This is a genomic window from Rhizobium sp. RHZ02 (assembly GCF_014851575.1).
Taxonomy (GTDB): domain Bacteria; phylum Pseudomonadota; class Alphaproteobacteria; order Rhizobiales; family Rhizobiaceae; genus Rhizobium; species Rhizobium altiplani.
Map to the genome: position 1 here is coordinate 283782 of NZ_JACUZX010000005.1, position 53945 is coordinate 337726.

A 53945-nucleotide genomic window follows, 5' to 3' on the forward strand; every position below is an offset into this window, starting at 1 on the left:
TGATGGCGCGCTATCCCGGCGCCAGCTTCTTTGCGACCGGCGACTACCATCACCATGTCGCCGCCAACATCTGGAACAGCCGCGGCGCCGGCACCCGCGCCGAGGGCATGACGGGCCTTTCCGACTACACGCTACGCTTCAACGACAAGGAAGCGCTCAAAAAAGCTGTCACCAAGCTCGACGAACTGGAGATCAAGAGTGAAACGCGCAATGGCGGTGTCTTCCTGCATGATCCCTGGGGCATCGGCCTGACCCTGTCTACCTGACCTTAGGAACCTGAAGGGGTTCCGCGCGTTTCCGTCGCGAAGCAACTGGGCTTCCGGGGATCGTCTATCGATGGGAATTGCCAACGGCATCCGCAAGCAGGCCAGCAAAATGACAGTGGGCACGACTCCCGTCAGCGCCTGGGCAGAAAAACTGACCCAGGACACGGAGGAGATGCCACAAGCGCCGATGCGTCGCCTGGAGAAGGACGGGCTTGATGTCAGCATGGCTTGGGCCATCATCGGTATCTTTGGAGTGCTTGCACTATCGGCCATCTACATGATGTCGTTGATCCTCATTCCGGTGACGCTCGCCGTCGTCGTCGGCATGATCCTTGGGCTGCTGGCGGAAAAGCTCAGCAAGCTCGGCGTGCCGCGCATCACCAATGCGGTCATCCTGTCTACTGCGGTTGCGCTTGTGATCGCGCTTCTCGCCAATTCGCTTGCCGGACCGGTGACAAGGCTCGTCAACGAGGGCCCGGCCTTCGTCGAGAAGAGCTTCAACCGCCTCATGCCCTATCTCGAGCGCATCAAGTGGCTGCACATTACGCCGGAGACTTTCCAGACCGGGCCAATGTCGAGTGAGAAGCTTCTGGAGAACACTGGCAACGTCGTGCATCTCGTCAGCACCAACCTCACCCCTGCCCTCGTGCAGGCGTTGATCTTCTTCGCCGCGTTGCTGCTTTTCCTTGCCGGACGGGTGACGTTGCGCAAATCCATCATTATGGTGTTCCGGTCGCGCTCGCAGCGGCTTGCCGCCATCCGCGTGATCAACGGCGTGGAACAGGTTCTCGGATTTTATTTTGCGACGGCGTCGCTGATCTACGTCTGCCTTGGCCTCGTGATGATGGTGATCGCCTATGTAGGGGGCCTGTCGGCGCCGGTGCTCTGGGGCTTCTTCGCGTTCCTGTCGAGCTTCATCCCCTATCTCGGCATTACGATGATGACGCTGGCGGTCGCCATCGCGGGGATCATCACGCATGACGGCATCGTGGTGGGCCTTATGCCAGCGGCGGCATTCTTCATCGTCCACCTCGTCATGGAAAACCTGATCTTCCCGGCGGTCATGGGAAAGCGCCTGGAAATCAATCCCTTCGTGGTGTTTCTGGCGATCTTGTTCTGGACTTGGATGTGGGGCGCAGTTGGTGCTATGCTGGCACTACCACTATCGCTGATTGTCATGACCATCGTCGATGAACTTTTCATCGAAGAGAGACTGCAACCGCAATTGCCGAAATAATTGAGGTAAGAAGCGTCAGATGGCAGAAATCGATCTTGCAGATTCCAGCCAGAACCGGCTGAAGAGCGGCACCTCCCCTTGGAGCCACGCAGGAACAAAGCCCAATTACCAGCCACTTCAGGACAATCTCAAAGTCGACGCCATGGTGATCGGCGGCGGGATTACCGGCGCGCTGATGGGCCAGCACCTCGCGGAACGAGGTCTTTCCGTGGTCATCGTCGACCGCGAGACGCCGGGTCTCGGCAGCACGGCAGTGAGCACCGCCATGCTGCAGTGGGAGATAGACCGAACGCTGAGCGAACTCGAGCGTTTCCATGGCTTCGAACGCGCCGCCGGCATCTACAGGCGGAGCGCAGCCTCGGTCGCCGGTCTCTCCAAGCTGATCGTCGCCCACCGGATCGCCTGCAACCTGCTTCCCCGGCAATCGCTGTTCCTCGCCAATAACCAGGAGGGCGCGGGCGATCTTCGCAGGGAGGTCGAGCTGCGTCGTCGTGCCGGACTGCCAAGCCGGTATCTGGAACATTGCGATCTCTTTACCGAGTTCGAAATCGACTGCGATGGGGGCATCCTGTCGCGCGGCTCGGCGGAGGCCGATCCGCTGCTCCTGACCTGGGGCCTGCTGGACATTGCCGTGAAGCAAGGCGCGCGCCTGATCAGCGCCTCGGTCACCAAGCTACATAGCGAAGGCGGGCGGGTCAGCGCCGAAACAGACGGTGCGTTCGTCATCGAGGCGAAAACGGCGGTGCTCGCCACCGGCTACGCCATGCCGGGCATCGATATGCCGAAACAGCACCGGATGACATCGAGCTGGGCGCTGGCGACGATACCGCAGGATCCGGCAGCGCTCTGGCGCGATCAGGTGCTGATCTGGGAAGACAGCCACCCCTATCTCTACATGCGCACGACGCCTGATGGGCGGATCATCGCTGGCGGCGAGGATGACGACACCGTCGACCCCGCGGCCCGCGACGCCAAGCTGGCCGAAAAGATCATGACGATCCGGGAGAAGATGAAGCGGCTCTGGTCCAGCGCCGACACCCGCGTCGCGACGGCATGGTGCGGCACGTTCGGGGCGACGTCGGACGGGCTACCGCTGATCGGTCCGGTTCCCTCGATGCCACAAGTCTATGCCGCCTATGGCTATGGCGGCAACGGCATCACCTTCTCCTATCTTGCGACACAGGTTATCGGCGCACTGATCGGCGGAGGGTACCGCGACTGGTTTGATGATTTCGCGCTGGATCGCGACGCGCCCGACGTGCCCCGACCCTCGAACGTGAGTGAGGAAACGCTACAGAGCGCCCTTGGCTAGCTCACTGCGTCGTCCGGTCGTCGCCGGTGTCCTCGACATCCTGCAGCCGGACGAATTCGACACCCTTGGCCATGAGATCGACGATCGCCTTGGCGACGCCCTCGCCGGCGGCGTGGGTCGGCTGGTTGATGTGGGAGATCACGACGTCGCCGTCTTTGGCCGATGCAATGCGCTTTTCCGTGACAACGGCGCCGAGCAGCGAGCCGCCGTCTCCATTCACCGAGTAACCGGCGATGCGGTACCCCATGTCGCGAATCTGGGCGATGGCGGAGAGGTCGTATTTGGCGGTCGAGCCGCGGAACCAGTGCGGCGGGGCAATACCGGCTGCGAGCATCGCATCGGCACCGCCCTGCACTTCCTGCCGCACGGCCTCGGGCGAGCCCGCGGACGCGATGCCATAGATCGAGACCGGCTTGTCGACGGCTGGAACGTGATTCTGACCGTGGTTCTCGAGTTCGAACAGATCGGGATTCTCAAGGAAGACCTGCAGCGCCTGCGGATTGTGCTTCAGCCAGCGCGCAGTGACGAAAATGGTCGCGGGAATGCGCTCCTGGACCAGCACCGAGAGGATGCGGTCGTCGGCCTGACCCATGCAAGCGTCAAAGGTCAGCGCCACCCGCGCGTGACCCTTGATGCCCGACCGGGCAATGCGCAGATGCGGCTCAACCAGCTTCGGCCCTGCTGCCATCTTGGGGGCCTGCACGACCTTCGAGGGCGCGGTGACGACCGGCGCTTCCTCCGGCGGAGGAGCGGCAGCGGACACAATCGAGGCGGATGCGATCAGCAACGCCGAAACGAGAAGAATACGATTCATGCCAAAGAGAAGCCGTTCGTGGTTCAAGCGCTGCATAATGCACATCGCGGTCAGGCGCCATGTGGTTTGATGCCGCCTGCGGTCGCTGCTGCGATTCGCCGCCGGCTTCAGCGGCAATTCTGATGCCTGAGGACTAAGGCTTCAGAAAGGCAACTCACGGCGCGCGCCGCGATCAATCATAGAGGTAATATTTTTCCCACTTCTCGCGCGGGACCTTTTCGCCAATCTTGTATTGCAGATCGCGGACATTGATGTGCTGCGGGCCGGTGATGCAGGTGTAGGAGAGATGATACCAGTCGCCCTTGCTGCGGAAGACCGCGCCTGGCGCCTCCAGCCTGTCGTCGCTCGGAACGGGATCCTTGAACGTGTAGGCGATGACCTTGTCGGGCTTGTAGCCGGTCTCGTCCTTGTTTATTCGGCTCATCGCCTCCGTGTCACAGCTCTGTTCGAGGCGGGTCGCGGGATCGAGCTTTTCGAGTTGCTTCTTGATGGCGGGATCGACTGCGAAGGCTGGAAAAGCAAGGCTAAATGCGGACAGAAGCAACACGAGACGTTTTGGCATTACGGTGGGATTCCTTTGCATTCTCATTCCGGAATCGCCTGTGGAGAACCGTGGTTTTGACGGTCGTACGAGGGGCGAATTCCGGGTGGCATAGCGGACTTTCTTAAACAATGTGGTGACATCAAGGCAACGTGAGCATTCCTTCGCTTTTGCCACAGGTCCGTCTTGGGCGCTTGATCCCAGGCATCCGCCTCTCTATCTCTTGCCCACCTGACATCACGTTTCCGGAGCTTTCCTTGACCGTCTTCAAGAACCTGCCGAACCCACCCGTCGCCACCAAGAAGCCGATCTCCGATACGCGCCACGGCATCACCCGCACCGACGACTATGCCTGGCTGCGCGCCGACAACTGGCAGGCGATGTTCAAGGATCCCGCGATCCTCGATCCCGCGATCCGCCAACATCTGGAAGCCGAAAACGTCTACATGAACGCGGCCATGGAAGACACAAAGGTGCTGCAGAAGACGCTGTTTTCGGAGATGCGCGGCCGCATCAAGGAAGACGACAGCTCCGTGCCGATGAAGGACGGCGACTACGCCTACGGTACCTTCTTCGTGACCGGCGGCGAACAGCCTCGCTATTTCCGGATTCCGCGTAACGGCGCCGTCAAGGACGAGGCTATCCGCACCGTTCTGCTCGACGGCGACAAGGAGGCCGCGGGCAAGGCCTATTTCAGGCTCGCCGGCCTCGATCACTCGACCGACCACAGCCGCGGCATCTGGGGTTACGACGACAAGGGTTCTGAGTTCTATACGCTGCGCGTGCGTGACCTTGCGACTGGCGAGGACCTGGCCGACGTGATCGGGAACACCGGCGGCGGCGGCGTCTGGGCGCCCGATGGCAAGAGCTTCTTCTATTCTGCGCTCGATGAGAACCACCGCCCGTCGAAGGTGTTTCACCACATTCTTGGCACGCCTCAATCTGAAGACCGGCTGGTTTATGAGGAAAAGGATGCGGGCTTTTTCATGGGCGTCGGCGGTTCGCTGCTCGACGACTTCATCTACATCGACATCCACGATCACGAGACCTCGGAATACCGCCTGCTGTCCACCAAGGACCTGACGGCCGAGCCGAAGCTGGTCGCCGAGCGCGAGGAAGGCATCGAATATTCGATGACGGAAGGCGGCGACGTCTTCTACATCCTGACCAATGACGGCGACGCCAAGGATTTCAAGATCATGGAAGCGCCGGTTGAAAACCCGGGCAAGGCGAACTGGCGCGAGGTCGTGCCGCACAAGCCGGGAACCTTGATCATCAGCCACATGGCCTATGCCCGCCACCTGCTCTGGCTGGAGCGCAAGGATGGCCTGCCGCAGATAATCATCCGTGACCGTCGCACCGGCGAGGAACACGCGATCGCCTTTGCCGAAGAGGCCTATTCGCTCGGGCTGCAGGGGGCCGCGGAATACGACACCGACGTCATCCGCTTCTCCTATTCCTCGATGACGACGCCGTCGCAGCTATACGACTACAACATGGTGACGCGCGAGCGCACGCTGTTGAAGACCCAGGAGGTGCCCTCGGGCCACAATCCGGACGATTACGTCACCCGCCGCGTGTTCGCGCCCGCCTGGGATGGCGAACAGGTGCCCGTCACCCTGCTCTATCGCAAGGACACGCCGCTCGACGGTTCGGCACCCTGCCTGCTCTACGGCTACGGCGCCTACGGCATCACCATTCCGGCCGGCTTCAACACCAACTGCCTGTCGCTCGCCGATCGCGGCTTCGTCTATGCCATCGCCCATATCCGCGGCGGCAAGGACAAGGGCTTTGCCTGGTACGAAGACGGCAAGATGGAAAAGAAGACCAACACCTTCAAGGACTTCATTGCCGCCGCTGACTATCTGAATCAGGAGAAGTTCACCTCCTATGCCAACATCATCGCCGAGGGCGGCTCGGCCGGTGGCATGCTGATGGGCGCCGTTGCCAACATGGCGCCGGAAAAGTTCGCCGGCCTGATCGCCGCCGTTCCCTTCGTCGACGTGCTGAACACCATGCTCGACGACACGCTACCGCTGACCCCGCCGGAATGGCCGGAATGGGGCAACCCGATCGAGAGCAAGGAAGACTACGAGCAGATCGCCGCCTATTCGCCCTACGACAATGTCGGCGCCAAGGCCTATCCGCCGATCCTGGCGCTCGGCGGCCTCACCGATCCGCGCGTCACCTATTGGGAGCCGGCAAAGTGGGCGGCGCGGCTGCGCGAAAAGACCACCGGCTCGGCACCGATCCTGTTGAAGACCAACATGGATGCCGGCCATGGCGGCGCTTCGGGACGCTTCCAGCGCCTCGAGGAGATCGCCTTCGAATATGCTTTCGCGATCAAGGTCGCGGGCAAGATATAATCGGCTGGAGGAGCCCGTGACGGTCTATGTGGCGCTCCTGAGGGCGATCAATGTCGGCGGCACGGGCAAGCTGCCCATGGCGGAGCTGATGGCGGTCTGCGAAGAGCTCGGCTTCAGCGACGTGAAGACCTACATCCAGAGCGGCAACGTGCTGTTTCGCGCCGATGCAGCAGAGGTCGAGGTCGAGCAGAAGCTGGACGACGCGCTGGGAAAGCTGCTCGGCAAGAAGCCCGGCGTGATGCTGCGCAGCCGCAAGGAGTTGGAAGCGATTGCCGCCAACGCGCCCTTCCCAGATGCCAAGCCCAACTATCTCCTGGTAAGCTTCCTACCGGAAGCGGCGCCTGATGATGCGCTGGACAAGATGGTGGCCCCCGATGGCGAAGAGGCCGTTCTCGCCGGGCGCGAAATCTATGTCCACTTCCCTGTTGGCTCCGGCAAATCGAAGCTCAAGCTGCCGGCCTTGAAACTAGGAACGGCGCGCAATCTCAATACCGTGCGCAAGCTCGCCGAGATGGCGGCTGCCATGGAAGACGACCGCTAGGCCGGATCACTGGCGAACGATCTGCGGCTGAAACAGCAGCTTCACGAAGCTGCGCAGCACGAGAACCTGGTCGGCGAGCCCCTGCGGTTCCTTCAAGGCCTTCGACAGGACGATGCCGCCCTCGAGCACCGTCGAAACCATGTCGGCCAGTTGGTCGATCTCGATCGGTTCGCGCGGCGTGTAGACTACCATGATCTCCTCGAACATGCCGCGGAACCGCCGTCGCCAGGCGAGCACCGCCTGCTTGTTGGTTTCCTGGATGTCGCGGTCGAACAGGCGTTCATAGTAGCAGACCGTGGCCACGAGGCAGCCCGGATGGCCGTTCGGCAGGTCGGACAGCAGTTCGGCAAGCAGCTTCAGACCGAGCATGAAGGATTGCAGCGGATCTTCGGTCAGCTCGCGGGCGCGGGTGAATATCTCGTCGTAGATTCGTTCGTCGTTTTCGATGTACCGCTCGAGCAGCGCCTTGGCGAGCGCGTTCTTGTCCCGGAAGTGGTAGAAGAAGCCGCTCTTGGTGATGCCGGTCTCGGCGATCAGCTCTTCGATCGAGGTGCCGCCGAAGCCCTTCTGCAGGACGGCAGTTTCGGCCACATCCAGGATGCGGGTTCTGGTCTCCTGGCCCTTGCGCATCAAATTCCCTGTACCGCCGGTACGGTTTTTGCCCGCCAGCTCTGGTCTATATGGAGGCCTTTTGTCATCCGCCCCGCGGAAGCGGCTGAAATCAAAGGCAAACATCATGCGATGCCCAACTATACCGCAAGTCGTCTAGTTTCGCAGCCCGGAAGCGGAGAACTTGTTCGTGAGAATTGCTTGCACATAGAGGGATTGTCATGGCCAAGTACAGACACAGCCTGCCGCAACTCAAGGGCGGCGCATTCGTCACCGACGGCGGCATGGAAACGACCTTCATCTTTCATGACGGGCTGCAGCTGCCGCACTTCGCATCCTTCGTGATGATGGCTTCAGAAGAAGGCCGCGACCGGCTGCGCGCCTACTATCGCCGTTACCTCGACATCGCCCGCAAGCATGGCGCCGGCTTCATTCTCGACAGCCCGACATGGAGGGCGAGCCCCGATTGGGCGGAAAAGCTGGGTTACACGTCGGAGGCGCTGCATGACGCAAACGTTCAAAGCATTGCCCTGCTTGCGGGATTGCGCGAGCGGCACGAGGAGCCGGGGCGGCCGATCGTGCTCAGCGGCGCGATGGGGCCACGCGGCGATGGGTACAAGGCCGGCCGGATGAACGCGGCCGAAGCCGAGGATTATCACAGCGTCCAGATCGGCAGCTTTGCCGAGAGCGATGCGGACATGATCTCCGCCGTCACGCTGAACAACATCGACGAGGCAATCGGTATCGCCCGGGCGGCCTCGGCCCGCGATATGCCCTGCGTTATCTCCTTCACGGTCGAGACCGACGGCAAGCTGGTGACCGGGCGCAGCATGCAGGAGGTAATCGAGACGACGGATGCGGCGACGGGCGGTTCGGTGGCCTATTACATGATCAATTGCGCGCATCCGACGCATTTTGCCGAGGCGCTGGATCATCGCGCGGGATGGACAAAACGCATTCATGGGCTGCGGGCAAATGCCTCGCGCATGAGCCATGCCGAACTGGACGACAGCGAAACGCTGGATGCCGGCGATCCGGTCGATCTCGGGCAGCGGTACAGGGAGCTGATGCAGAGAATGCCGCAAATCAGGATCGTCGGCGGCTGCTGCGGCACCGATCACCGGCATGTTGCCGCGATCTGCGAGGCTTGCCTGCCGGCGCTTCCGAGTGCCGCGTGACGGTCAGTTCTCTGCCGCGTCGCGGTCAGTGTTCTGCGGTGTGCGCAGCCTTGCCGGCGTTATGACCGCTGATGTCGGCGCCGGCGCTGCGCGAAAAGCGCAGGTTCCAGAAGGTCGCCGTGATCGAGATCGCGGTGACGAAAAGGAAGGCGGCGGAGAAATCGTGGAGCTCCGGCGTCTCGCTGCCGTTGACCGTCATCGACGTGTGGAGCGCCAGCGCGCCGACGCAGATGCCGAGCGACAGCATCAGCTGCTGGAACGTCGTGTAGAAGCTGGTGGCCGAGCTCATGCGATCGCGGTCGATCTCATCGTAGGCCACCGTGTTGTAGGCCGTGAACTGGAACGACATGAAGAAGCCGCACATGACGAGGATCGCAAAGATCAGCCCCAGCGGCCAGTCGGGCCGGAAGGCGGCGCAGAGGGCATAGCCGCAGGTGGCAATGATGCCGTTCGCGACCAGGCTGCTGCGGAAGCCGAAACGGCGCAGTACGCTGGGTGCGACGGCCTTCATCGCCATCGAGCCGAGGGCCGCTGCGGTGACGAGCTGGCCGGCCTTGGCCGCCGACAGTCCGAAACCGAGCTGGAAATAGAGCGGCAGCAGGAAGGGCTGCGCGCCCTGCGTGATACGGGTCAGCGAACCGGCAATGACCGACGTGCCGAAGCTCGACACCTTCATCAGCGAAAAGTCCATGATCGGCGCCGGGTGGCGGCGGGCATGCTTGAGATAGGCTACGCCGAAGAGCAGACCGACCGCGATGAGGAACAGCGAGAACGCACCCTCGCCCGGACGGCTCGAGCTTTCAAAACCGAACAACAGCGAGCCGAGCGCAATACCGGAGAGAATGAAACCAACCGTATCGAACGGGCGCTTCGCCTCGCCCTTGAAGTCCTCGATGAAGATCGAGACCAGGGTGAAGCCGATGATGCCGATCGGCACGTTGATGTAGAAGATCCAGCGCCAGTCGAGATAGGTGACGATCAGGCCGCCAACCGGAGGGCCGAGGATCGGGCCGATCAGCGCCGGCACCAGCAGCCACGACATGGCGTTGACCATGTCCTTGCGGGAGACGCTGCGGAGCAGCACGAGGCGCCCGACCGGCAGCATCATCGCGCCGCCAAGGCCCTGCAGCAGTCGCGCCAGCACGAGACAGAGGAGATTGGGCGACAGCGCGCAGAAGATGGAGCCTGTCACGAAGACGGCGATCGCCGAGCGGAAAACGGTGCGCGAGCCGAAGCGATCGGCAATCAGGCCGCTTGCCGGAATGAAAATCGCCAGGCTGAGAAGGTAGGAAGTCAGCGCGATGCTCATCGACGGGGCGCTGACGCCGAAATCGCGTGCCATGGTCGGCAGCGCCGTCGCCAGAACGGTGGCGTCGAGCTGCTCCATAAACATGGCGCTCGCCACGATCATCGCTATCACGCGGAAATTGGGCTTGGCGCGCCCGACGGCAGCCGCCTGATAGATCTGATCCGACATCGTCAGGGATCACTCGCAATGGCGTGGCCGGCGCGGAAGCGATGGCCGCGGTATGGTATGGCGTGATGCCAAAAGGGGATTAGAGATCCTTGTATACGCCCGCAAATGTGGCGTCGTTATGCTTATATGGAAAGGCAGCCGTGCCATCCGGGAATGGCTGGGTTACTGAAGCGCCGCACGACCAGCCGCAAGCTCGGAGCAAGGGCTCCCGGCTTGCGTCATGCGCGCCGGAGCCCTACCTAAAGCATATGACCCTTGCTCAGAATGCATCCCCTTCGCGGCCCTTCGCCTTCGACAACAGCTATGCGCGGTTGCCACAGCAATTCTTTACGCGCCAGGCGCCCTCGCAGGCCGCCGAGCCGTGGCTGATCAAACTGAACGAACCGCTTGCGGAAGAACTCGGCCTCGATGTCGAGGCGCTGAAGCGCGACGGCGCGGCGATCTTTTCGGGCAACCTCGTGCCTGAAGGCGCCGATCCGCTGGCGATGGCCTATGCAGGGCACCAGTTCGGCTCCTTCGTGCCATTGCTCGGCGACGGGCGGGCGATCCTGCTTGGCGAGGTGATCGACCGAAACGGCCAGCGCTGGGACATCCAGCTGAAGGGTGCGGGCCAGACCGCCTATTCCCGCCGCGGCGATGGCCGTGCCGCGCTCGGCCCGGTGCTTCGGGAATATATCGTCAGCGAAGCGATGTATGCGCTCGGCGTCCCGGCAACCCGCGCGCTGGCCGCCGTTTCGACCGGGCAGCCCGTTTATCGCGAGAACATGCTGCCAGGTGCAGTGTTTACCCGTGTTGCCGCAAGCCACATTCGCGTCGGCACGTTCCAGTTCTTCACCGCGCGGGGCGATACCGACGGCGTTCGGGCGCTGGCCGATTATGTGATCGACCGGCACTATCCGGAACTCAAGGACAGGGACAATCCCTACCTCGCGCTCTACGAGACCGTCTGCGAGCGGCAGGCGGCCTTGATCGCCAGGTGGCTGCATATCGGCTTCATCCACGGCGTCATGAATACCGACAACATGACCATTTCGGGCGAGACGATCGATTTCGGCCCCTGCGCCTTCATGGACGAATACCATCCCGGCACGGTCTTTTCCTCGATCGACCAGGGCGGCCGCTATGCCTATGCCAATCAACCCGGCATCGGCCAATGGAACCTGGCACGGCTTGGCGAAACCCTGTTGCCGCTCTTTGATGCGGATGCGGAAAAGGCCGTCGAGCTCGCCAACAGCGTGATCCGGCAATATGGCGAGCGCTTCCAGATCCACTGGCTGCGCGGCATGCGCGAGAAGATCGGCCTATCGACCGTCGAAGACGGCGATCTGGACCTTATTCAATCGCTGCTTGCCGCGATGCAGGCAAGCCAGGCCGATCTTACCCTCGCCTTCCGCCGCCTTTCCGACGCCGTCGGTCCAGGAGATGGCGAGGCACTGTTCCTCTCGGCTTTCCGGGAACCGGATGGGGCGCGCGAATGGCTTGCCCGCTGGCGCGACCGCCTGACCCGTGACGAGGGCCGGACCGAGGCCGAGCGCAGGGCGGCCATGCGCTCTGTCAATCCCGCCTTCATTCCGCGCAACCACCGCATCGAGCAGGCGATCAACGCCGCCGTCGAGGATGCCGACTTTTCGCTGTTCGAGGCGTTGCTTGCCGTTCTCGCCAAGCCGTATGACGACCAACCGGACTTTGCGGCCTACATGGAGCCGCCGAAGCCGGAAGAACGTGTGCTGCAGACCTTCTGCGGCACGTGATCGGATGCAAACCTATCCCCTCTGACACCTATGGTCGCAGTTGACGCCCATTGCGACCGCTCTATCTCGCTGATTAGAAGGCATTTTTCGCGCCTGACCGCACCCGGCTAACCTCAGCGGGAGTTCCCCATAATGGTAGTAATCGTCATTACCTCCGTTCTTTTCATGCTCCTCGGCCTTGCCCTGGTCGGCGGCGGGCTTTGGCTCATCATCCTTGGCGGCAGCTTCTTTTACCTCTTCGCCGGTGCGATGTTTCTCATCACCGCCGTCCTGCTTCTGCTGCGTCGTGCAGCCGCCCTGTGGGTCCACGCGGCTCTGATCATCGTTGCGCTTGTCTGGGCGATCTGGGAGGTCGGTTTCGATTGGTGGCAACTCGGTCCGCGCGGCGGTCTGATCATCCTGCTCGGACTGTGGCTGCTGACGCCCTGGATCCGTCGGCCCCTCGGCTTCCAGAGTCCGACCGGGACGTCCTACGGGGCCAGCCACTGGCCGCTTACCATTCCGGTGCTGATCGCCATCGCCGTTGCGAGCTTCTCGATGACGACGGACCCGCATGACCTGCACGGCAACCTGCCGACCGAGGCTTCCGGCACGACGACATTCGGCGGCACCGTTCAGGACGGCGAATGGCACCAGTATGGCCGCACCCCATTCGGCCAGCGCTACTCGCCGCTCGACCAGATCAATGTTAGCAACGTCAAGGATCTCAAGGAGGTCTGGCGTTATCAGACCGGTGACGTGAAGCGACCCGATGATGTCGGCGAAACGACCTACCAGGTGACACCTCTCAAAGTGGGCGACACGCTCTACCTCTGCACGCCGCATAACTGGGCGATCGCACTCGACGCGACGACCGGCAAGGAAAAATGGAAATACGACGCCAATTCCGGCATGAACCCTGACAGGCAGCACCAGACCTGCCGCGGCGTCACCTATTACCACGATACGGCGACGGCCGCCGGCCAGCCCTGCGTCGATCGGGTCTACCTGCCGACCTCGGATGCGCGGCTGATCGCTCTCGATGCGCTCGACGGAAAGGTCTGCACGAGCTTTGCGGATCAGGGTGTGCTGCATCTTGAGCAGGGCATGAAGTACAATCCGGCCGGCTACTACTATTCGACCTCGCCGCCGGTCGCGGTCGCCGGCAAGCTGATCATCGGCGGGGCCGTCAACGACAACTATTCGACGCACGAGCAGTCCGGCGTCATCCGCGCATTCGACATCAATTCAGGTGCTCTGATCTGGAACTGGGACTCCGGCAATCCCGATGTGACAACCCCCCTGCCCCAAGACCGGACCTATACGACCAACTCTCCGAACAGCTGGTCGGTCTTCAGCGTCGATGACGGGCTCGGCATGGTCTACATCCCGCTCGGCAACCAGGTGCCGGACCAGCTCGGTATGAACAGAAGCGAGAACGTCGAGAAATTCTCCTCCTCGATCGTCGCGCTCGACATCAACACCGGGCAGCTGAAATGGGTTCAACAGTTTGTCCATCACGATCTCTGGGACATGGACGTGCCGGCCCAGCCGGTGCTCTTCGACATGAGGAAGCCCGATGGGACCGTCGTGCCGGCGCTGGTAGGCCCGACCAAGCAGGGCGACATCTACGTGCTTGACCGTCGTACCGGTGAGCCGATCATTCCCTTCAAGGAAATCCCCGCGCCATCAGGTGCCATCCCTGAGGATCATACGTCGCCGATGCAGCCGATCTCCGACCTCACCTTCTCGCCGCCGCCGCTGCAGGAGAACGACATGTGGGGGGTGACTCTGCTCGACCAGCTCGCCTGCCGCATCGATTTCCACCGATACAAATATGAAGGGCGATATACGCCGCCTTCGCTCGTGGGCTCGATCATCTACCCCGGCAATTTCGGCACCTTTAATTGGGGCAGCGTTGCTGTCGACCCGGAGCGGCAGATCATGTTCGGCATGCCGACCTATCTTGCCTTCACCTCGCGGCTGGTTCCCGCCTCCGACATCCCGCCGAAGGGGCAGGATGAGAAAGGGAGCGAACAGGGCCTCAACCGCAACGACGGCGCACCCTACGGGGTATTCATGGGACCGTTCCTCGGACCGCTCAAGGTCCCCTGCCAGGCGCCGCCATGGGGCTACGTCGCCGGCGTCGATCTCCTCACCGGCAAGATCGCCTACAAGCTGAAGAACGGCACCGTGCACGACATGACGCCGCTGCCGCTGCCGTTCAAGGTCGGCGTACCCGGCATCGGTGGCCCGATGCTAACCAAGGGCGGGGTCGCCTTCCTCGGGGCTGCCGTCGACAACTACCTGCGAGCCTACGATGTCACCAACGGGCAACAACTATGGCAGGCCCGTCTGCCGGCCGGCGGCCAGGCGACGCCGATGACCTATACGACCAGCGACAACAAGCAGTTCGTCGTCATCGTCGCCGGCGGACATGGCTCGGTCGGCACCAAGGCCGGTGACTATGTGATCGGCTACGCCCTGCCCTGACGCCTCGAGACCCATTGGATGGCCGCCACTTGTCCCGGCCATCCGAGCCCGCCGACACAAGCTCCGGGCAGGACTGCCGCGCCATTCTCCGCGCATTGCTCAAAGGAGAATTTTCATGAAGATCGGCAGCAGCATTTCCAGCACCTATGGACTGAGCAACCTCTTCAGCCAATCCGGCCAACGCAACAAGCAACAGACGGGTGATATCGAACTCAGCGTTCGCCAGAGCGGCGCGGCACTGCAGCCAAGCAGCACGCCGACGTCGATCTCCAGCACGATGTGGGCGCTGCAGAGCAGCGGCACCGTGACCATGGACGGCACCGAAGATCCCGCGAAAGCACGCCATGACGCTGTTGTCTCCGAGTTTACCGATCTCGCCGAACAGACTCCGGCGGAGCGGATCCACGACCAGGTCCTTCAGCGGCTCGGCCTGACCGAGGACGATCTCAAGGCGATGCCGCCAGAACAGCGCGAGGCCATCGAAAAGCAGATTGCCGACGAGCTGAAGCGGCAGCTGACCGGCGACGGCGACAGCAAGGACCAGCCGAGCACCGACACGATCATCGGTGCCTAAAGCTTGTCGCATCTAAATCGCCTCATACCCTGCGGCCTTGAAGTAGTTTCGACATTCGTCAACGGAGAACAATGCGCAGATGTCGCTGAGGGCATTCGATATTGCGTCGAAGCTCCTTGCGGCTTTCTTTCGTAGGAGCGACTTGAGTTTCGAGAAGGCCATCTCGATTGGGTTCAGGTCGGGCGAATAGGCCGGTAGGAACAGCAGCCTGGCACCGGTTTGTCTGATGAGTTTTTCGGCCTTTTGGCTTTTGTGGAAACGAACATTATCGGCAATGACGATGTCCCCCTTTGATAAAGTTGGGACAAGTTGCGTTTCGATCCAAGTCTCGAATATCTCGGCATTCATTGGTGCGTTGACAATCCATGGCGCGACCATGGAATGCGATCTGAGGCCAGCGATAAACGTCTGCGTCTTCCAGGATCCGAAAGGCGCATGACTGCGGTAACGGTGACCCCGTAACGACCAACCGGAGCGTTTTGTCAGCTTTGTGCTCGTCGACGTCTCATCGATAAAAGTGAGGCGTGCCAGAGCCTTATCAAAAAACGGCTTGCGCCTTTCGATCCATAGACTTCTCGCCCGAGCGATTTCCGGACGAAGCTGCTCGCTTGCCATCAAGCTTTTTTTTGTGGCTTAACCCGAGCCGGTGCAACATACGGCCAACGCTCGAGCGATGCACAATTACGCCGCGCTCGGCAAGCTCGACGCACAATTCATCAAGCGTCAAATCACCCTTCTCAGCCATACGTTCCCGAAACCACGCACCGTGGTCACTTAACTTGCCGCCACCAATATGACCCTGTCGTCTCGGCGACAGAGAACCCGTCTCCCGCTTCAGGATAACAAGGTTATTCACAAATCGAGGCGACACCCGGAAATGACGGGACGCCTCGCGATGGGTGTTGCCCTCTTCAACGAATGCAATAACACGGGAACGCAACTCGATCGGATGTGATTTGCCCATGATCGGTCTCCTTCCAGCCAAGAAGGAATCACAAATCGGCCGATTCGAGAACCTGAATCAAAAAACGGGCGACGCGCTTTAGATGCGGAGCTGGCGTAGTCGCGCTTTGCCAGCGGGTCGATCCGGCGGACCGTTTCTGACGACCGGAAGGCGGCAGAGCGGGCTCGATGACGGATTGGGGCATTTTTTGCTGTCGGCACTGGAGGGAGGATGATCTAACCGCACAAGCTGGATCCGCATCAATGTCCAGGGAGGGAAGATCGTGATGAAGAAGCGGTTTGCGATCGCGGCAGACGCTGCGCTCCTGCTCGCGAAGAACGCCGCAGAGGTCCCTGACAGCCACGCCTTGGTTGCCCCGACGCTCTTGCGATCCCAGGTATTGGCCCGCCTCTACTCGGCGGTTCGTAATGGCGATCTGGACAAGAGGGAAGCTGACGATCAGCTGGACTATCTTCGCGGTCTGAGAATTCGACTGCTCGGCGACCGCGTGTTGCAGCGGTACGCGTGGAACATCGCCAGCAAACTCGAATGGACGAATACCTATTGTGCCGAATACATCGCCGTCGCGCAGCTCCAGGCGGACGCATTGGTTACTCTGGACCCTGATCTTGCCCCGGCGGCGCAGTCCTTCGTCCGCGTTGCCTCGGTGGAGGATCTGCTCGCAACGATCGCGTGAGTATGGCGATAGGCGACAACAGGGCGGCTGCTTTCGGCGCAAAGCGGTCATGTTGAGTTGCCAAAGGACCAGTGGCGCCACATTTCACGAAACCTGCCTGGCACAACGCTTCAGTTCGGCGATGAAACCTTCACAAACTGACTCAGATCGATGCGACGGAGATTCACGTTTCCGTAGCATTTCTTTGAGAGGAAAGCGCTATCCGACCATATCGGCCACGATCTTTCCGACCTCGGCGAAGACAGGGTTGATCTCGGAGACCGGCGCCTTGGCCTGCGTCAGGTAAGCCGCGACCAGGATCGCACCGTGACCGGGCGGCCAGACGACGGCGATATCGGCAGCGCTGCCGTTGTTTCCGGTGCCCGTCTTGTCGCCGATCTTCCACGTGTCCGGCAGGCCGGCGCGCAGCCGCGCGCCGCCTGTCGTGTTCGCCACCATCCACGCCACCAGCTTGTCACGCGAAGGTTCCGACAGGGCCGAGCCCAGCGTCAGGTTACCGAGTGTGTCGACCATCGCGTCCGGCGTGGTCGTATCCTGCGGGTCGCCGTCCTTGGCTTCGTTGAGCGCCGTTTCCCAGCGGTCGAGCCGCGTCGATCGATCGCCGAGCGTGCGCAGCCATTTGGTCAACTCGGCCGGTCCGCCGAAGCTCTCCAGCAGCAGGTTGCCTGCCGTGTTATCGCTCAGTGTGATCGCCGCCTCGCAGAGTTCGCCGATGCTCATGCCCTCGCCGCCGACGTGCTTTTCCGTTTCCGGCGAATAGGTGACGAGCTCGTCCTGCTCGTAGACGACGCGCCGCTCGAGATTTTCCTGTCCCTTGTCGACACGCGCCAGCACCAACCCCGCAGCCAGGACCTTGAAGGTGCTGCAGAGGGGGAAGCGCTCGGTCTCGCGGTAACCGAAGGAGATGTTGGTCTCCGTGTCGATCGCCGACACGCCGATGCGACCGCCGATCGCCTTTTCGAGCGCGTCCATCCGCCGGTTGATTTCATCGTCGCTGTCTTCCGACCACGCAACGCGCGGCAGGAGCAAGGCAGGTGAAAGCAATGCCGAACCGAGAAGGGTCCGGCGACGGATCGAAAAGCCACGCATGAAAATTCCTCTGCCTCAAATCAACGAACACTTGGCTAGAGACTGATTGTGGCCCCGATGAGTCGCGTCAAGCGGCTGCGGACTGCGTGACCTCGACGGTGACATGCGAGAGGCCGGCAACGGGTCCGAGCTTTGCCTTGTAGAAGGCAGGACTTTCCGCCTGTGGGGTCACCAGAGCGACGATCGCGGCGTGGTGGCCGGGACCGACCTGCCAGACATGGAGATCGGTGATCCGCTCGCCGCCCGTTTCCAGCGCCGAACGGATCTCGTCCTGTAGATCTGCCTCCTGCGGCACGACATCGAGCAGCACGCGGCCGGACGACCGCATCAGGCCCCACGACCACTGGGCGATGATAAGGCCCCCGACGATGCCCATCAGCGGATCAAGCCAGAGCCAACCGTAGAGGCTGCCGAACAGCAGTGCGGCGATGGCAAGTACCGAGGTCAGCGCATCCGCGATGACATGGACGTAGGCGGCGCGCATGTTGTTGTCCGAGGCATGTGCGGAATGTGCATGGTCGCCATGGTAGGCATGATCGCCGTGATGGTGATGCTCGTGATGGTGGGAATGGCCATGGCTGTGGCCATGATGGTCGTCCTTCAGGAGCCAGGCGCTCGCCAGATTGACCAGCAGACCGACGACAGCGACGCCGATCGCCTGGGCGAAACTGATCTGCACGGGATGGGTGATGCGCAGGAAGCTCTCCCAGGCCATCAGGAGCGCAATCAGCATCAGAATGATGGCGCTGGCAAAGCCCGCGAGATCGCCGAGCTTGCCGGTGCCGAAGGTGAAGCGCGGATTGTGCGCCTGACGGCGGGCATAGAGATAGGCAACCGCCGAGATCAGCAGCGCACTCGCGTGGGTCGACATGTGCCAGCCATCGGCGACCAGCGCCATGGAGCCGTAGTAGGTTCCGGCGCCGATCTCGACCACCATCATGACGGCGGTGAGCGCAATGACGAACCAAACGCGCCGGGCGTTGCGATCGTGGTCGGCACCCAGGAAAACGTGGTCGTGCTCAAGTGTTTGGGTCTGTGCGGCCATCGCACGCTCCTCATGTCGGTTGTCTCAGCGAATGTAGGTTCGCAGAACTTCGGATATTTCCTCGACGGCCTCCATCCGGGCCTTCTCATCGGCGGCATGCAGGACATGCTCGTGAAGGTGGTCGTCCAGCACTTCACCGGTCAGGCCGTTCAGGGCGCCGCGGATCGAGGCAAGCAGCTGCAAGATCTCTCCGCAGGGTCGCTCCGCCTCCAGCGCGCGCTCGACGGCTTCCAGTTGGCCTTTCAGACGGCTGACGCGAGCCAGCAGCTTCTTCTTCTGGTGCGTGGTGTGGGACATAAGCTTATCCATTTAGCATAGGGGGGTACCCTATATACAAATATCCCTGAGATGAAAAGCGACATCAACGGCCTCGCGATTTCGGCGCCAAGAGCGATCAGCGGCGGCGTACAGATCGGCATGACACTTGCCGATCTGGCTCTCGATGTCGGTGACCGAGCGATCGGACGGCTGCGTCAGGCGACGCTGTTCGCTTCCAAGCGCGAGCTCACAAAACCCATTGACAAACACCGCGTTCTGGATGATCTATCAACACATGATCAAGAACGCGCACATCACCAGCTCGTATTTTTGGCTGTACCTGTAAGGGGCGGCCGGACAGATCATATTGTCAACAAGCCGCCGTCAGGCGGCTTTGTTGTATCGGCAGCGTCCTGACGGCAGAACACCACACAAGGACGCGAAGACCATGCTTGAAATCGAAGACACCGAAATCTCATTGATCCGCCCGCCGGTGATCAATATCCGCGCCGCCAAGCCGCGTGACCTGCCCGAACTCAACGAAATGATCGGCCTGCTCGCCAAGCACCACGGCGATCCGGCCGCCTCGAGCCCGGAGCAGCTCGAGCGTGACCTGTTCGGTCCGGTGCCATGGATCAGCGCCCTGGTTGCCGAAAGCGATGAAGGCCTGATCGGCTACGCCATTCTTGTGCCGCTCTACAGGGCGCAGGACGGTGCTCGCGGCATGGATCTGCATCATCTCTTCGTGCGGGACGGCCATCGCGGCCATGGCGTCGGTCAGCATCTCGTCAACCGCGCCCGCGACACGGCCCGCAGTGCAGGCTGCGGCTACCTCTCAGTCAGCGCCGCCACCGGCAATGTACAGGCCCATCGCTTCTACGAGAATATGGACTTCGTGCCTCGCCCGGTCACCGGCATGCGCTATATGCAAGCTTTGGCATGAGCGGCATTGACCGCCCCGGACAGCCTGCAAGGAGAAACGGATGACCCGACTTGCAATCGTCCTCACCGATGGATTCGCCGACTGGGAGGTCGCCCAACTGACGGCCTCCGCGCGCTCCTATTTCGGCTTCGACGTGGTGATCGCAACGCCCGACGGCGCTGAGGTGCGCTCGATGGGCGGCATGCGCGTTGCGTCCGACACCGTCGCGGAAAACCTGCATGCCAATGCCTTCGACGGGCTGGTGCTGTGTGGGGGCACGATCTGGGAAACGGAAAAGGCACCCGATCTGAAGCCTGTGATCGACGACTTCACTACGCATGGCAAGCTCGTGGCGGGAATCTGCGGCGCGACTCTGGCGCTTGCGCGCGCCGGAGCATTGAATGCGACCGACCATACCAGCAACGCCGCCGACTTCATCGCCAGCGCGCCGGGCTATGCCGGCCAGGCGCACTACAAGGACAGCCCGCAGGCAGTGCGCGCCGGAAAGCTGGTGACGGCGCCGGGATCGGCACCGATGACCTTTGCTGCTGAAATCTACCGCGCCCTCGGGCACGCAGGCGACGACCTCGACCAATATGTCCTGATGTTCGGCGCCGAGCACCAGCCGAAGGCGGCCTAGGCCGACGCGCCGCTTGTCTTATCGAAGGACCGGCTCACCGTGGAAGCGGCGGCGTGAGGGCTTGGAAACACCGAAGCCCACCTCCATCATCAGACGCGGCTTCGTCTTGGCAACCGTGCCCATATGAAAACCGAAGGGATCCTCGGCGAAGCCGAAGCCGGCCGCGCCGGTCAGCGTCATCACGCTCTCCTTGCCGTAGAATTCGAGGATCTCGTGCGCGGGGTGGCCGACCAGAAGGGTCAACTGGTGCTTGAGGCGCCGCTTGTTGTGGCTGCCCCTGACATAGACATGCGGACCGGTGCCCTCGTCGACATCGACGAGATAGAAAAAGAACTTCAGCATCCGCCAGTCATCGAGATCGAAGTGATACTTGTCGAGCGATGCCAGGCTGCGGTCGGCTTCGCTTGCTCTCGTCGGAAAACTCCACCAGGTGCGGGTGGTGATCAGCCGGGCCTGCGCACCGAGATAGCAGCGCGCAATCTCCGACAGAACCGGATCGCGCTGGACAGCACGAACGGCTGGGCAATCAAGCGCTCGCTCGAAATGGTGGCCGCTCAGGATCGGCCGCCCCCATTGCTGCTCCACGGCTCGGCGATCGGACGCCAGGAACTCGATCTTGCGATCGAAATTTCCAAAGCATGGGGTCGCATCTGCAAAGCTGGCGATTTCACGGGTGATCGCCTCGGGTAGGCTCAGGTTCGGAAATATCCCGTCGCGCCGCAGCGCCGCGACGGCATCTGCATGATTCACGCCCTTGAAGAGCGTCGGCAGATTCTCGATCGCACCATTGCTGCGCCGCGCGGTCAGCCAATGCACCTTGCGCGCCGGGACGGTGCGCGCCAGCAGGAACATCGGCAGCCAGGCAGGATTTTCGCGGATGTCGGCCATGTAGGTCGGCAACCGGGCGACCATGCGCCGCAATTTGCCGCCCTTGCGGGCAACAGTTTCGAGATCATCCGCAGAGTTGACCGACGTAACATGCATGCGGCTGTCCTTTCGGAAGACGTTCTTGGGCGTCGTTCGGAAAGCGAACCGGGGTTCGCCACAGGGCATTCCAGTGCGTGCAACCGAGTGGAGTGCTGCAATGCGGCATTTTTGAGATATCGCTAATATTAATGGCTCGGAACCGCCTTCAGGTAAGCTGCGATCGCCTCGAGCTCCGGCTTCGGCAGACGAGCGAGGTTGCGCTGCACCTCCGCCATCGAGCCCCCTGCCGTATCGAAGTCGGGCGTGAAGCCGGTTTCCAGATAGTTGGCGATATCGTCCTGGCTCCATGAGCCGACGGTCTTCGAGCCTGGCGTAATGTTAGGGATGCGGCCCCGGCCTTCCGGATTCGGTGCTCCCGACAGCCAGGTGTTTGCCACGAAGCCGCCAAGCCGATCGCGCGGCGTGTGGCATTCGCCGCAGTGGCCGGCGCCTTCGACCAGATACTGGCCGCGCTTGACCTTGTCGTCGACATTGGCCGCGAGCACGACGCGCGGCTCGTCGTTGAAATAGAGGAACTTCCAGCCGCCCAATGCCAGCCGGATGTTATAAGGGAAAGGCAAGTCGTGCGGCGGGGCGACGTTCCCGCTCTTCGGCAGCGTCTTCAGATAGCCGAAGAGATCGTTGATGTCCTTGTCGCTGATCCGGGCATAGGAATTGTAGGGAAAGGCCGGATAGAGATGCTGTCCGTTCGGCGAGACGCCACGCTTCATCGCATTGCCGAACTGCGCCAGCGTCCATGTCCCGATACCCGCCTTCTCATCGGGCGAGATGTTGGGCACGTGGAATGTGCCAAAGGGGCTCTTCAACGCCAGGCCGCCCGACAAGGTGAGCTTGGCATCGCCCTCCGATCCCGGCGCGGCGTGGCAACTGACGCAGCCACCCGTCCAGAAGACCATCTCGCCGTTCTTCAGGTCGGGGTCGCCGAGGTTGGCCCAGTGGCTTTCGGGGAGCGCGTTGGGCGCGGTGATGAAATAGAAGACCGCCCCGCCAATGACGAATACACCGACGAGACAGAGCAAATACCGGACGAACCTGCGGATCATTCACCGCTCCTGTTGCCAACCGCTTTGCGGAAAACATAAAACGATCCGCACCGGCGGCAAGGCTGGCACGGATCGTTCGAGCAAAATGCCTGGATCGCTATTCGGTCTTTATGCGGAATTTCTCATGACAGCCGCCGCAGTTGCCGCCAAGCGTCTTCAGAGCGCCGCCGACTCCGGCTGCGTCGGTCGGAAGCTGGGCGAGAACCTTGTCGGCATCCGCTGAAAGCTTCGCCGCACGAGCCTTGAAATCCTCGTGATCTTCCCAGATCTTCGGACTTGCTGCCTTATCCCCGGTTTCGGTGCCTGGCTTGAATTGATCCGGGAAAACCTTTGCCGTTTCCGAGATCGTCATCAGGGCAGCCTTCACCGCTTCCGCATCATAAGGCTTCTCGCCCTTGGCGATCGCTGTCATTGCCCCTGCCGCGCCCCCGACCTTCTTCATCAGCGCAGAACGTGCTTCGTGCGTGCCGTCCTCCGCTGCAATCGCAACGCCTATCACCCCCAGACCGGCGATGAGCACTGCCGCGGTTATAGCTTTCAGTCTCATGTCTGCACTCCTGTTTGATTACCAAAGGTCCTCAAAGCCCCGGCTTCGCTGGACGGGCGGCATCATTGCAAATTTTTCAGACCAAAAAAGTAACAAGTGGGTGAGACATCAGGAAAGATGGACCGTCAGGTGGCGGCGCCCTCCTCATACGGACACGCGCCAGCCATGCCATGCCGTCAGTATTGAGACGGCGATCAGAAGGGCGCCTGCGACCCGTCCGACGAGGATCGTCGCCTTGGGATTGGACACCAGCAAAGTGCGGCTTCGCGCCGCTGTCAGCGCTAGAGTGCCATAGACAGCCGCTTGGGTCGCCATCGTCATAAAGCCCATGACCAGGCCCTGCGCCCAGATCGGTCCATAGATCGGCTTCAGGAATTGCGGGTAGACGGCGATCATGAAGAGATAGGCCTTGGGATTCATCAGGCAGGTCGCCGCGCCCTGGCGGAATGCCCGCCAGCCCGAGCCCAGACCGCCCGCCCCGACGGTCTCCACGGTGATCGAACTGCGAATCAGCGTGAAGCCGATCCAGGCCATGTAAGCGGCGCCGGCAAAGAGCAGCGGGTTGAACAGGGTCGGCAGGAGGACGGCGAGCACACCGACACCGATAGCGCCATAGAGCGAATGCACCGCCCCGCCCGCCACGATGCCGGCGGTCGCAGCAATGCCCGTGCGCCTGCCGCCGCTCAGGGAGTTGGCCAGCACGAACAGCATGTCCATCCCCGGAACAATGATGATGCCGAAGAGAAGGGTGAAGTAGAGCCAGAGATTTTCGCTGTAAGTCATGTCAGTTACCCGCTATCCAATTCAAGGGTCGATTTCCAAGACCGTGTTGATTTTCAATTCGATAGGGAAAGCTATACGACTGCCCAACTGACAGTGTATTGTCAGGAGCCTGGACCAACGGAGGCGAAAAATGCGCAAGGCCTCACGGCTTTTCGAGATCATCCAGATCCTGCGATTGGCGACCAGACCGATGACGGCGGCGGCCATGGCGGAGACGCTTGAGGTGACCGTGCGCTCGATCTATCGCGACATCGCCGCCTTGCAGGCGATGCGGGTTCCGATCGAGGGCGGCCGGGGCATCGGCTACATCATGCGGCCGGGCTTCGACCTGCCGCCGCTGATGTTCTCGGTCGAGGAAATGGAGGCCATCGTCTTGTCGCTGGCTTTGCTCGATCGAACCGGCGACGAGGAACTCAAGCAGGCGGCCAAGGGCGTCAACCAGAAGATAACAGGCGCCGTACCTGCGCCGCTGCGCCAGGCGATGGAACGAAAAGCGCTCTACGCCTGGGGATCGGTTGCCCAATCTCCTGTCGGGCTCGATCTTGGTCTGGTTCGTCGCGCCATCCGCGACGAACAGAAACTGCAACTTTACTACCGCGACGAACTCGGCCGCACGACGGAGCGCAGGATCCAGCCGATCGCCCTCATCTATTACTCGCAGACCGCCAACATTGTCGCCTGGTGTGAGCTGCGTCAGGCAATCCGCAATTTTCGCAGCGATCGTGTGGAGCATTGCGAAGCGGCAGACGCCTATTTCCGAGGCGAAGGCGACCGGTTGCGGCAGCTCTGGACGAGCGAGTGGATGAACACGCCAGCCACTGCAACCACCTGAGTGGATGAAAGGTGCACGCCAGTGCTCTCCGCTTCCGCCCGAGTTTCACCGTCGGTGAAGTTGGCGCGAATCAGGTTTTGAACTCTTCGTCCAGGACCGGTGCGTCGGGCTTCTGCCGATCCAAACTCTCACGATAGCGGACGCAACCTCGGAGGAACTTCGGCCAGGGAGGCACCGCGATGTCGGGATTGAGCTTTTCCGGCAGCATTTCCCAGAGCTGAGGATGATGCCAACAGAGGTCGTGACCTGTGGCGTCGCGGTGTTTTCTGATCGCGTCGCGGAGGCGCTTCGCCTCCGTGATCAATTCGTTCCGCGACATCGTATCGAGGTCGGCATCCATCTTGCGTTCCTTCCAGTTTCATCGCTCGTGTTCACGCGTCGTCTTCGCGCTTGGGAACCTCAAGCTCGATCATCACTGGCGCATGGTCGCTCGTATGTTCCCAGCTCCTGGGCTTCCTGCGCACGCTCGCAGACTTGAGCCATGGGGCGATCATCGGGCTGAGCAGGAAATGGTCGATCCGGAGACCAGCGTCGCGTTCGAAGGAGTTTCGCCAGTACTTCCAGAAGGTATAGATGCGCTCGTTCGGATGCAGGTGCCTTACGGCGTCGGTCCAGCCTTGTGCGACCAGATCGGCATAGGCCTTGCGAACCTCCGGCCGGAACAAGGCGTCATCCAGCCAGCGCTCCGGCTTGTAGACGTCGATTTCCGTCGGCATGACGTTGAAGTCACCAGCCAAAACGGCCGGAATTTCGAGGTCGCGCAATTCGGCTGCATATTCGTGCAGCCGTCGGAACCAACGGAGCTTGTAATCGAACTTCGGGCCAGGGGCCGGATTTCCATTCGGAAGATAGAGGCACCCGACAAGGATGCCGTCGATGGCTGCCTCAATGTAGCGGCTGTGCGTGTCATCAGGATCGCTCCGAAGACCGCGCCGCGTCAGTATCGGCGTCGAGCCCCTGGATAGGACCGCGACGCCGTTCCAGCTCTTTTGTCCGTGCCAGATTGCGCCGTAGCCGGCCCGCTCGAGCGCACCGCGTGGAAACCGGGCGTCTTCCGTCTTCAGTTCCTGCAGGCATACGACGTCGGGCTTGTCCTCCTTCAGCCAGCGAAGAAGGATCTCGAGGCGTCCGTTCACGCCGTTGACGTTGTAGGTCGCAATCTTCAATGGCCGAGGCACGTTTCGATGGGTTTCGATCGAAGGGAAATGGAAAGCCAGACGCTAAAGTCCAGCCTCCAAAAAGTCCGCTGCGGATTGAATGGGCGACGGGATTGTTATCACGACCACGACCGCGCCTCCGTCGCCCACCGTAACAGCAAAATAGGATAGGGTGATGCGGGTCTATTGCGGAGGTTACGCCATGCCAAGTCCGTTCGAAGCCGTCTGTGCGTACTTCCATGCGAAAAACGGGAACCGGCCGTTCCTGATGCGCCACGCCTTCGCCGAGGATATTGCGCTGGAGATGGTGGTCAAGACCGACGCCATCTCCTTTCCAAGTTCAGCCAAGGGCCTGCCTGAGATCGAACAGATTCTCTGCCGGCGTTTCGCGAACGACTTCGAAAATGTCTATACTTTCTGCCTGGCTCGCCCCACAGACGCCAATCGACGCCATTTTCCATGCCATTGGCTCGTCGGCATGTCGGCGAAGAATAACGGAGACATCCGAATTGGCTGCGGCCGCTACGATTGGTACTTTTCCGACATCCAAGGTCTTGTCCAAAGGCTAGTCATTAGCATCGATCGGATGGAGATCATTTCGGCGGATCATTTGGGAGCGGTCATGGATTGGATCACATCGCTCCCCTATCCGTGGTGCCAACCGGAGGACATCGTCCAAAGCATGCCTAGCGTCGTCGAACTGGCGCCAATCGCACATTATCTGCGAGAGATCAGATCAATTCCCCCGGACTTCTGAGGCCAGCGCGTTTGGTGGAGGCCCGCTATGTCTTAATTAATAGCCATGCTGCGTCGCAGGCAGTATTATCCATGATCGGTCGGCATCTGTTGGCAACGGCCGCTTGGGAGTTTCGTGCTTCTGCCTGAGCGGAGCATCGAATGAAATGACCGACCTATCAAACGTGATCTCCTTTACAGATGACATCAATGTCGTGTTCGAGGCTCTTTCGGAGTGGTGCTACCTGCACAAGAAAGACCCTAATAGCCTCGAAGGCTGCCGAGCCGCCTCAACGCTCTTCGATCTTTTCCAAGATGGCTGCGACACAAAGGACGGCCTTTTGAGCGCGATGGATCGAAGCGAGATAGCACAGCAGGTGCAGCAAGCCCTACCGATGGGTTGAAGGCGGCACCCTTTGCCGGCCCTATCCAGGCAACGATTGGCGGCAGCCTAGCGGAGCTTCAGCGTCCGGCTGTCCTCACGGCCGAAACCGTGAACTTCGATGCGGTCGGCCCAGATTTCCACGATAGCGAAGGTATTCTCGGTCTCGGTATCGACCATCCCCTTGAAATTGAGGAAATGGCATCCCTCGAGCGTGCTGAAATTGCCGGCGTGGTTGTGGCCGCTGAAGTAGGCCGCGACATGTTCGTGCGCCGTCAGAAGAGTGATGATGCGCTCGCGGTCCCAGCTGTCGTGCGCGTTCGGCGGATAGACGGGGTAATGGTTCATGACGATAACCCGCTCGCCTGCAGCACGGGCTTTGTTAATCTGGTCGGAAAGCCAGGCGACCTGCTCGTCGCTCGGCATGGCGTTCCACTCCTGCGCGTTGACGGCGCCGGCTGCCCTAAGCTCGGCGAGCCGACGGGCGGCTATGTCCCGATAGGGATGCCCTTCCGGCGGCGCAAAGGTGCTGACCTCGTTGCCATCGAGAACGATGAACCGCCACCCCTGCCTGGCGAAGCTGTAGTAAGTCGATGCCAGACCGACGCGGGCGGCGACATCGGCCAACCGATCGGCTGCGACGGAAAAATCATGATTGCCGAGCAGGAAGAAATTTTCGTGTCTCAGGCGGTCGTAGACGGGGAGGATGTCGTCGAAGCTCTCGAAGTCCCGATCGATGATGTCGCCGAGCGTGATGACGAAGCTCAGTTCCTCGCCATTGAAAACCTCGACCGCCGCGGAGAGCTTGGCAAGGCTTCTGGCATAGTGGCGGTTCATTCCGACATGCGGCTCCCTCGCCGCATATTGCGAATCAGCGACGACGCCGAAACGGAGAATGGGAAGATCGGAAAAGGATGTCATGTCAGCGCTTTAGGCGCGCGGCATGACAAGCTTGTGACAGTCATCGAAAACAAAAACACCCGGCGTTTCGAGGCGCCGGGTGCTGACATCTTTTTTTGTGCGAGCCGATTACTTCGCTGCGGCTTCGTAGCGCTCCAGGACGTAGTCCCAGTTGATCAGGCTATCGACGAAAGCTTCCAGGTACTTCGGACGCGCGTTGCGGTAGTCGATGTAATAGGAGTGTTCCCATACGTCGACGCCGAGGATCGGGGTCGCGCCGTGAACGAGCGGGTTTTCGCCGTTCGGGGTCTTGGAGATTTCGAGCTTGCCATTCTTGACGGAAACCCATGCCCAGCCCGAGCCGAACTGGGTCGTGCCGGCAGCGATGAAATCGGCCTTGAACTTGTCGTAGCCGCCGAGGTCGGAATTGATGGCAGCTTCGAGCTTGCTCGGCAGCTTGTTGCCGCCGCCGCCCTTCTTCATCCACTTCCAGAAGTGGACGTGGTTATAGTGCTGGGCAGCATTGTTGAAGAGGCCGGCATTGGTGCCGAACGACTTCTTCACGACGTCTTCGAGGGAGAGATCGGAAAGGCCTGCCTCTGCCGCGAGCTTGTTGCCGTTGTCGACGTAAGCCTTGTGGTGCTTGTCGTGATGGAATTCCAGGGTTTCCTTCGACATGAAGGGCTGGAGCGCTTCGTAGTCATAGGGAAGTTCGGGCAATTCGAAAGCCATTGTGGGTCTCCTCTTGGCAATAGTTTGCGTAATCGGCAGGTGAGGCGGAACATAGGAGCGCAAGCATGGAGAGGCAACCTGCGAAATATCAAAAAAGACGGGCAGAGAGGAAAAATTGCCTTCGCCAAGCACTTGGCTTTGCAGCCCTAAATCGCTGATCATGGGCGAGTTTTACAACAGCTGGAAGACGGGCTTTTCAGATGCAGAGGAATAAAATCCGCTTTTGCGTACTTGCCATGGCAATCGCTGCGGCGGGAACCGCCCGCGCCTCCTCAGGCGACGCCTGGCAGGAGTTCGCGTCCGAGGTTGAAGCCAAGTGCAAACAGGCGGCGCGCGCCTCGATCGAGTTTCCACATGCGGTCGTCGATCCGTTCGGCAGCGAGCACTACGGCATCGCCCTTGTAACCGGCAAACCGAAGGGCGCGAACGGCTTCGTTAGCTACTTTTGCGTCTACGACAAGCAGACGAAAAGTGTCGAACTCGGTAGCGAGCTTGAGACGGACGGCATGCGGATTCTCCCTGAGGAGTAAGGTCGCCAGGCGGCTGTTGCGCGAATGTCACAGGTCAGCCCCTCAAACCTGTTGATTGTCATCTTGCGTATTTTGACAGCGACCGCGCCGCCGTTTCTAGATGCACGCACAGCATGCGTGTACGGAATCAAGGCAATTTTCGATAGGTTCGCTTAATTAGCTGAAATCCATATTTCGCCGGCGTTTTGACAGTACTTTTGGGGCATAAGTCATGGTCATGAGTTTTTTTCGTCGCGCAGAAGACGGCGGCAAGTCGCTGTCGACAACAGGATACCGACCCGCTTCGATAGCGGATCATCGCCCGGCAGCCGAAGAGCCGCTGCGCTATGCTATCCCTGACGTCAACGATTTCGCTGCTTTCGGTTCCGCACTGGAGGAAAACCAGCGGACGTCGGAAGACCTGCTGTCGAGCCTCACATCGCTGCAGGAGCGCGTTTCCTCGCTGCTCGGCACTCACAGCCAGTCGCTGAACGAGACCGGTGCGCTCCGCGCCGAATGCGCGCGCATCAGCTCGCTTCTCGACTACGAAAGCCATGCGCGTCAAAAGGCTGACCAGGACAATCTTCGCCTGACTGCCGAGAACAAGGCTTTTTACGCCGACAACGCGCAGCTTCGCTCCGGGATCGACGCCTTCCGCGACGAGCTGACAAAGCTGCAGAGCGTGCATCAGGTCACGCGCGAAGAATTCACGATCATCGAAAACCGGCTGCTCGATGCCGAACGTGAATTGACGGATCGCGCCATCCAATTCGATGAAGCCTCGACACTCCTGAAGCGCGCTCAGACGGAGCTCGACCAGCGCAGCCGCGAACTCTCGGCCACCCGCGAAAAGCTCGACAACGAGACGACGGCGCACCAGCTGCTCATCGAAACCTCGCGCCGCGAAAACGGCACCCAGGCGCGCGAAATGGCCCGTCTCAACGAGGAACGCAGCCATCTGAAATCCAGCCTCATCGAACAGGAAGCCCAGGTGCGCAACCTGCAGATGGCCGTTGCGAGCCTGAAGCAGGACCTCGCCCTCTTCGAGGAGCGCCACAAGCGGCTCGAAGTCGAGCACGAGACCCTGCAGGCCTCCTCGGCGCTCGAGATCGCCCACCTGACGACGAAGCACGAGGCGATCGGCTCCAAGGCCGAACTCGTGGAGAAGCTACTCGTCACGGCAAACGGCCGCAACAAGATGACGGATGAGGAACTGCAGGCAGCCCGCGCCGATCTCAAGCGCGTCAAATCGGAACTCGTCACCGCCCTCTCCCGCTCGGAGCGCCTTGCCGAGGAACTGCAGCGCGCACGCACGACCGGCGCCGAGAGCGAGTCCGCCCGCCGCGAACTCGCCACGCAGACCAACGAGCTGACGCTGAAGCTGCGTGAGGCGGAGAGCCTGCGCGTGCGCCGCGACCGGGATGCCGATGCGCTGCGCCGCGACATCGATACGCGCATGGATTCCGATCGCTACGAAATCGGCCAGCTGCGCACCAGCCTGGAGATTGCCAAGTCGGAGATCCGGCAGTTGCGCGCCGAGCGCGCCATCCTGACCGGCCAGCTCGAGGTCGCACGCAGCGAACGGCCGGGCGTCGTGGTCCCCACCGCCGCCCTCGAGGAACGCGACGAAGTCCGCATGCCGGCGGCAGGCTTCACACCGATGATCGACATCTCCGAAAAGTCGTTGCGTGCGCCGTCGGTCGACAGCACGCCCGCCGAATAAGGCTTGACGGCGTCAGACTTCGGCCTGATGCCAAACCTTGCTTTTGCCTGTATTATATCGGTTTCTTAAGGGACTAAGGCCGATCGCGTGAACAAAGACTTGCGCGACCTGCCTTAGGTTTTTGTTCTTGTGCATGTCCTTGCCTCGAACCGCTGCGCGTTTTGGGAAGGCATGCATTGGCCCGGAGGAGACCATGGCGCTCGGCACGTCGCATCGCTTGCAGGAAGGCATCGAATCCGTCGAGACCATGACCCGGTTCGCATTTGCGATCCTGGCGCTCGCCTCCGGCGTTTATACTTATCTCGGCGTGCGAAGCATCCTCGACGGATCGGCAACCGCCGTGTTCTTCGCGGCGCTCATCTATTCCAGCGCCGTCTCGGTGGCGATCTACGCCTTCTGGACCTACATGGCCCGTTTTTATCCGCACGTGACGAGTACAGGCGGACGGACGGCCATGCTCGGTGTCATGGCGCTCGGCTGCGCGATGATCATCGCCATGTCGAGCTGGCTCAACGCGGCCGCGCTGGCGGGTTCCGCGGCGCTCGAACAGCATCTGGCCGAAACGCTGGAAGACTACACGGCCGATCTCGACCAGGCGCATCAGAACGCGCTTGCCGCCCAGAGCCTGCTGCCCGACATCCAGCGCACGCAGGAACGGTTCCAGCGCCTCGCCGACCAGGAACGCGAGACCGGCGCGCTGACCGGTACGACCGGGGCCGGCAGCGTCGTGCAGCTCCTGTCGCAGATGGCCTCGCAGCTGACCGAGCTCGAAAACGGCATCAACGCCTCGCGCGAACGGGTGACGACGCTCTTCGACGCGGGCCGCAAGCATCTCGAGACGATGCGGACGCTGGTGTCGGCGCCGGGCGCGATCAATCCGCGCGCCGATCAGTTCGCTGCCGAAGTCGTCGGACTTTCCGGCGTCATCACCTCGCTGGAGCAGACCTCGATCGCGCCGTCGGTCAAGCGCGCGGCGGAAGACCTGTCGCTCGGCTTCATCGCTCCGGTGGCGGATGGACGCGAGGCGGATCTCGTCACCCGGCAAGACCAGGTGATGGAAACGATCCGATCCTCCGTCGCGGCGCAATCGAAGGTGCTCTCGCAGGCAGCCGACCAGATCCTCGAGCGCAAGCCGGTGGCCGAACGGCGGTTCGTGCCGCTCTCCTCGGCCGAAGCGGTGCTGCGCTACGCCGGTGATTTCATCCCCAGCTGGGCCGGCGCCATCTCGATCGATATCCTGCCGGCGGTGCTGATCTTCATGCTGTCGATCGTCCACTCGACGCTGCGCCACCAGGAGCAGCGCCTGCCCTTCGCCGAACGGATTACCGCGGCCGAACTATTGCAGGCGCTGGAAGTGCGGCGTGAGATCCAGCAGCAGGGCGCCGACGTCGAGGCCGCCATGGATGCTGCAGAGCGCAGTGAAGCGACGGACCAGTCGAATGTCGCGAGCTTCGACCTGTCAGGCAAAGGACCACGCAAAGGACCGCCGGCATGAGACTGGAAACGGCGGGGCAAAGGTTGAAGGACTACGTGCTCTCCGCCGATGACGGCACGCTGATGCGGCATGCCTTCCACGCTCTCCTCGCCGCAGCCGCCGTCTTCGTGGTGATAGACTGGCATGAGATCAGCTCCGCCGGTTCGGCCTTCGATCCACTTACGCCGGGTGCCCTGCCCATGCTTCCGCCGGCTCTCACGCAGGGCAAACCCCAAAACGCACCTGCCGAGATCACCGCGGACCCCGAGGTCCTGATGAGGCCGATCCGCTTCGAACTGCAGGCGGACGGCGTGCTCCTTGCACAGGGCACGATCGAACCGGGCGCGGCCGCACGCTTTGACGCCGAAATCCGGGCCCGTGGCGAGTACGTCAAAACAGTCGCGCTCGATTCGCCAGGCGGATCGATCGGCGACGCGATCGCCATCTCCACGGTTATCCGCGAACGCAAGATCGCGACCAGCGTCGCCAGCGGCGCGCTTTGTGTTTCCTCCTGCCCGATCGTCATGGCCGGCGGCGTCGTCCGCACGGCCGACAAGGATGCTGTCATCGGCGTACATCAGGTCTTCAACGCCACCAGGGAGAAGCTGTCGCCTGATCTCGCCATGTCCGAAGGCCAACGCACCACCGCCAATATCACCCGACATCTCGACGACATGGGAATCAAGCCGGACCTCTGGATCCACGCCATGGAAACGCCCCCCGACAGGCTCTACTACCTGTCTCCCGACGAGATGAAGGAATTCGCGCTGGTGGCGCCGGCTGTGGGGGTGGTGTCCAGGAAGACGAAATAGGCAGCCTGCCAATGCCCTAAAGCACGTGGCGATCTTCCGATTCTCTTGCCGCGCCTTGTTCTCGGCAACACGCAACGAGTGCCAACAACACTGCTTACAGCTCGAAACGCTCCTCAGTATGAGGAGAGCGGCAGACCGCGTGATCGGAAATCCGAACCGCGGCCACCTTTGTCATTGCGCTTTACCCGTCGGTCGAGACAGTGACGGATTTCCACGCCTCAATCTCCTGCTGCAGGCGCTCGATCCTGTCAGAGACGAGTTTGAGCGCATCGCTGCCAAGCAGGAGTTGCGGTGGAGGATTGCCAGACTCGATGAGGCTGAGCACGGCCGCCGCGAGTTTGTTGGGATCGCCAAGCTGCTTGCCGCTCTTTGCTTGCCGCGCTTCTCGGATCGGATCGAACAGCGCGTCGTAGTCGTCGATGGACCGCTCAGTCCTTACCATCGAGCGGCCGGCCCAGTCGGTCCGGAACGAGCCGGGGCAGAGTGCGGTGACGTGGACGCCGAACGGCGCCATTTCCGCACGCATCACCTCCGATATTCCCTGAAGCGCGAACTTGCTGCTGCAGTAATAGGCGATGCCGGGCATGGTGATCATGCCGCCCATCGACGTGACATTGACGATGAACCCGCGGCGCCTCTCGCGAAACCGCGGCAGGAAAGCCTTGGCAACCGCAACAGCGCCGAAGACGTTCACGTCGAACTGACGACGCATTTCGTCGAGCGGCGACTCCTCGAGGAGCCCTTCGTGACCGTAACCGGCATTGTTGATCAGGACGTCGACCGGGCCGTGGTCTTTCTCAGCCTGCTCGACGACGTCCGGTATCCTGTCGAATTCGGTCACGTCGCAAAGGACGGAACGGACCGCCGGCAGGCGTTCCGCAAGCCTTGCTTGCGAGGCTTCGGAGCGGACGGTGCCAATGACGGTATGTCCCTGTTCGCTGGCTGCCGTCGCGACTGCCAGGCCGAACCCGGAATTCGCGCCTGTGATGAAGAAAGTCTTCTGTGACATGGTGGACAATCTCTTCTTGATTGGTGATAATCATTTGACTGATAATCTTTCCCTACACGTTCATCGATTGCGGAAACTATGAATGTCTTGCCAAATCCTATAAATGCGAAGGGTGCGCCATCAAGGCGCCGGGAGCTTGTGGAACTGGCCGGACGCCTCGCCCCGCGTCACGGCTACAATCCGACGGGGCTTCACGGCGTCCGCATCCTCAGGACCGAAGAGGTCCTCCACGACATACCCGTCCTCTACAAGCCTGGTGCGGTTTTCGTGCTGCAGGGTCGCAAGCAGGGAATGCTTGAAGGCGAGGTCTATCTCTACGACGAGGAGCATTATCTGGCGGTCTCGGTCCCGGTTCCGTTCCGGATGGAATCCGTCGCCAGCGCAGAATGCCCCCTGCTTGCGGTCTATCTCGAATTCGACACGCAGCTCGCGGCCGAGATCGCCTCGGACGTCGAGGCACGGCGTTCCGGACCGACAGGCACCGCGGCGAGAAGTCTTATGTCCAGCAGAATGGAGCCCGACATCGAGGATGTCGTGCTACGCCTGTTGCGAGTGCTCAACGATCCCATGGAGATGGTGGTTCTGGGCGCGGGCATCTTGCGCGAATTGCACTATCGCATCCTCGTCGGCCCGCAGGGCGCACAGATGATTGCGGCGCTACAGCAGAAAGGCACCTCCGGCAAGATCGTCCAAAGCCTCGCCCGATTGCGCGAAACCTACAGCTTGGAGATTTCAGTGACGGCGCTCGCACAGGAAGCGGGCATGAGCGTCCCCTCCTATCACGCACATTTCAAGGCGCTGACAGGCAGCAGCCCGATGCAATACGTCAAAGCGATGCGGCTTCACGAAGCAAGGCTGATCATGGCGCGCCAGGAAAAAACGATCGCAGAGGCCGCGCTGTCGGTTGGTTACCTCAGCCCAGCCCAATTCAGCCGCGACTTCAAAAGGCACTTCCGCCGCACCGCCTCAGAGGAGGTGAAATGGGTCCGCAGTCACCTCGGCGAGCTTGCCTTGCGACCATGAGGTGTCCGGTAGCGGCGCAAATGCGTGACGAATGTCGGATATGCAACGCCTTCAGCGTCGGAGGCTGCTGGCAGCGGCAAGCATTTCCGCCGCGTTTGGAAAGATGCAGAGGCTGTCAGGCCCGTCGCGCGCTTCAATCTGCACCCAGCGAACGATGCCATCGCCGTCGATGAGGAAGTGCCCGACAAGCTGTGTGGGGTGGCTTGCGAAGATGGCATGATCGATTTCAGTAAGCTCGAAGCCGTCTTGGGCGTTGAGTAAGGCGTTGGCCGCCATCGGGTGTAACGCTTCCGGCAATTCACCCGTCGGGTTAATGCGAGCGGCCTCGAATTGCTCCATGCTTGCCCGATAGGGCCATACTGGTTTCTCGCCGCTGCCCTCGGGCAGGAACTCACCGTGCGGCACGCCGAAGGCCCGGTGCGTCGAGCAATCCTCGTCACATAGGAGCACGGCCGGCGTCGGCCGGTGCTCGAAATATATGCGGGCGCGCTCTACCGGCGTGTTGATCACGGCAACTGTTTCCACCCCCGCGGCGCGCAGGGCAGGCTGTAGACTACCGAGTTGTCCCACCTGACGCCGGCAGAACGGGCAGTGCAGCCCGCGGAAGAAGGCGATCAGAAAAGGGTGACCGTGGAGGCTCGCGAGTGAGACCGTTCCTTTTTGATTTGCCGACGGAAGTGCGAAGGCGGGAGCGTATTCCCCTGGTTGGAGCGGGCGCTTCTGGTCTCCCATGGCATTTGTCCTTTGCTAGGAGTTCAGGTGAATGCTGGGCTTGATCCAAGTCCAACACCTATCACGCCACGGCACCACTCGCTATGTTCACGGTGCAATCGGGTGGAGTGCGAGGCTTCAGAAGTCTTGCGACGGCGACGCGTCCCCTTGTAGCGCGAAAGAGATGTCCGTATCGGCGTCGCCTTTCGGCCTTTTGCGGCCATCAAACACGCCACTTGCATCAGACAAAAGCCACGCCTCAATCGCAATCGAAAGTTAAGGTTCAAGCGACAAACTCGCGCAGCGGGCGTTGACATCTGGTCTCGGCCGCGTCGGGCCGTTCCACTTTTGCACGTCGAGAGGCGATGTGAAATTTCGGTTGCTTGCAGTATTTCTAATTATCTTGCCAGCCGTCTCGGCCGCGCAAGAACACAAGCGTCGTTTTGCCAAATATCAATTCTTCTTTTGCGCGGCCGTCCATATGAAGCTGGCCGAAACCTACAGGAAAACAGGTTTTTCGGACGCCGAAGCCTTTCATACCTCAGAGGCGAACTTCCTGTACGAGAAAGGAAAGAATGGCCTCATTGAGATTGGAAAGTCTCCGGAGGACGCCGCTGAGCGAGTGAAAAAGCATAGGGATGGCCTTGATAGCGAATTGCAGAGTACACCAAGCAAGATCCAAATTATGCTGCACCTCTGTAACTCATTTTTTCCAGAGCGAGCGAGTCGGCCCCGAAATCGGGCGTAGCAATAGCTACGCGAGTGAACTGCATACATAAATGGTACGATGTCTGCTTGTGGCGGCGCAAAGCGGCCTAGAACGGAGGCGAGTGATACGCGCAAACTCTCCGCCGCCGATGTGGCGTGACTACAGTAGGTTCTTGTGGACGCGGCCATCCTTGACGATGACGGACAAATTCTTTTCCGGCGCTTCGATCAATCGAAGATCGTCAAGCGGATTTCCGTTCCATACCAGCACATCCGCGAGTGCCCCTTCTTCGATAACCCCGAGTTTCCCCGCATAGGGTGTTCGCAAATTTGAAAGAGCGAGCAGCTCGGCATTGACCGAAGTTGCCATCTTCAGCGCGTCGGCATTGCTGAACCAGTTGGACAAATGGGTCAGCATGATGTTTTGACGGGGCGTCAGCTGCGGCGAGAAGAGGACATCCGATCCCCAGGCAAGCTTGATGCCGTACTTCTTGGCGTAGTCGTACACCTTCGGCGTGCCGGCAAAGAGTTGTTTGACGCGCTCGACACCCGGACCCGTTTGCGACGCGGCGTCTTCCATGCTCAGAAACGGCTGGGTGCTCAGCCAGACGTTCTTGTCCGCGAACATTCTTGCCGTGTCCTCATCCATCAAATGGGCGTGCTCGACGCAGGCGACGCCCCCCGCGATAGCGCGCTGCACGGTATGGGGAGCGTAAGCGTGGATCGTGACATAGGTGTTCCAATCCCTGGCCACCTCGACGGCGGCCCGGATCTCATCTTCACTGAACGTCGTCATGTCGAGAGGGCTGCGAGGCGAGGAGACACCGCCGCCGCCCACCAGTTTGATATGGGACGCGCCCTGCAGGAGTTGCTCGCGGACGCGCCGCTTCAGTGAGCCGATGTCATCGACGATCGCTGAGGCGCCAAGCAATTCGCCGACACTGAGTTGGCCATCTTTCGCGGGTATTTCCGAAGGCATCCTGAGGTCGCCGTGCCCCCCGGACGTGGTGATCATTGCCCCCGCAGGAAAGATGCGGGGACCCGGAATGATGCCGGTGTCAATTGCCTGTTTGAAGGTGAAGACGGGCCCGCCCAGGTCTCTCACGGTGGTGAACCCGCGCATGAGGGTCCGCTCTGCTTCGGCAGTCGACGCGGCGTAAATTATGCCGGGATCACCTGCAAGAAGAACGTTCAATGGCACCGCGGCAAAGATCGAATGCCAATGGGCATCGATCAGGCCCGGCATCACGACCCTGCCAGCGCAGTCAATAACCGTCGCGTCGGCGGGCGGAGGATTGCCGTTCGCGTCAATGGACGACACCACATTGCCTTCGATCAGTATCTGGACCGAATCTCGCAGGGTAGTTGTCTTGCCGTCAAACAGACGAGCCTGTCGCAGCATCAGCTTTTGCGGGGGCGAAGACTGCGCGCTTGCCAGACCTGGTAGGCCTGCCACGATCGCGGCCGAAGCGACAGTCTTCAGAAAACTTCTGCGAGAGTAATCCGCGAGGTGGTTTGAGACCCTGTGGACCTCGGGTTTGCACATCCGCAGCTCGCCGTTGACGCTAAGCGATTGTACTTCCGGCCTAAACGAAGCATTGCTTTTTCCATCTCAAGGCGCTGAAATACAACCCGACGCTAACATGGCCGTTCTGGATAATCTACGGGCACTTGGTCCGGGGCATGCAAGGTGGACGGGCGCCAAGCGAAAGCGATAGCTCGATCGGCAACCCAACCTCGACCAGCATTGCGGGCAAAAGGGTGAAAAATGGCAACTTCATTTTGGGCGGGTAAAGCAGCGAAATACTCAATTCCAGTTCTGGTTTTTCTGTCACTCGCGGCGAGTGGGGCTTCTGCGACGGAGCCCCGCCAGGCGCGGGACGAGTTGAAGGCATTTCCCGAGGCACCCGCAGGTCAGCAACGACACGTTATCTTCCTGCCGAAGCGTTCCGACGAAGATGCGCGCCGGGTTGGCGTGATCGTCGGTCGAACCGAGTTGGTGGACTGTAATCGACATACCTTTGGCTCCCAGCTGGAGAAGCGCACGGTCGATGGCTGGGGATATGACTACTACGTCGTTACCGGAGTTGGCGCGGTCGCGAGTACGCGGATGGCGTGCCCGGACAATACCAAGAAGAAAACGTTCGTGCGGAGCTCGGACGACCCGCTCTTGCGATACAACAGTAGGCTTCCCCTCGTGGTGTTTGCACCCGTCGACGTGGAAATCCGGTACCGGATTTGGAGAGCCGGCCGAGAGAGAATGACAGACTGACGACACGCCGTCGCGGATCGCCAATATCGTGTTCGCTGGCAAGACCAGGACGTTTGGCGCGGGCGTGCTACCGAGTTCTGTTTTCCCTTTTGCCGATGCCTCGGCCCTGGTCCCCTTTGGGGGGCATGTTCTAGACGTTGCGACCGAAATAGACGTCCACCGAGGCGATCCTGTCGCCCCTGAAGCGCATGACCTCCATGTTGCGGAATGCCCCGCCGTCATGCTTTTCGGCCCGGTAGCGTATCACGGCCTCGTCGTCCGCGATCTCAAGGTGCTCGATCTCGATATCGCGGAATGGCGGCGGCTCGGGCCAGCAACGGCTGAAATAGGCAACGCGATCAATGTGATCGTCGCGCGGGCTGGAGAAGGTGAAGTCCTCCGTCATCATCCCGGCCGCGATATCCTTGCGGCCCTGAAGATAGGCATCGTAGAGCCCGCGAACGGTCTGCTCGCGCGATGTTTGCAGGGTGTCCATGGCACAAATCCTTTCGGCGTCAGTGGCCTCGCCCCAAAATCCGATTGCATTTTGCAATCGGATTTATAGCATCTCAAGCCCATTGCGGCAACTGCGGCACCACTGGCGGCTTGGAAAGTCTCCGGCGATGGTTCAAGATCATCGCCATCATCGACGACGGACGATCGCATGTTGGAAGCGCAAACCATATTGGAGCGGCTGCAGAAGCTTGCCGCAAAGGACAACCGCCCGCGGGCGTTGCCTGAGGTGGCGGAGCAGTTCTCCACGCTCTGTACTTTCGTGACACGCGAGCGCGAACGCATCGCCGGCTGCGCGTTTCCGCGCGCGTCGATCGTGGTCATCGTCGAGGGTTCGAAGGAACTCGTGACCATGGGACGGCAGATGCGCTTTGGCGCGGGCACCGTTCTGGTCCTGCCCGGCGGTTGGCGCGGCGATGTCGTCAATGACCCCGATCCTACCAGCGGCGTCTACCGGGCGATCTTCATCGGCTTCCCCGACGAACTTGTCGCGCGGGCGGCGCGTTCGTTCCCGCCGCCGCGGGCGGTTCGGCCGATAGATTTGCCGCTCGACACGGTCCTTGCTGCCGCTATCCACCATGCCGGCGAGGGCCTGACGAGCGGGACGCTGCCTGCCCTGCTGATCGAACATCGCGTGATGGAGGTGTTGACGGTGCTTGGCATGCGCGGCGTCCTGCCGGTCAAGTCGAAAACAACGAGCGACGCCGTACGCTCGCTCATCCGCTGGCAACCGGACAAGTCCTGGACCGCCCATGCGATCGCCGCCGAACTAGGCACCAGCAACGCGACGTTGCGGCGCCGGCTGACGGCGGAATCGACGTCCTTGCGCGACTTGCTGACCGAGGTGCGTGTGGACCTTGCTGCAACGCTGCTCTCGGAGGAAGGCGTTTCGCTCCGCGAGGCGGCGCTTGCGGCCGGCTATCGTTCGCCGCGACGCTTCGCCGAGCGCATGCGGGCCAGACAGCATGTGGCAAATGTTTGAGCTTTTCCGACAATTCTTTGAGCGTTTCTGCGCATCAGGCGATCACCGCGATTGTTAGAGCTGTCTCATCGAAAAGGAGACACGCTCATGCGTAAAACGATAACGGCAGCGACCCTCATTCTTGCTCTCGGCGCTATGCCGACCCTCGCCGCGGACTTGAAGGTCACCTTCGAGAGCGGCAAGGGCGGCACATTGCCGGAGGAGAACGCTTCCTGCATCGCGGCCGGCGGCAAGGCGGCGGCTGGCAAGAACAAGAGCCCGGCCTTCTCCTGGTCGAAGCGACCGGCGGGCACACGGTCCTATGCGCTTACCATGACCGATCCGGATGTGCCGCAAGACCTCACGCTGCTCAACAAGGACGGAACGGTGATCGCGTACGACCTGCCCCGGATGGAATTCACGCACTGGATCCTTGCGGACATCCCGGCCACGGTCACAAAGCTCGCCGAAGGAGCCGATGGCGACGGCTTGCCGCCGGGCGGATTGCCACTGGAGATGACCGAGCATGGCCGCCGCGGCCAGAATGGTTTCGCTGGGTTCTTGAAGGATGGTCCCTACGGCGGCTATATGGGCGCGTGCCCACCGTGGAACGATCTCCGCATCCATCGCTACCGCGTAACGGTCTATGCGCTCGACACCGAAAGGCTCACGCTTCCCGACGCCTTCACCCGCGCCGATTTTCTTGCCGCCGCAAAGGGACATGTCCTTGCCTCCGGCGCGGCTGAACTGACCTATACGATCAATGCAAAGGCCACGAAATGACCGATACCAAATGGGACGCAGCCGTTGTCGAGAGCGGCTCGATCTACTGGAAGCGCAATCTGGTCATTTCCTTGCTCGGCTCCTTCACGACGATTGTCGCGATGACGCTGCTGCTGCCCTTCCTGCCCCTCTATGTCGAGGAGCTTGGGGTCAGTAACCACGCGGCGATCGTGCAGTGGTCGGGCATCGCCTATGGCGCGACCTTTCTGGCCGCCGCCTTCGTGGCGCCGCTCTGGGGCCGGCTTGGCGATATCTACGGGCGCAAGTTGATGCTGGTGCGCGCCAGCGCCGGGATGACGGTCGCGATCTCGCTGATGGGCATGGCTGACAACGTCTGGCAGCTGGTGGCGTTGCGCCTGTTCGTCGGCCTTGCGGGCGGCTACTCCTCCGGCTCGATGGTGCTGGTCGCGACGCAGACGCCGAAGGATCGATCCGCATGGGCGCTCGGCGTGCTTGCCTCCGGCATCATGGCCGGCAACCTCGTCGGGCCGCTGATCGGCGGCGCGCTGCCGCCGTTGATCGGCATCCGCAACACCTTCCTCGCCGCCGGTGGGATGATTTTCCTGGCGTTCCTTGCAACCACCTTCCTGATCAAGGAAGAGAAGTCCCCTGCCCGCAAGCAGGCCGCGAAGGCAAGCGGCGGCTGGGCCTCGATCCCCGACAAGGGTCCCGTCATTGCGATGCTCGCCACGGGCATGCTGCTGATGCTCGCCAACATGTCGATCGAGCCGATCATCACCGTCTACGTCGCGCAGCTGGCGGAAGATCCCGGCAGGGTGACGATGATAGCAGGCATCGTCATGTCGGCGGCAGCGCTCGGCAGCATCCTGTCGGCCTCGCGCCTCGGCAAGCTTGCCGACCGGATCGGCCACTGGCCGGTCATTGCGGGCGCCCTTGCCGTCGCCGGCCTACTGCTGATCCCGCAGGCATTCGTGACCAGTTCCTGGCAGCTGATCATCCTGCGCTTCCTGATGGGGATCGCGCTCGGCGGGCTTCTGCCCTGCATCTCCGCGGTCATCCGCCATAATGTCCCGGACAGTGCGGCCGGCAGCATCCTCGGACTGTCGGTCTCCTCGCAATATGTCGGTCAGGTCGCCGGTCCCGTGCTCGGCGGTTTCGTCGGAGGCCATATCGGCATGCGGGCGGTCTTCCTCGGAACCTGCGTGCTGCTGATCGCCGGCGCCGCCTACGCCTGGCTCGTGCGGCCGCACAATGCCGTTACGGCGCGCCGCAGATAAGCTCTACGCCGGAGCGCGCCAGTGCTTCCAGCGCCTCCCGGGTTTCCCCGGCGCGCGCCCGCACTGCCAGCGAGTGCATGATCGCCGAGGCCAACCGGGCCAATGCCTTCGGATCGGTCTTGTCCGGCAGCTCTCCGCGTTCAACCGCAAGAACGAGGCGTTCCTCTATAGCGCGGTCGAAATCGGCGAGGCTGCGGCCCAGCACGTCGCGCACGCGCTCGTGCTGGATGGCCTCGACGGCCGCGGTGCTGATCAAGAAGCAGCCGCGCGCCGCCGTATCGCCGTGAAGGTAGGTCGCAAGCGCGCGATCGTAGATCCGCGCCAGATTCTCGCGCACCGGCAAGGACGCATCCAGCGCCTCCTCGAGGACAACCATGCTGTCCATCCGGTAGCCCTCCAGCGCATCCAGATAGAGATCCTCCTTGTCGCCGAAGGCATTGTAAAGGCTCGGCCGGTTGAGGCTCGTGGCAGCGCTCAGATTGTCCAGCGACGCCGCGGAAAATCCCCGATCCCAGAAAACCTCACGCGCCTTGCCGATCGCCGCACTCGTATCAAAAGCGCGCGGTCGGCCCCGTTTTTTCTCATCCTTCATATTTTTGTACCGCTTCGCATTAAATTCTTGACTGATTTATTTTTATGCGAAACAGTACAAATGTCCAATGAATTGATACCGGCACGCCAATGCCGGTCTGCGGAGGAGGAAATCCGATGAAACTTTACATGCGCGCTGCCGCTTGTTCGCTCTCGCCGCATATCGTTTGCCGCGAACTTGGAATCGATGTGGAACTGATCGCCGTCGACCCCGCGAACCACCGGGCAGAGAATGGCAACGACTACCTTTCCATCAACGGCAACGGTTATGTGCCGGCCCTGATACTCGACGATGGCAAGGTGTTGACCGAGGGGCCTGTCATCGCCCAGTTTCTTGCCGAGACCGCGCCAGAGGGGACATCGATGCTGCCAGCAGCGGGTACCTTCGAGCGCAGCCAGGTGCAATCCTACCTGAACTTCATAAGCTCCGAGTTGCACAAGCCGATGGTTATGTTTTTCGATGCGGCTTATGGAGCCGCGCACGAGTCCATCCACGCCCTCATCCTCAAACGGTTGGAATGGCTGAATAAACGCATGAAGGGGGCCTACCTGACCGGCGAGAATTTCACCGTAGCCGATGCCTATCTCTTCGTCTGCCTGAACTGGTCACCATGGATCGCTATCGACCTCAGACAATGGCCGGCGCTTTCCGCTTTCATGAAGCGGGTTGGTGAACGGCCAAGGGTGAGAGAAGCGCTACGAGCCGAGCAACTGCTGGCCTTCGAACAGGACGGCGTCTTTTTCGCCCCAGAGGTCTATCTGGCCGCCGCCAACCGGACCGGCACGCCTGTCCTGCCCTGACTTCTTTCAGCGCTACGGAGGCCGGAGAGCTTACATCAAAAGGTAGTCCACCGGCACCGGGAGAGGCGGCAGGTCGGTCTCTCCCAGCGCTTCGCGCAGATTGATCTCGATCGTGTCGGCAAGGGCGCCGATCGGCAGCGCATTCGGCTGGTTGCCGAAGGGCGCTTCCAGCTCGTCGCCGAGCGCATCGAGGCCGAAGAAGGTGTAGGCGACCAGCGCCGTCGCAAAGGGCATGAACCAGCCGAGGACGTCGTCGAAGCCGAACGGCAACAGCAGGCAGAAGAGGTGCGCCGTGCGGTGCAGCAGCAGCGTGTAGCCGAACGGCACCGGTGTCCAGCGGATACGCTCACAGGAGGCCTGCGCCAGCGTCAGCTCTCCGAGCGTCTTGTCGAGTATCTGATAGGAGATGTCTGACAGCATGTCCTTGGCACGCAGATCGGCAAGCTCCCGGGAAATTTCCAGCGAAATCGCCTCCGGCGGCGTGCGGCTCGCGTGATAGCGGGCTTTCAGCTCAGGCGACAGCAGGCGTTCGACCTTTTCGCGGCCACTGCCAGCACGCAGATGCGGCACCAGCGACTGGATGAAGGCCATGACGAGCGTGACCAGGCGTCTGCGCGCTTCGGCCCCGGCCTCGCCATGCGCCGTTTCGAGGATCAGCGTCTGCCGCGCGAAGTGACGCGCCGAAAAGATCATCTGTCCCCACTGCTTGCGCGCCTCCCACCAGCGGTCATAGCAGGCGTTGTTGCGAAAGCCGAGGAAGATGGAGATCGCGATGCCGAGAAGCGCGAAAGGCGCACCGCTGAAAACCGGCAGGACACCCGGCCAGACGCTGTGGACGAGAACCACGAGCGAGGACAGGAAACCGGTCAGCAGGATCTGCGGAAAAACCTGCTTTATGATCGAACCGCGGAGAATGAAGAAGAGTTTAAGCAGGCTGGGACGGGGGCGCACGATCATGACGCAGGCTTCTCGGTCGTTCGAACAAAGAGATGTCGGCTCTCCTCCCTACAGCCGAGCGAATGGCCGCGGCAAGCGCGGCCATTGTATTCAGATCCGAGGCAACAGACTTAGCTGTCGCTTTCGCTGCGGCCGAAGGCCCAATCCATATAAAGTTCGAGCGCCTTGCGCGTGACCGGCCCTTGCTGGAAGTCGCGGCCATCGAGGCGATTGACGCCAACGACCTTGGAGTAATTGCCCGTCGTGAAGATCTCGTCGGCGTTCATGAAATCCTCGACCGAGAGCGTCACTTCCCGAACTTCGAAACCCGCCTTGCGCAGCAGGCCGATGACGCGGGCGCGGGTGATGCCGGCAAGGAAGGTGCGGTTGGCGATCGGCGTCGAGACGATGCCGTCCTTGACCATGAAGATGTTGGAGGACGCCGTTTCCGCAACGTTGCCGTTCATGTCGCGCATCAGCGCATTGTCGAAACCACGGCTTTTGGCCTCGGCAATGGCGCGGCCGCTGTTCGGATAGAGCGAGCCGGCCTTGGCATCCGTCATCGCCGTTTCCGGCGACGGGCGGCGATAGGGCGAGACGGTCAGCGAATTCGGCGCATTGTTGCCGAGCGGGGCTTCGAACAGGCAAAGGGCGAAGCGGGTGGATTCACCGTCGACGGTGACGACGCTGCCGGCTGAACCATGCTCGCCCCAATACATCGGCTTGATGTAAACAGGCGTCTTGCCGTCGAACCTCTTGATGCCTTCCCAGGCAAGCGCCTCGATCTCCTCAGCGGTCTTGACGGGCTTCAGGCCCATGTTGATCGCCGAGCGATTGACGCGCTGGCAATGCCGGTCGAGATCCGGCGCGATGCCGTCGAACCAACGCGCCCCATCGAAGACCGTCGAGGCCAGCCACATGGCATGCGAGGTCGGCCCGATCAGCGGCGGATTGCCGGTGATCCACTCTCCCTCGACGTAGGTCCAGGTGGTTGAACGGGGCGATGTGTCGACGGCCATGGGCATTCTCCTTGAAAAGTCCGAAGAGCAAAATCCCCGCGCGAAGAGCCGGTCAAGCGGAAATCCGCGGCCTGGAACCCTACGCAAGAAAATGGCGACGAGGCTTTCCAGGGCGTAATATTCGTGCGCGATCCCTTGCGCGCCATCGATGGGTATATCACGGAAAATCATGGATGGCGCGATTGGATGCGACACCGACGGCGTGGCATCATCCGTTGGAATCGCTGCGGCTGATAGGGAGTAAAATCGATGAAAGCCATGTTCTACGACGCCTTTGAGAAGGCTCCCGAAATTCGCGCCCTGCCCGACCCCACGCCCAGCGAGGATGGCGTGGTCATTGCCGTCGGCGCGACCGGGCTCTGCCGCAGCGACTGGCACGGCTGGATGGGCCATGATCCTGATATCAAGCTGCCGCATGTGCCGGGCCATGAACTGGCCGGCAAGGTCGTCGCAACGGGCAAGGGCGTCGTGCGCTTCAAGGTCGGCGATCGCGTGACCGTACCCTTCGTGTCCGGCTGCGGCCATTGCGGCGAATGCCATTCCGGCAACCAGCAGGTCTGCCCGAACCAGTTCCAGCCCGGCTTCACGCATTGGGGTTCGTTTGCGGAATACGTGGCGATCGATTATGCCGACACCAACCTCGTGCACCTTCCCGACAGCATCGACGATGCGACGGCGGCAAGCCTCGGCTGCCGCTTTGCGACGTCGTTTCGCGCCGTTGCCGACCAGGCGCGCACCGGTCCCGGCGAATGGATCGCCGTTCACGGCTGCGGGGGCGTCGGCCTATCGGCGATCATGATCGCAACGGCGCTTGGCGCCAACGCCATCGGTATCGATCTCTCCGACGAGAAGCTCGCCTTCGCGCGCGAGTGCGGCGCGGTGGCCACGATCAATGCGAAGAGCGTCGCCGATGTGGCGGAAGCGGTTCGCGAGATCACCAAGGGTGGCGCGCATGTCTCGATCGACGCGCTCGGCCACCCCGTCACCTGCTTCAACTCGATCAAGAACCTGCGCCGGCGCGGGCGGCATGTGCAGGTCGGCCTCATGGTCGGCGAATATGCGACACCGCAGATCCCGATGGCGCAGGTGATCGGCCACGAGCTGGAGATCTACGGCAGCCACGGCATGCAGGCCTGGCGCTACGATGCGATGCTGTCGATGCTGACGTCAGGCAAGATCGCGCCACAGAAGCTAATCGGCCGGCGCATCACGCTTCAAGAGGCGATCCCGGGCTTGATGACGCTGGATCAGGCCGAAGGAGTCGGGATCAGTGTCATCACGCAGTTCTGACGGCTCGACCGCAACCGACTTCAATCAAAACGAGTGCTGCAGTTTGTAGCGTTACTGTGGTTGCGATTCATATTGCAGCGCTGCAGGCCATCGCGGCGTCCATCGCCAAGGACAATGCAAAGGCTTTGGGGGAAGTCGCCAAACGCATTCTGGCGGCGCAGGGCGAGGGCCAGGAGAGTGCTGCAGCCTTAAACGGTAGGCGCCAATGCGGTGCCGGTAACCTGTCCTTGCTTCACGCTCGGCAAATTGAGGGCCAGCGTGACATCGTTGATGATCCCCAGGCGCGCCTCGATCACTGCAATTTTCTCGGGCGTATCGGCATTGAGTGCTTCGATGTCGATGAACAGCTGCTCGCAGCCTCCAGGTGTGACGGTCCCGAACATCTGGCCCGGCTCGTCGCTGATATTCCGCCAGCTGTGCTGGACATGCGGCCGCTCTCGGACGAAGAGAGCCGCAAAGGGGCGATACGCCGCACCGTCTTGATGCCGACAGGATCATTGCCCATATGCCGGCCGACGCTGAAAACGCCAACCACGACGGACTTGAAGCCAGTTGCCATTGACCTTGGAAAGGTCTAACGGGCTCGCCGCCAAGAAAAAGAAAAGCGAGACATGATGTCCAACTCATTTGTAAAAGCGCCTGCCCAGGCGAGCGCGAAGGTGTTATTCGTGCTGGGCGATCGGATCGAGCGACGGGCTCGTCTGCAAGGAGCCTGGCTCAACATCTTCGACATTACCGTGCCGGCGGGCAGCCGGACGCCGCTGCACCGCCACGCCAGTCCCGAGGTCTTCAGGATCATCGAGGGTCGGCTGACGATCCGCCGCGCGACGGAGAACGGCATCGACGAGTTCGAGGCGACGACCGGCGACATCGTCCGCATCGAGGCGAACCAGCCGCACGCCTACTCCAATCCCGGCCATCAGGCCGCCGTCTTCTCGGCTATCGTCGACAGCGACATGGTGGAATTTCTGGAGGCAGCTGGCTCGCAGGAACCGCCGAAGGCGGCGCCGTCAGCGGAAACGCGGGACCGCATGAATGCCGCAGCCAACGCCCATGGGATCACCATATTGGCGGCCTGAGTCCTTTTGGTCTCCGCCCGAGACTATAGCTCGGGCGAGCCTCACCTGCTCCCTTAATAAATACTGTCATACAAAGACGATATGGGCGATTTCGTACGCGGCCTCTTGCGTTCGCCGCCGTTCGTCGACTGTATTTGAGCTCGACGCCGACCGGTCGCGACGTAGGCGCGATGCGAGCGCGCACCCTGGAAGCTAATTGTAAGGGAGATGGTCATGGCATGGTCTGCCAGCCAGTATGTCAAATTCGAGGATGAACGCACACGCCCGGCGCGGGATCTGTTGGCGCAGGTGCCGCTTGAACACGTCCGCCACGCCGTGGACCTCGGCTGCGGGCCGGGCAATTCGACGGAGCTGATTGTCGAGCGTTTCGGTGCCAAAGGCGTTTCCGGCCTGGACAGCGATCTGAACATGCTGGAAGCGGCTCGCAAGCGCATGCCCGGCACGCCCTTTGTCGAGGCCGACCTTGCCACCTGGCAGCCGAGCGAACCGGCGGACCTCCTCTTTGCGAATGCCGTCTTCCAGTGGCTGCCTGAGCACCTCGACATTTTCGATCGATTGATGGACGGACTTGCGCCGGGCGGCGTGCTGGCGGTGCAAATGCCCGATAATCTGGCCGAGCCGACGCATCTGCTGATGGAGGAGACAGCGCATGCCGGCCCGTGGAGAGCAGCGTTCGAGGCGCGGAGCGTTCGCCGCAAAACCCTGCCGCCGCCCTCCACCTATTACAGCCGGCTCATCGGCAAGGCCACCCGCGTCGACATCTGGCATACAGCCTACAACCATCCAATGGCTGACGCCGCGGCAATCGTCGAATGGGTCAAAGGAACGGGCCTGCGGCCCTATCTCGATCACGCCGGCGAAAAGCATCGCGAGGCGTTCCTGGCGGAGTATCTCGGCCGCGTTGAAAAGGCCTACCCGAAGATGTCGGACGGGCGCGTGTTGTTGCGCTTCCCGCGGATCTTCATGGTGGCGGTAAAGGGCTGACCCGCCTGGCAGATCGACCGGATCCCATTGGCCGGTCGACGGGTAGGACCGATTCTGGTGACATTGCCGTGCAATGCTCAGGCGGCATCCTGCTTGCCGCCGCACAAGCGCGCAGTATAGTCGATGGAAACAGCGAGGAAACCTTCATGGACGCCGCCCCCATTCCGTCAGCGACACTCGTCATCTTCGGCGCGACCGGCGACCTGACGCGGCGCCTGCTGATACCGGCGATCATCAATCTGACGCGAAGTGGATTGGTCGGCGACGATCTGAAGATCCTCGGCGTCGGCATAGAAGCTGGCGACGACGCCTCACTGGTTGCGAGGCTGGACAGCTTCCTAGCCGGATTGAGCGACCCGATCCGCCCGGAGACCGACGACGCCTGGCGGGGTCTGCGGCAGCGTATCTCCTATATTTCAGGCGATTTCACGCAAGATGGCATATTCGTCGAGATCAAGAAGCACCTGACCAACTGTAACGCAGCCTTCTACTTCGCGGTACCGCCGCAGTTCTTCGGCCCGCTGGTCGAAAAGCTGGCCCAGCACGGACTCACCAGCGAGACTGACGGATGCTTCCGGCGGATTGCCATCGAGAAGCCTTTCGGCACCGACCTCGCCTCGGCCCGCGCGCTGAACGCCCGCATCCTCGCCAATGTCTCCGAGAGCCAAGTTTACCGCCTCGACCACTTCCTGGGGAAGGAGACGGTACAGAATATTCTGACCGCCCGCTTTGCCAACATGATGATCGAGGCGCTCTGGAACAACAACTATATCGACCACGTGCAGATCAGCGCCGCCGAAACAGTCGACGTCGGCACGCGCGGCAAATTCTACGACGCGACCGGCGCAATGCGCGATATGATCCCCAATCATCTGTTCCAACTGCTGGCGATGATCGCGATGGAGGCCCCGAACGGATTTGGCGCCGAAGCGATCCGTACGGAAAAGAGCAAGGCGCTGAGCGCGTTGCGTATCTATACGCCGGAGGAAGCCGAAACACATGCCGTCCGCGGCGCCTACACATCAGGCAAGCTCGACGGAAACGACATTACCGCGTTCCGGGAAACCAAGGACGTCTCGCCCGACAGCAATACCGAAACCTTCGTCGCGATGAAGCTCTACGTCGATTCCTGGCGTTGGGCCGGCGTGCCCTTCTATCTCAGGACCGGCAAGGCGCTGAAGGCGCGCGATACGGAAGTCGTCATCACCTTCAAGCAGGTGCCCTTCGCGCAGTTTCGGAAAACGGATGTCGACCGTCACCTGCCGCCGAACAAGATGGTCATCCAGGTCCAGCCCGACGAGGGGCTGAGCGTCGAGATCTCCATCAAGTCGCCCGGCCTATCTGTCGACACCGTCCCGGTCTCGCTCGACTTCCGCTATGCCGACGAGTTCGACATCGGCAAGATGACCGGGTACGAGTCGCTGCTCTACGATCTTTTCACCGGTGACCAGACACTGTTCCAGCGCGCCGACGGCATCGAGGCCGGTTGGGCGGCGGTGCAACCCTTTCTGGATTTATGGGCGAAAAGCAGCGAAACGCCGGAGTCGTACGCGCCTGGAAGCAGTGGTCCATCCTGCGCCGACGAATTGATCCGCAGCGATGGCCGGGAGTGGCATGAACTGGGCGCAGCCACCCGCAACCCCGATCCAAAGTAAAGTCCGGAAATACACGCTTAACTAAAGTAAAACTGAATAGAATTTCCCGGACACTCGCGCATGGCGAGCATAGATATTGTACCATCTCGTATGGACGAGACCCATCGCAACACATTTATGGTGTGCTATACAAAATATGGATGTATTGACCCTTTCGCCTAGTATAGCGAAGATTCTCCGGCTGACCGCGTTGCTTTTTCTGTGCGACAAAGAAGGCGGGGTCCGTCCAACCCCGACGGGCCCTTCTTGTATTTTTCTAGTATTTGGCGAATAAAGTATATATTAGTCGAAATTGTTAAAGCTCGATTAATATATTTACTTGCGCTCTCTCGCCGCCTTGCTAAATCTATCTCGAGGGTTTTGGGGTATTGACATGGTAGATAGTCAATTGGCTAAGAATCGTTCGACTTCCGATCAGCGTATGGAAACCTGCAGGTCGGAGTTCGAACCCCTCCTTTTCGAGCTCATTCGCAATGGCGAGAAAAGGGGATGGAAGGCAGCCGAAATCGCGATGGCTCTGGCCGACGCTGCCGACGACGTCATCCTTAAGCTGGCAAGAGAAACGAAGAGCAAGCATTAAACCGGCTGCCTTGCCGGCTTTGATGCCATGACGCTTCAGAAGTGCCTCCCTAACACGCAAGAGAAGCTGTAGCTTGTCTCCAGTGATTCTCTTGCCGGTTAAGAGGCCCGATGTCGGAGTTGATTGCAGCCGTTCTTCTTGCCTGTGGATGCGTCAGCCTCGCCGAGGTTGCCGACTGGCCACCCGCGGACAGCTATGTTCCGAAGATCAGCTGCCAACAAAGCGACGCTGCCGAGCGCTGCGAACAGATCCGTGCTGATTGGACCGGCCTTTACGCGGATGCCATCGCCGGTCGCATCGAAAGTCAGAGGAAAATTTCTTTCTGCCTGAGCACCGGCTGCAACGAGGGCATCGTTGTCGAGCCTGTCCTTGGCTGTGCATGGCGTCAGGTTATTGCGGCATCGCACAACCCAGAGATCAACGACACCGACCGAACCAACATCGACCGTTATTGCGGCCCCCGTGTGCTTGACGATGCCGGACGCAAGGCTGCCGGCGACCAGTCGCAAGCCTGGCTGGCCTTGCTTGGCGTCACGCCGTAACCACAAAAGCGAACGGGCGGGAACAAGCCCGCCCGCCGAAAGTCTCGTTTTGCCGCTTAGACGAACTGGCTGAGGCCCGGAACCGAGCCGACAACCTCGTCCACGACTTCCTTGCCGGCGTGCTGCTCGGCAATCGCGATGGTTTCCTTGGCGAGCGTGGTGATCTCGCCCATGCCGAGGCCTTCCGACATCAGCTGCTGGCCGAGCGCCATGATGCCGCCGCCGCCGAGCGCGCCCATGATGCTGCCGAGGATCCCGCCGCCGCCGCTCGCGCCTTCGCCGTTGTACTTGGCAACGAGGTCCGAAGCGCCCGGAATGGCTTCGATCATCTTGGCGACCGGACCGTCTGCCGCCTCGCGCTGCAGGAAGCCGAGCATCATGCCCACCGCCTTTTCGGCCAGTTCCGGAGTGATGCCCACACGCGCGGCGATCTGGTCTACGATTTCATTCATTGTAAGCCTCCTATTTTTTGACGTTGACGTCAACGTTAGTCGAACTTTCCGGGCAACTCAAGCCGCCGGCCGCAAAAGCACGCTTTATCCTACTTTTCCTTTTAATGCAGACAGTTGTCCGCACCGGGCTCCCTGCTTATAACAGGGAAGCGATATTACAATGACCATGCGGAAACGACGCTCCGCATTTTGACGCAATCGGCGCCGACAGCCGCAGGGAGAATTTTCGAAATGCTCGAGGATGGCAAGATTTTCGTCGGCGTCAGCCGCAATCCGGATGACAGCATCAACAAGCCGGAATATCTCGACCTGAAATTCGGAAACCGCCACGGCCTGGTAACGGGCGCAACCGGCACCGGCAAGACGGTAACGCTGCAGGTGCTGGCCGAGGGCTTCTCGAGGGCCGGCGTGCCCGTCTTCTGCTCCGACATCAAGGGTGATCTTTCCGGTATCGCCGCCAAGGGCGAACCGAAGGATTTTCTCACCAAGCGCGCCGAGCAGATCGGCTTCGACGATTACGAGTTCGACCAGTTCCCGGTCATCTTCTGGGACCTTTTCGGCGAGAAGGGCCACCGCGTCCGCACCACCATTGCCGAAATGGGGCCGCTGCTCCTCGCGCGGCTGATGGATGCCTCCGAGCCGCAGGAAGGCGTCATCAACATCGCCTTCAAGCTCGCCGACCAGGGCGGCCTCCCTCTGCTCGACCTCAAGGACTTTTCCTCGCTGCTGAATTACATGGCGGAGAACGCAACCGAGCTTTCCAGCCAGTTCGGTCTGATCTCGAAGGCGTCGGTCGCCTCGATCCAGCGTGGTCTCCTTGTGCTGGAACAGCAGGGCGCCGAGCACTTCTTCGGCGAACCGGCGCTGAAGATCACCGACATCATGCGGACCAACAACCGCGGCTATGGCCAGATTTCCGTGCTCGCCGCCGACAAGCTGATGATGAACCCGCGGCTCTACGCGACCTTCCTGCTGTGGCTGCTGTCCGAGCTCTTCGAGGAGCTGCCAGAGGTGGGCGACCCGGAGAAGCCGAACCTCGTCTTCTTCTTCGACGAGGCGCACCTGCTCTTCAACGACGCGCCGAAGGTGCTGATCGAGCGCGTCGAACAAGTCGTCCGGCTCATCCGTTCGAAGGGGGTCGGCGTCTATTTCGTGACACAGAACCCGCTCGATGTGCCGGAAACCGTCCTCGCGCAGCTCGGCAACCGGGTGCAACATGCGCTGCGCGCCTATTCGCCGCGCGAGCAGAAGGCTGTGAGGACAGCGGCGGACACCTTCCGTCCCAACCCTGCCTTCGACTGCGCCACCGTCATCACTACGCTCGGCACTGGCGAAGCGCTGGTGTCGACACTGGAGGCGAAGGGCTCACCCTCGATCGTCGAGCGGACGCTGGTGCGCCCGCCGTCCGGACGCGTCGGCCCGTTGACCGATCCGGAGCGCCAGCAGGTCATGGATAAGAGCCCGGTGCTCG

58 protein-coding genes and 2 pseudogenes (2 of these 60 cut by a window edge) are annotated in these 53945 nt (G+C 61.3%); 34 read left to right on the forward strand and 26 right to left on the reverse strand.

The genetic code is table 11. The features are described 5' to 3' along the window. The 3 genes from IB244_RS11365 to IB244_RS11375 form a co-directional block, all read left to right on the forward strand. A protein-coding gene (locus tag IB244_RS11365; RefSeq protein WP_169682851.1) for a VOC family protein crosses the window boundary here: on the forward strand, positions 1–266 show its 3' end. Its footprint begins 595 nt before the window's first position; only the last 266 of its 861 coding nucleotides appear in the window; its start codon lies off the left edge, out of view; the stop codon is at positions 264–266. 70 nt (positions 267–336) lie between these two features. Then, positions 337–1503, forward strand: coding sequence for an AI-2E family transporter (locus IB244_RS11370; RefSeq protein WP_169682853.1), 1167 nt, complete (start codon positions 337–339; stop codon positions 1501–1503). A gap of 19 nt (positions 1504–1522) precedes the next feature. Further along, positions 1523–2815, forward strand: a complete 1293-nt coding sequence (locus IB244_RS11375; protein WP_192304237.1) for an NAD(P)/FAD-dependent oxidoreductase — start codon at positions 1523–1525, stop codon at positions 2813–2815. A 1-nt stretch (position 2816) separates the two neighbouring features. Here IB244_RS11375 and IB244_RS11380 read toward each other — a convergent pair whose 3' ends face one another. Further along, the gene (locus IB244_RS11380) at positions 2817–3629 is read right to left on the reverse strand and encodes a polysaccharide deacetylase family protein (protein ID WP_026372088.1); all 813 of its coding nucleotides are present in this window, start codon (positions 3627–3629) and stop codon (positions 2817–2819) included. Between the two features lie 172 nt (positions 3630–3801). Beyond that, on the reverse strand, positions 3802–4191 hold the full coding sequence (locus IB244_RS11385) for a DUF930 domain-containing protein (protein WP_018116560.1): 390 nt from the start codon (positions 4189–4191) through the stop codon (positions 3802–3804). A 236-nt stretch (positions 4192–4427) separates the two neighbouring features. Here IB244_RS11385 and IB244_RS11390 point away from each other — a divergent pair, with 236 nt between their 5' ends. Both IB244_RS11390 and IB244_RS11395 read left to right on the forward strand, forming a co-directional pair. Continuing rightward, positions 4428–6536, forward strand: coding sequence for a S9 family peptidase (locus IB244_RS11390; protein ID WP_169682856.1), 2109 nt, complete (start codon positions 4428–4430; stop codon positions 6534–6536). A gap of 16 nt (positions 6537–6552) precedes the next feature. Then, positions 6553–7077 carry a DUF1697 domain-containing protein gene (locus tag IB244_RS11395; RefSeq protein ID WP_192304239.1) on the forward strand — a complete coding sequence of 175 codons (525 nt, stop codon included), beginning with the start codon at positions 6553–6555 and terminating at the stop codon, positions 7075–7077. A 6-nt stretch (positions 7078–7083) separates the two neighbouring features. On the opposite strand, the gene IB244_RS11400 is transcribed toward IB244_RS11395, so the two are convergent. Then, a complete protein-coding gene (locus IB244_RS11400) occupies positions 7084–7707 on the reverse strand; it encodes a TetR/AcrR family transcriptional regulator (protein ID WP_169682860.1) in 624 nt (207 codons plus the stop codon). Between the two features lie 200 nt (positions 7708–7907). On the opposite strand from IB244_RS11400, the gene IB244_RS11405 reads away from it, so the two are divergent. Then, on the forward strand, positions 7908–8864 hold the full coding sequence (locus IB244_RS11405; protein WP_113471765.1) for a homocysteine S-methyltransferase family protein: 957 nt from the start codon (positions 7908–7910) through the stop codon (positions 8862–8864). A gap of 25 nt (positions 8865–8889) precedes the next feature. Here the strand turns inward: IB244_RS11405 and IB244_RS11410 are convergent, their stop codons facing one another. Next, complete coding sequence (locus tag IB244_RS11410) at positions 8890–10341, reverse strand: DHA2 family efflux MFS transporter permease subunit (protein WP_169682862.1); 1452 nt, start codon at positions 10339–10341, stop codon at positions 8890–8892. A gap of 248 nt (positions 10342–10589) precedes the next feature. On the opposite strand from IB244_RS11410, the gene IB244_RS11415 reads away from it, so the two are divergent. From IB244_RS11415 to IB244_RS11425, 3 genes are all read left to right on the forward strand, one after another. Next, the gene (locus IB244_RS11415; protein WP_169682865.1) at positions 10590–12092 is read left to right on the forward strand and encodes a protein adenylyltransferase SelO; all 1503 of its coding nucleotides are present in this window, start codon (positions 10590–10592) and stop codon (positions 12090–12092) included. Between the two features lie 132 nt (positions 12093–12224). After that, positions 12225–14564, forward strand: a complete 2340-nt coding sequence (locus tag IB244_RS11420; protein WP_192304241.1) for a glucose/quinate/shikimate family membrane-bound PQQ-dependent dehydrogenase — start codon at positions 12225–12227, stop codon at positions 14562–14564. A gap of 115 nt (positions 14565–14679) precedes the next feature. After that, entirely contained in the window at positions 14680–15138 is a 459-nt protein-coding gene (locus tag IB244_RS11425) for a hypothetical protein (RefSeq protein ID WP_192304243.1), read from the forward strand. Positions 15139–15150: 12 nt separating this feature from the next. On the opposite strand, the gene IB244_RS32135 is transcribed toward IB244_RS11425, so the two are convergent. Together IB244_RS32135 and IB244_RS32140 are read right to left on the reverse strand one after the other, a co-directional pair. Next, on the reverse strand, positions 15151–15753 hold the full coding sequence (locus tag IB244_RS32135) for an IS630 family transposase (protein ID WP_246734392.1): 603 nt from the start codon (positions 15751–15753) through the stop codon (positions 15151–15153). Beyond that, entirely contained in the window at positions 15677–16102 is a 426-nt protein-coding gene (locus IB244_RS32140) for a helix-turn-helix domain-containing protein (RefSeq protein WP_246734393.1), read from the reverse strand. The genes IB244_RS32135 and IB244_RS32140 overlap by 77 nt, the downstream gene beginning before the upstream one ends. A 265-nt stretch (positions 16103–16367) precedes the next feature. Between IB244_RS32140 and IB244_RS11435 the strand changes: the two genes are divergently transcribed. After that, on the forward strand, positions 16368–16778 hold the full coding sequence (locus IB244_RS11435; protein ID WP_192304245.1) for a type II toxin-antitoxin system VapC family toxin: 411 nt from the start codon (positions 16368–16370) through the stop codon (positions 16776–16778). Between the two features lie 198 nt (positions 16779–16976). On the opposite strand, the gene bla is transcribed toward IB244_RS11435, so the two are convergent. From bla to dmeR, 3 genes are all read right to left on the reverse strand, one after another. Further along, entirely contained in the window at positions 16977–17867 is an 891-nt protein-coding gene (gene bla, locus IB244_RS11440; RefSeq protein ID WP_169682871.1) for a class A beta-lactamase, read from the reverse strand. A gap of 67 nt (positions 17868–17934) precedes the next feature. Further along, positions 17935–18912 (reverse strand): CDF family Co(II)/Ni(II) efflux transporter DmeF, encoded by a 978-nt coding sequence (gene dmeF / locus IB244_RS11445; RefSeq protein WP_169682873.1) that lies wholly within the window; start codon positions 18910–18912, stop codon positions 17935–17937. 24 nt (positions 18913–18936) lie between these two features. Next, the gene (gene dmeR / locus IB244_RS11450; protein WP_018116571.1) at positions 18937–19209 is read right to left on the reverse strand and encodes a Ni(II)/Co(II)-sensing transcriptional repressor DmeR; all 273 of its coding nucleotides are present in this window, start codon (positions 19207–19209) and stop codon (positions 18937–18939) included. Between the two features lie 51 nt (positions 19210–19260). Here dmeR and IB244_RS11455 point away from each other — a divergent pair, with 51 nt between their 5' ends. The 3 genes from IB244_RS11455 to IB244_RS11465 are packed head-to-tail and all read left to right on the forward strand — an operon-like array spanning position 19261 to position 20732. After that, the gene (locus tag IB244_RS11455) at positions 19261–19587 is read left to right on the forward strand and encodes a hypothetical protein (RefSeq protein WP_113471771.1); all 327 of its coding nucleotides are present in this window, start codon (positions 19261–19263) and stop codon (positions 19585–19587) included. A 31-nt stretch (positions 19588–19618) separates the two neighbouring features. Beyond that, positions 19619–20113, forward strand: a complete 495-nt coding sequence (locus IB244_RS11460; RefSeq protein WP_018116573.1) for a GNAT family N-acetyltransferase — start codon at positions 19619–19621, stop codon at positions 20111–20113. Between the two features lie 40 nt (positions 20114–20153). Beyond that, the gene (locus IB244_RS11465; RefSeq protein WP_018859477.1) at positions 20154–20732 is read left to right on the forward strand and encodes a type 1 glutamine amidotransferase family protein; all 579 of its coding nucleotides are present in this window, start codon (positions 20154–20156) and stop codon (positions 20730–20732) included. Positions 20733–20750: 18 nt separating this feature from the next. Here the strand turns inward: IB244_RS11465 and IB244_RS11470 are convergent, their stop codons facing one another. The 4 genes from IB244_RS11470 to IB244_RS11485 form a co-directional block, all read right to left on the reverse strand. Next, positions 20751–21716 (reverse strand): hypothetical protein, encoded by a 966-nt coding sequence (locus IB244_RS11470; protein ID WP_169682875.1) that lies wholly within the window; start codon positions 21714–21716, stop codon positions 20751–20753. Between the two features lie 128 nt (positions 21717–21844). Next, on the reverse strand, positions 21845–22762 hold the full coding sequence (locus tag IB244_RS11475; protein WP_113471772.1) for a c-type cytochrome: 918 nt from the start codon (positions 22760–22762) through the stop codon (positions 21845–21847). A 97-nt stretch (positions 22763–22859) separates the two neighbouring features. Continuing rightward, positions 22860–23309, reverse strand: coding sequence for a c-type cytochrome (locus IB244_RS11480; protein ID WP_018116350.1), 450 nt, complete (start codon positions 23307–23309; stop codon positions 22860–22862). A gap of 144 nt (positions 23310–23453) precedes the next feature. Beyond that, the gene (locus tag IB244_RS11485) at positions 23454–24092 is read right to left on the reverse strand and encodes a LysE family translocator (protein ID WP_018859480.1); all 639 of its coding nucleotides are present in this window, start codon (positions 24090–24092) and stop codon (positions 23454–23456) included. Positions 24093–24222: 130 nt separating this feature from the next. Here IB244_RS11485 and IB244_RS11490 point away from each other — a divergent pair, with 130 nt between their 5' ends. Beyond that, on the forward strand, positions 24223–24924 hold the full coding sequence (locus tag IB244_RS11490; protein ID WP_018859481.1) for a helix-turn-helix transcriptional regulator: 702 nt from the start codon (positions 24223–24225) through the stop codon (positions 24922–24924). 70 nt (positions 24925–24994) lie between these two features. Here the strand turns inward: IB244_RS11490 and IB244_RS11495 are convergent, their stop codons facing one another. Further along, positions 24995–25264: a hypothetical protein gene (locus tag IB244_RS11495; RefSeq protein ID WP_113471774.1), complete on the reverse strand. Its 270-nt coding sequence runs from the start codon at positions 25262–25264 to the stop codon at positions 24995–24997. 31 nt (positions 25265–25295) lie between these two features. Then, complete coding sequence (gene xth / locus IB244_RS11500; protein ID WP_018859483.1) at positions 25296–26090, reverse strand: exodeoxyribonuclease III; 795 nt, start codon at positions 26088–26090, stop codon at positions 25296–25298. Positions 26091–26283: 193 nt separating this feature from the next. On the opposite strand from xth, the gene IB244_RS11505 reads away from it, so the two are divergent. After that, positions 26284–26838: a hypothetical protein gene (locus tag IB244_RS11505; RefSeq protein ID WP_192304247.1), complete on the forward strand. Its 555-nt coding sequence runs from the start codon at positions 26284–26286 to the stop codon at positions 26836–26838. A 145-nt stretch (positions 26839–26983) separates the two neighbouring features. Continuing rightward, a complete protein-coding gene (locus tag IB244_RS11510; protein WP_018116356.1) occupies positions 26984–27220 on the forward strand; it encodes a hypothetical protein in 237 nt (78 codons plus the stop codon). Positions 27221–27267: 47 nt separating this feature from the next. Here the strand turns inward: IB244_RS11510 and IB244_RS11515 are convergent, their stop codons facing one another. Together IB244_RS11515 and IB244_RS11520 are read right to left on the reverse strand one after the other, a co-directional pair. Further along, positions 27268–28119: a metallophosphoesterase gene (locus tag IB244_RS11515; RefSeq protein WP_192304248.1), complete on the reverse strand. Its 852-nt coding sequence runs from the start codon at positions 28117–28119 to the stop codon at positions 27268–27270. Between the two features lie 108 nt (positions 28120–28227). Further along, on the reverse strand, positions 28228–28830 hold the full coding sequence (locus IB244_RS11520; protein ID WP_018116360.1) for a superoxide dismutase: 603 nt from the start codon (positions 28828–28830) through the stop codon (positions 28228–28230). A gap of 200 nt (positions 28831–29030) precedes the next feature. Between IB244_RS11520 and IB244_RS11525 the strand changes: the two genes are divergently transcribed. The 4 genes from IB244_RS11525 (at position 29031) to IB244_RS11540 (ending at position 33348) form a co-directional block, all read left to right on the forward strand. Next, positions 29031–29360, forward strand: coding sequence for a hypothetical protein (locus tag IB244_RS11525; RefSeq protein ID WP_192304250.1), 330 nt, complete (start codon positions 29031–29033; stop codon positions 29358–29360). 211 nt (positions 29361–29571) lie between these two features. Next, positions 29572–31062 carry a hypothetical protein gene (locus IB244_RS11530; protein WP_192304252.1) on the forward strand — a complete coding sequence of 497 codons (1491 nt, stop codon included), beginning with the start codon at positions 29572–29574 and terminating at the stop codon, positions 31060–31062. Positions 31063–31255: 193 nt separating this feature from the next. Continuing rightward, positions 31256–32557 carry a hypothetical protein gene (locus IB244_RS11535; protein ID WP_192304254.1) on the forward strand — a complete coding sequence of 434 codons (1302 nt, stop codon included), beginning with the start codon at positions 31256–31258 and terminating at the stop codon, positions 32555–32557. After that, positions 32554–33348 (forward strand): hypothetical protein, encoded by a 795-nt coding sequence (locus IB244_RS11540; protein WP_192304256.1) that lies wholly within the window; start codon positions 32554–32556, stop codon positions 33346–33348. The genes IB244_RS11535 and IB244_RS11540 overlap by 4 nt, the downstream gene beginning before the upstream one ends. A gap of 181 nt (positions 33349–33529) precedes the next feature. Here the strand turns inward: IB244_RS11540 and IB244_RS11545 are convergent, their stop codons facing one another. Further along, positions 33530–34357: an oxidoreductase gene (locus IB244_RS11545; protein ID WP_192304258.1), complete on the reverse strand. Its 828-nt coding sequence runs from the start codon at positions 34355–34357 to the stop codon at positions 33530–33532. Positions 34358–34435: 78 nt separating this feature from the next. On the opposite strand from IB244_RS11545, the gene IB244_RS11550 reads away from it, so the two are divergent. Next, positions 34436–35380, forward strand: a complete 945-nt coding sequence (locus IB244_RS11550) for an AraC family transcriptional regulator (protein WP_192304260.1) — start codon at positions 34436–34438, stop codon at positions 35378–35380. Positions 35381–35431: 51 nt separating this feature from the next. On the opposite strand, the gene IB244_RS11555 is transcribed toward IB244_RS11550, so the two are convergent. Next, positions 35432–36112: a peroxiredoxin-like family protein gene (locus tag IB244_RS11555; protein WP_112647462.1), complete on the reverse strand. Its 681-nt coding sequence runs from the start codon at positions 36110–36112 to the stop codon at positions 35432–35434. Between the two features lie 346 nt (positions 36113–36458). On the opposite strand from IB244_RS11555, the gene IB244_RS11560 reads away from it, so the two are divergent. Beyond that, positions 36459–36839: a hypothetical protein gene (locus IB244_RS11560; RefSeq protein WP_192304262.1), complete on the forward strand. Its 381-nt coding sequence runs from the start codon at positions 36459–36461 to the stop codon at positions 36837–36839. A gap of 120 nt (positions 36840–36959) precedes the next feature. Here IB244_RS11560 and IB244_RS11565 read toward each other — a convergent pair. Continuing rightward, positions 36960–38398, reverse strand: a pseudogene (locus IB244_RS11565) (amidohydrolase family protein). 169 nt (positions 38399–38567) lie between these two features. Between IB244_RS11565 and eco the strand changes: the two are divergent. Next, on the forward strand, positions 38568–39071 hold the full coding sequence (gene eco / locus IB244_RS11570; protein ID WP_113161948.1) for a serine protease inhibitor ecotin: 504 nt from the start codon (positions 38568–38570) through the stop codon (positions 39069–39071). 130 nt (positions 39072–39201) lie between these two features. On the opposite strand, the gene IB244_RS11575 is transcribed toward eco, so the two are convergent. Next, entirely contained in the window at positions 39202–39546 is a 345-nt protein-coding gene (locus IB244_RS11575; protein WP_025661070.1) for a nuclear transport factor 2 family protein, read from the reverse strand. A gap of 168 nt (positions 39547–39714) precedes the next feature. Here IB244_RS11575 and IB244_RS11580 point away from each other — a divergent pair, with 168 nt between their 5' ends. The 3 genes from IB244_RS11580 to IB244_RS11590 all read left to right on the forward strand — a co-directional run bounded on the left by IB244_RS11580 (position 39715) and on the right by IB244_RS11590 (position 42545). After that, positions 39715–40545: a helix-turn-helix transcriptional regulator gene (locus IB244_RS11580; protein ID WP_192304264.1), complete on the forward strand. Its 831-nt coding sequence runs from the start codon at positions 39715–39717 to the stop codon at positions 40543–40545. Positions 40546–40632: 87 nt separating this feature from the next. Next, positions 40633–41307 (forward strand): YbhB/YbcL family Raf kinase inhibitor-like protein, encoded by a 675-nt coding sequence (locus tag IB244_RS11585; RefSeq protein ID WP_192304266.1) that lies wholly within the window; start codon positions 40633–40635, stop codon positions 41305–41307. Continuing rightward, positions 41304–42545: a multidrug efflux MFS transporter gene (locus IB244_RS11590; protein ID WP_062370581.1), complete on the forward strand. Its 1242-nt coding sequence runs from the start codon at positions 41304–41306 to the stop codon at positions 42543–42545. The genes IB244_RS11585 and IB244_RS11590 overlap by 4 nt, the downstream gene beginning before the upstream one ends. On the opposite strand, the gene IB244_RS11595 is transcribed toward IB244_RS11590, so the two are convergent. Next, positions 42526–43137 (reverse strand): TetR/AcrR family transcriptional regulator, encoded by a 612-nt coding sequence (locus IB244_RS11595; protein WP_025661074.1) that lies wholly within the window; start codon positions 43135–43137, stop codon positions 42526–42528. The genes IB244_RS11590 and IB244_RS11595 overlap by 20 nt on opposite strands. Before the next feature lie 116 nt (positions 43138–43253). On the opposite strand from IB244_RS11595, the gene IB244_RS11600 reads away from it, so the two are divergent. Continuing rightward, entirely contained in the window at positions 43254–43937 is a 684-nt protein-coding gene (locus IB244_RS11600; RefSeq protein ID WP_192304268.1) for a glutathione S-transferase N-terminal domain-containing protein, read from the forward strand. A 30-nt stretch (positions 43938–43967) separates the two neighbouring features. Here the strand turns inward: IB244_RS11600 and IB244_RS11605 are convergent, their stop codons facing one another. After that, a complete protein-coding gene (locus IB244_RS11605; protein WP_192304270.1) occupies positions 43968–44894 on the reverse strand; it encodes a bestrophin family protein in 927 nt (308 codons plus the stop codon). 110 nt (positions 44895–45004) lie between these two features. After that, positions 45005–45892 carry a branched-chain amino acid aminotransferase gene (locus IB244_RS11610; protein WP_192304272.1) on the reverse strand — a complete coding sequence of 296 codons (888 nt, stop codon included), beginning with the start codon at positions 45890–45892 and terminating at the stop codon, positions 45005–45007. Between the two features lie 249 nt (positions 45893–46141). Between IB244_RS11610 and IB244_RS11615 the strand changes: the two genes are divergently transcribed. Beyond that, positions 46142–47182 carry a zinc-dependent alcohol dehydrogenase family protein gene (locus tag IB244_RS11615; RefSeq protein WP_192304274.1) on the forward strand — a complete coding sequence of 347 codons (1041 nt, stop codon included), beginning with the start codon at positions 46142–46144 and terminating at the stop codon, positions 47180–47182. 188 nt (positions 47183–47370) lie between these two features. On the opposite strand, the pseudogene IB244_RS11620 reads toward IB244_RS11615, so the two are convergent. Continuing rightward, positions 47371–47613, reverse strand: a pseudogene (locus IB244_RS11620) (hypothetical protein); the annotation flags it as partial. Between the two features lie 180 nt (positions 47614–47793). On the opposite strand from IB244_RS11620, the gene IB244_RS11625 reads away from it, so the two are divergent. The 5 genes from IB244_RS11625 to IB244_RS11645 all read left to right on the forward strand — a co-directional run bounded on the left by IB244_RS11625 (position 47794) and on the right by IB244_RS11645 (position 52022). Beyond that, complete coding sequence (locus IB244_RS11625; RefSeq protein ID WP_192304275.1) at positions 47794–48261, forward strand: cupin domain-containing protein; 468 nt, start codon at positions 47794–47796, stop codon at positions 48259–48261. 213 nt (positions 48262–48474) lie between these two features. After that, entirely contained in the window at positions 48475–49245 is a 771-nt protein-coding gene (tam, locus tag IB244_RS11630; protein WP_192304277.1) for a trans-aconitate 2-methyltransferase, read from the forward strand. Positions 49246–49391: 146 nt separating this feature from the next. Then, positions 49392–50900: a glucose-6-phosphate dehydrogenase gene (zwf, locus tag IB244_RS11635; protein WP_192304279.1), complete on the forward strand. Its 1509-nt coding sequence runs from the start codon at positions 49392–49394 to the stop codon at positions 50898–50900. 388 nt (positions 50901–51288) lie between these two features. Then, positions 51289–51480: a hypothetical protein gene (locus tag IB244_RS11640; protein WP_192241199.1), complete on the forward strand. Its 192-nt coding sequence runs from the start codon at positions 51289–51291 to the stop codon at positions 51478–51480. 110 nt (positions 51481–51590) lie between these two features. Then, a complete protein-coding gene (locus IB244_RS11645) occupies positions 51591–52022 on the forward strand; it encodes a hypothetical protein (RefSeq protein ID WP_113113310.1) in 432 nt (143 codons plus the stop codon). Positions 52023–52078: 56 nt separating this feature from the next. On the opposite strand, the gene IB244_RS11650 is transcribed toward IB244_RS11645, so the two are convergent. Further along, positions 52079–52474, reverse strand: a complete 396-nt coding sequence (locus IB244_RS11650; RefSeq protein ID WP_018859602.1) for a hypothetical protein — start codon at positions 52472–52474, stop codon at positions 52079–52081. 231 nt (positions 52475–52705) lie between these two features. Between IB244_RS11650 and IB244_RS11655 the strand changes: the two genes are divergently transcribed. Beyond that, a protein-coding gene (locus IB244_RS11655) for a helicase HerA-like C-terminal domain-containing protein (RefSeq protein ID WP_192304281.1) crosses the window boundary here: on the forward strand, positions 52706–53945 show its 5' portion. Its footprint extends 320 nt past the window's final position; only the first 1240 of its 1560 coding nucleotides appear in the window; it begins with the start codon at positions 52706–52708; the stop codon falls past the right edge of the window.

Excerpts from the sequence above, each read along its gene's own strand:
- IB244_RS11370 (WP_169682853.1), top strand. The coding sequence starts at position 337 with ATGGGAATTGCCAACGGCATCCGCAAGCAGGCCAGCAAAATGACAGTG.
- IB244_RS11375 (WP_192304237.1), top strand. The coding sequence starts at position 1,523 with ATGGCAGAAATCGATCTTGCAGATTCCAGCCAGAACCGGCTGAAGAGC.
- IB244_RS11380 (WP_026372088.1), bottom strand. The coding sequence starts at position 3,629 with ATGAATCGTATTCTTCTCGTTTCGGCGTTGCTGATCGCATCCGCCTCG.
- IB244_RS11385 (WP_018116560.1), bottom strand. The coding sequence starts at position 4,191 with ATGCCAAAACGTCTCGTGTTGCTTCTGTCCGCATTTAGCCTTGCTTTT.
- IB244_RS11400 (WP_169682860.1), bottom strand. The coding sequence starts at position 7,707 with ATGCGCAAGGGCCAGGAGACCAGAACCCGCATCCTGGATGTGGCCGAA.
- IB244_RS11405 (WP_113471765.1), top strand. The coding sequence starts at position 7,908 with ATGGCCAAGTACAGACACAGCCTGCCGCAACTCAAGGGCGGCGCATTC.
- IB244_RS11410 (WP_169682862.1), bottom strand. The coding sequence starts at position 10,341 with ATGTCGGATCAGATCTATCAGGCGGCTGCCGTCGGGCGCGCCAAGCCC.
- IB244_RS11415 (WP_169682865.1), top strand. The coding sequence starts at position 10,590 with ATGACCCTTGCTCAGAATGCATCCCCTTCGCGGCCCTTCGCCTTCGAC.
- IB244_RS11420 (WP_192304241.1), top strand. The coding sequence starts at position 12,225 with ATGGTAGTAATCGTCATTACCTCCGTTCTTTTCATGCTCCTCGGCCTT.
- IB244_RS11425 (WP_192304243.1), top strand. The coding sequence starts at position 14,680 with ATGAAGATCGGCAGCAGCATTTCCAGCACCTATGGACTGAGCAACCTC.
- IB244_RS32135 (WP_246734392.1), bottom strand. The coding sequence starts at position 15,753 with ATGGCAAGCGAGCAGCTTCGTCCGGAAATCGCTCGGGCGAGAAGTCTA.
- IB244_RS32140 (WP_246734393.1), bottom strand. The coding sequence starts at position 16,102 with ATGGGCAAATCACATCCGATCGAGTTGCGTTCCCGTGTTATTGCATTC.
- IB244_RS11435 (WP_192304245.1), top strand. The coding sequence starts at position 16,368 with ATGAAGAAGCGGTTTGCGATCGCGGCAGACGCTGCGCTCCTGCTCGCG.
- bla (WP_169682871.1), bottom strand. The coding sequence starts at position 17,867 with ATGCGTGGCTTTTCGATCCGTCGCCGGACCCTTCTCGGTTCGGCATTG.
- dmeF (WP_169682873.1), bottom strand. The coding sequence starts at position 18,912 with ATGGCCGCACAGACCCAAACACTTGAGCACGACCACGTTTTCCTGGGT.
- dmeR (WP_018116571.1), bottom strand. The coding sequence starts at position 19,209 with ATGTCCCACACCACGCACCAGAAGAAGAAGCTGCTGGCTCGCGTCAGC.
- IB244_RS11455 (WP_113471771.1), top strand. The coding sequence starts at position 19,261 with ATGAAAAGCGACATCAACGGCCTCGCGATTTCGGCGCCAAGAGCGATC.
- IB244_RS11460 (WP_018116573.1), top strand. The coding sequence starts at position 19,619 with ATGCTTGAAATCGAAGACACCGAAATCTCATTGATCCGCCCGCCGGTG.
- IB244_RS11465 (WP_018859477.1), top strand. The coding sequence starts at position 20,154 with ATGACCCGACTTGCAATCGTCCTCACCGATGGATTCGCCGACTGGGAG.
- IB244_RS11470 (WP_169682875.1), bottom strand. The coding sequence starts at position 21,716 with ATGCATGTTACGTCGGTCAACTCTGCGGATGATCTCGAAACTGTTGCC.
- IB244_RS11475 (WP_113471772.1), bottom strand. The coding sequence starts at position 22,762 with ATGATCCGCAGGTTCGTCCGGTATTTGCTCTGTCTCGTCGGTGTATTC.
- IB244_RS11480 (WP_018116350.1), bottom strand. The coding sequence starts at position 23,309 with ATGAGACTGAAAGCTATAACCGCGGCAGTGCTCATCGCCGGTCTGGGG.
- IB244_RS11485 (WP_018859480.1), bottom strand. The coding sequence starts at position 24,092 with ATGACTTACAGCGAAAATCTCTGGCTCTACTTCACCCTTCTCTTCGGC.
- IB244_RS11490 (WP_018859481.1), top strand. The coding sequence starts at position 24,223 with ATGCGCAAGGCCTCACGGCTTTTCGAGATCATCCAGATCCTGCGATTG.
- IB244_RS11495 (WP_113471774.1), bottom strand. The coding sequence starts at position 25,264 with ATGGATGCCGACCTCGATACGATGTCGCGGAACGAATTGATCACGGAG.
- IB244_RS11505 (WP_192304247.1), top strand. The coding sequence starts at position 26,284 with ATGCCAAGTCCGTTCGAAGCCGTCTGTGCGTACTTCCATGCGAAAAAC.
- IB244_RS11510 (WP_018116356.1), top strand. The coding sequence starts at position 26,984 with ATGACCGACCTATCAAACGTGATCTCCTTTACAGATGACATCAATGTC.
- IB244_RS11515 (WP_192304248.1), bottom strand. The coding sequence starts at position 28,119 with ATGACATCCTTTTCCGATCTTCCCATTCTCCGTTTCGGCGTCGTCGCT.
- IB244_RS11520 (WP_018116360.1), bottom strand. The coding sequence starts at position 28,830 with ATGGCTTTCGAATTGCCCGAACTTCCCTATGACTACGAAGCGCTCCAG.
- IB244_RS11525 (WP_192304250.1), top strand. The coding sequence starts at position 29,031 with ATGCAGAGGAATAAAATCCGCTTTTGCGTACTTGCCATGGCAATCGCT.
- IB244_RS11530 (WP_192304252.1), top strand. The coding sequence starts at position 29,572 with ATGGTCATGAGTTTTTTTCGTCGCGCAGAAGACGGCGGCAAGTCGCTG.
- IB244_RS11535 (WP_192304254.1), top strand. The coding sequence starts at position 31,256 with ATGGCGCTCGGCACGTCGCATCGCTTGCAGGAAGGCATCGAATCCGTC.
- IB244_RS11540 (WP_192304256.1), top strand. The coding sequence starts at position 32,554 with ATGAGACTGGAAACGGCGGGGCAAAGGTTGAAGGACTACGTGCTCTCC.
- IB244_RS11545 (WP_192304258.1), bottom strand. The coding sequence starts at position 34,357 with ATGTCACAGAAGACTTTCTTCATCACAGGCGCGAATTCCGGGTTCGGC.
- IB244_RS11550 (WP_192304260.1), top strand. The coding sequence starts at position 34,436 with ATGAATGTCTTGCCAAATCCTATAAATGCGAAGGGTGCGCCATCAAGG.
- IB244_RS11555 (WP_112647462.1), bottom strand. The coding sequence starts at position 36,112 with ATGGGAGACCAGAAGCGCCCGCTCCAACCAGGGGAATACGCTCCCGCC.
- eco (WP_113161948.1), top strand. The coding sequence starts at position 38,568 with ATGGCAACTTCATTTTGGGCGGGTAAAGCAGCGAAATACTCAATTCCA.
- IB244_RS11575 (WP_025661070.1), bottom strand. The coding sequence starts at position 39,546 with ATGGACACCCTGCAAACATCGCGCGAGCAGACCGTTCGCGGGCTCTAC.
- IB244_RS11580 (WP_192304264.1), top strand. The coding sequence starts at position 39,715 with ATGTTGGAAGCGCAAACCATATTGGAGCGGCTGCAGAAGCTTGCCGCA.
- IB244_RS11585 (WP_192304266.1), top strand. The coding sequence starts at position 40,633 with ATGCGTAAAACGATAACGGCAGCGACCCTCATTCTTGCTCTCGGCGCT.
- IB244_RS11590 (WP_062370581.1), top strand. The coding sequence starts at position 41,304 with ATGACCGATACCAAATGGGACGCAGCCGTTGTCGAGAGCGGCTCGATC.
- IB244_RS11595 (WP_025661074.1), bottom strand. The coding sequence starts at position 43,137 with ATGAAGGATGAGAAAAAACGGGGCCGACCGCGCGCTTTTGATACGAGT.
- IB244_RS11600 (WP_192304268.1), top strand. The coding sequence starts at position 43,254 with ATGAAACTTTACATGCGCGCTGCCGCTTGTTCGCTCTCGCCGCATATC.
- IB244_RS11605 (WP_192304270.1), bottom strand. The coding sequence starts at position 44,894 with ATGATCGTGCGCCCCCGTCCCAGCCTGCTTAAACTCTTCTTCATTCTC.
- IB244_RS11610 (WP_192304272.1), bottom strand. The coding sequence starts at position 45,892 with ATGGCCGTCGACACATCGCCCCGTTCAACCACCTGGACCTACGTCGAG.
- IB244_RS11615 (WP_192304274.1), top strand. The coding sequence starts at position 46,142 with ATGAAAGCCATGTTCTACGACGCCTTTGAGAAGGCTCCCGAAATTCGC.
- IB244_RS11625 (WP_192304275.1), top strand. The coding sequence starts at position 47,794 with ATGATGTCCAACTCATTTGTAAAAGCGCCTGCCCAGGCGAGCGCGAAG.
- tam (WP_192304277.1), top strand. The coding sequence starts at position 48,475 with ATGGCATGGTCTGCCAGCCAGTATGTCAAATTCGAGGATGAACGCACA.
- zwf (WP_192304279.1), top strand. The coding sequence starts at position 49,392 with ATGGACGCCGCCCCCATTCCGTCAGCGACACTCGTCATCTTCGGCGCG.
- IB244_RS11645 (WP_113113310.1), top strand. The coding sequence starts at position 51,591 with ATGTCGGAGTTGATTGCAGCCGTTCTTCTTGCCTGTGGATGCGTCAGC.
- IB244_RS11650 (WP_018859602.1), bottom strand. The coding sequence starts at position 52,474 with ATGAATGAAATCGTAGACCAGATCGCCGCGCGTGTGGGCATCACTCCG.